Genomic DNA, 51,320 nt, shown 5'->3' with positions numbered 1-51,320 from the left:
AAGATCCGCTCGACTTGCATGTATTAGGCACGCCGCCAGCGTTCGTCCTGAGCCAGGATCAAACTCTCCATAATAGGCGAAATGGCGAAGCCATTGCGCCAAATGAATTTGCTTGTTAGCTCATTCAAAAAACTAGCTCGTCAGAAACGCTTTCGCCAAATGGCGATCGTCGTTTTGACGTATTTTATGACCTTTTGACAGGTCGCTCATTGTTCAGTTTTCAAGGAACAAAATTCTTTATTTCTCGTCCCAACCTCTCGGCCGGAATTAGAATATATCATGAATCACGAATAGATTGCAAGCATTATTATAAAGTTTTTTCTTTTCGAGCTATCTAGCTGTCCAGGTCGTCGTAAGAGCATGTACGCAAAAGAACCCACCCAGAAGGTTGGTTCTTTATATGGTCGTATCAATAGAATGACTATAACGGAATTTCTCGACAATCAGCGGAGAAGGTCCGATTGGACTGATTTTGCGACATTATCATCTTGGATCCCGGCAATAAGGAGCTTCATTTCCTCTACCGATTCACGAAAATGCGGGTACAGTCGGAACTCGATCTCCATATTAACAATCCCCTCGTAGCCGTCAATCCAGCGAAACACGTCTGCGTACGGGATTGAACCCCAGCCTACTGGCAGATGAAGGTCGCCATAGCCATAAGGTAGATTGCTCATATAGGACCCGGCATCCTTCAGCTTGCCGAAGTTATTATGCACATGCAGATGCTTCACAAAAGGCAATGCATCTACTATGGCCTGCTCGAAATCATAACCGTGCGCAATTGAGGTCAAGTAACAATGGCCAATATCCAGCGTTATCCCCACATTATCCAGACCGATCCGCCGAACGTGCTCGACTACATCCTGCGGTCGCAGCCCATAGGTATAATCACATTTCAAATCATACCAAATATTGTTCTCTATACCGATTTGAATGCCATGCTGCTGCGCTTTATTCCCAAGCGAACGCAAACGCTCCACATCTTCCTCTAGCAAAATGGCGTATAGCTTCTCCCGATACATTTTCCCGTATTTTTCATAGTAATGCTCGAGGTTTTTATCCGTCAGTTGGGCATATGAGCTATGATACACGATCATGTCGCAGCCTATCGCCGCCGACAATTCTATCCCCGCTTCGAAGCAACGGTAATAATCCTCTCCCTTCTCGAGAGACATAAGATTCAATTCATAAGGTAGGTGCAACGTATAGCCAAGGCGGAATTTACTCAGTACGCTGCGAACGCGTTCAAGACGCTTCGGATGAACTTGTCCGTTAATAACGATGTCAAGTCCATGCATAATCAATTCGGCATAATCGCAGCCAGAATCAGCAATATAGCCCAGATGCTGCTCCAGCACAGCCAAATCGCCATTTACCATATCTGCATTTAGACTGATTCCGATTCCTCTATTCTTCATGCTTCTTCCCTCATCCCGTCTAGCATTTAATTGCGATTACCAACCTTTATTCCGGTTATTCTACGACTATTCGCTGCTAGTTTTCCGTTTCCTGCCAAGACTTCAATCCGTGCATTCGGCATCAAAGGCGACCACACAAACTAAAGGGCTATCCCTTTAGCCGTATGCTAACAGCTAGTTGAGATAACCCTAGTGCGCTTACTTAGTGACTATTAATTGTGATCGTTCTCATATTACCGTCCCAGACTACATTGTTATCTAACGCTTTGCTCACGAACCGGAGCGGCCCATCGTCGAGCCGCTCGGAACCTGTACAGGTACGGCCAGCTTAACCGACTATTATTAAAGGGCGAGATATGTACTTACAATTTTGGCGGGGAGATATCATTGATTAAAGCAAAAGAGCACCCAATAAGGTGCTCTTTCACATGTTTGGTGGAGGCGAACCGTGGTCTTGTAAACCCACAATCCGCCATTTCATTCCATTACCTTATTTCGTATTGATCCTCACAATATGATGGGCGGCATCGGCAGCAACTTTCATTCCGAATGCTTGCTTTAATATCGTGATCGGGACGCAATATTTCTCATTAATGATGACTAGCTTATCATTTACCACTTTATTATTGATTTTGATCGTATTGTTCTGCAAGCTCTTCAAGTTGAACACGACCGTAGTGCTGCCTTTCTTCGCTGTCACCGTATATTTGTTGTCAAAGGTGGTCTTAATACCGAGCGGGTTCAAAAATCCCGACAGACCTGCACTCAGATCGCTTGCCGTGACATACTTTAAGTACATGCTGGAAAGCGGCACATAATAGGAGCCATTCCATTGAACAGGATTATAAAACCGCATTGCATTCCAATCGATTTTGTCATTTATGTAGAAAGTTACACCTGTCTTGCTCGTCACTTTAATGGGTGTCATACTTTCGGCGCCGGTGCTGAACAAGTTGTTCCCCCACTGCCAGATCGAACCGTCCCTTCCAATCGCAGCACTTCTGAAAAAATCCGTTGCGATCGTAACTATTTGGCCTGCTGGCAGTCCCTTAATTGGAACAGCAGTCATTTGCGGTTTAGTCGTCGCAATCCCGAGCTGACCATTGGAGCTGCGGCCAAACGTGTACAACGTCCCTTCTTTGAGAAGCAGCATCGAACCCCATCCAATCTTGATGTCATTCACATTCGTGATTCCCCTCAATATGCGGACGAGACCAAAATTTGCACGATTACGCGGGATGTCATCCAAATATTCGCCCCAATAAACGATTGTGCCGTCTTTTTTCTGGGCCGCAATGTTGAAAGCCCCCCCATAAATGGCCGTTACACCTAAGCTGCTCTTCAATTTGAGATCGGGATTAGGTAAGATGATACCTGTTGCAAGTTCCACATACCCATTACTTTCCTCCCCAGGATAAGACCATACAGAGCCATCATCCAGCAGTATGGCTACCTCCGTGTTTCTTGCCGCTACACCAACAGCTTTATTGATAGTGGGCACTTTAATCGGTGATTGGACATCAATAGGTATAGGCCAGCTCTCTAACATATTCAAACCCCACACCCACACGGACCCATCCTTTGTCAACGCAGCGTAGGTCTGATATCCATGTGAGAATGTAACGACATCCGATAAAATGAGCTCATTTCCTAGCATCAACTGACCATCCGTTGTTATACGGTAGTCATCAGTCATGAGTGCCGCAGTATTCGCCCACTCCTTTACTTGTTCCAATCCGGAAGGAAGCATACGAAAGACGTTTCCATTATCCTTCAGCACAAGCTGTGAAATACCGTCAAATGCCGTCCCTATAATCTTGCCCTTTGGCTTAATCGCGTTAGGCCTTCCGGGCTCGACCGGAACTGGGGATGGCTTTACTTCTGGCGGATTCTCTGATTTGTCGCCGATTGCATACAACACATTACCACTCGCCACGTAAATCCTATGATTACGGCCAATCGATTGGTTGTAGATATGATCTCCTGCTTGGATCGACCATTTCTGAGTACCATCCGGATTTACCGCCACCAGTTGCCCATCATTATTCCCCATGTAGATGATGCCGTCATTACCTATAATCGGAGAGTTTGACCAAGCGCTCGTAGGAACAGACCAGTTTACCTTGCTCTTGGGCAAGGCACCGAAGTAATAGGCATTAAACATATAATTCCCATCACTATCAGTCATCGCAATTGGCGAGGCAGTAGGAACATCCACCGGATTTACCGAATATAGGCTACCGTCCTCATGACCGATATAGAGCACGCCGTTGCTGCCTAGCGCTGGGCTAGCAGAAATCCTATGCGGCCCTGTTGGCGAATCAACTAAGAGGATCATCCACTGCGGGCGAACATACCCAGTTCCCGTTCTGAACGCGGTCAACTCGCTTCCATAATCTCCAAAATAGGAGGTCCCGTTAGGGGCGATCACCGGACTTGAAAAAGTCGGCCAGGACCATGTCATGTTCCCCAACCTTTCACCGGCCTGATTGATAAACTCATCCTGAGCGAAAATCGTACCGTCTGCAAATATAACTGGCGCAGAGGCGAAGCCATCCTCCTGATTAGCCAGGTAAGAGGACCACTTGATCTGACCGTCAGGGCTGACTGCATATAACTTACCTGGATCGATATAACTGCCGGAACCTATGTAGATCGTGCCGTCTTTCCCAATAACCGGTGATGTCGTCGTAATAACTTCCGGAATGGGTAGCGACCACTTCAGCGTGCCTTGCGGACTAAGCGCAGCAAGCAATCCATTCGTGCAGCTGCCACTAGTGCAGAACAAATTTGGTTGGCCTGGCCCTACGTGCATGACTCCCACATAAATCGTACCATCCGCCGCGATTACGGGAGAGGTGCGAATTTCCACATCACTGGTAAAATCATATTTCCACTTCAATTCCCCATTTGGACTGACTGCAAAGAATGCTCCTGATGTGCTACCGAAATAAATCGTATCGTCCGCACCGATAGCCGGCGATGAGTCAATCCATCCGCCGCTATCAAACGACCACTTGATTGTCGGCGTTTCAGGCCCTGAGAAACGCGATTGCCTTGTCCAGTTGAACGACGTTGGTTGTACCGCGTGCAAATCGTAAGCCCCTTGCTCATACCCCGCACCTTGTGTAAACAACGGCCCTTCATTTGCTGCTTGAGCAATCTTATAGCTGCTTAACCCCACCGTATTCATTGCCACGAGCCATATTAACAGATAGGTTAAACATCTGATAATGACGCGTCTAAGCCGTGACACCGGCTTACTATAATAACCTTTCATTTCCATATCCCCCTCTAAATCTCTCAATCCCCAGAATTAATATACGTAAACTTATATTCTACTGGAATATCCGCTCAAGTTGTACCTTATAAGTCTATGTTATTATCCGTATATGCAAATATGGCCAATATGAAAAGTACCTCATATGGTGCTCGTGGTCTACTTTCAAAACGTTTCAACAAGCCTATGAAACGCAAAAAGACACCCGTTAAGGTGTCTCTTCACATAATATTGGTGGAGGCGAGGGGATTTGAACCCCTGTCCGAAGACAACGCCACACAGGCTTCTACGGGTGTAGTCACGGTATTGATGTCACCCGAGCGTCGTCCCGTAACCGACTACGCGTTGGGTCAGCCTGATTATCTTCTTCCGTCGACCCCAGGCGGAGACCGAGCGGCGTATCCCACTACATGTTAGCCCCTAGTCTAGTCACATGGGCGATGCTAGGTAGGAGCACGCTAACAGGTTATTAAGCTGCTAAAGCGTAGTTGTTTTGTGTTTTGCCATTTAATTGGCTTTAGCGTTGATGAAGCAGACGACTCCCTGCTACCCGCAACCCATGCTCGAACTATCCCCGTCGAATCCATAAACGCCCCCAATATTGCATAAACGGCTCCATACGTTCCGCTTAGCAGGTAAGACGCTCTGTCGACTGCAACTGCCGATCTATCAAATAAGGCAATCACATCAGGTGAGCATGTTTCTTTCCTTCATTGCTTACTTAGTATAACACAGATACAGCCACTATGAGACAACGTGTTGTTGGAAGTGTTGGCGACGATCGCCTTACATTCCAACCTGAGCAGCCTTAGCGAGCAACCTTCTGTTTCTCACGCAGTGCACGCTGGATATCACGCTGCGCATCCTTCTTCGCCGCGGATTCACGCTTGTCGTACTGCTTCTTACCTTTACCAAGGCCGAGCAGCAGCTTCGCGTAACCATTGCGAATATAGATCTTGAGCGGCACAATCGTGTAGCCTTCTTGCTTCGACTGGCCGAGCAGCTTATGAATCTGCGTCTTACGCATGAGCAGCTTGCGCGTCCGTGTCGGATCCTCTGGGTTGCTTCGGTTCCCTTGATCGAATGGGCTAATGTGCAGGTTGTGAATGAAAATCTCACCGTTACGAATGGTCGCGAATGCATCACTAATGTTAGCTCTTCCTATCCGCAGCGACTTAATCTCCGTTCCCATCAACACCATGCCCGCCTCGAAGGTCTCCTCGATGAAATAGTCATGGGAAGCCTTCTTATTCTGTGCGAGCTGTTTGCCGTCACTTTTCTTGCTTGCCATGCCTCTCACCTCTCCCCAAAACACGTAAATGAACGGACTCCTAACCTTGGCTAGGAGTCCATTGTAGCAACTTTACATGATGAAATCAATTACACTCGATTCTTACGTACGAATGCTGCGGTGGAATTGCTTTTTTTCTTCTTTTTACGTTGGCCAAGGCCACTGCCATCGCCGTTATTGCTGGCGTTGGCGCCGCTATTGCCGCTTGCACCTTCAGCAATTGCAGGCTTCGGAGCCGAAGCAGCACCGCCAGTTCCGCTTTTATTCTTACGGCGCGAGCCAGTTCCGGCACCTTCACCATTACGGCTGGCACTATTGCCAGCAGGACGAGCACCTCGACCACCGCCGCGTCTACCGCCTTCGCCACGACCGCGAGAGGACCAGGATTGATCCGGATCTTCACCGTAGTCCTTCAAAGAGCCGGCATTCGTAATCGGCAGTCCCCACATATCTTTGCGAACTTTGCGAGCACCACCACTGGCGCCAGTATTATCCCCACCACTGCTGGATTCACCGCCGCTTCGATCGTTGCCGAGCAGCCGGTCGATGTTGTAATCATCCTCCGGCTTCCACGCACGCGAATCGCTCGCGCGCTGCGCCGGCACGATCGCCGCCGCGCCTGCTGCGCCGCTCTCGCCGCCGCTGCCACCGCGGCCCTTGCGCCTGCGGCCACCGCCGCTGCGCTGCTCCGCCGCCGCCGGCACCGCTGCGCCTGCTGCGCCGCTCACGCCCCGCGCGGCTTCGCCCGCGCTCGGCGCTCCGCCGCGCCGCTTGCCGCGGCCGCGCGGGCCCACGCCCGCGCTCGCTTCGCGCGCCGCTGCCGCCGGTGCTGCAGCTCCGCCACGCGCACCGCCACCGCCCGCGCGATCGCTACCGCCGCGCGCGCCATTGCCTGCGCGGCCTCCGCGCTCACCGCGCCCGCCTCCGCTGCGCGCCGATGCGGCTGCACCGCCACGCTCGCGGCCACCGCCGCCGCGCGCACCGCCACGGCCGCCTGCACCGCGGCCGATCAAACCGTACTCGCGGGCACGATCCGCATCGTCCGCGCTTAAATTCTTGAGCATCGCAAAATCAATCGTATGCTCCTCCATATTCACCCGCTCCACGCGCACGCGCACTTCATCGCCGATTCGGTACGTCTTCGACGTCCGCTCGCCGATGAGCAGCATGTGCTGCTCGTGGAAGTGATAATAATCGTCCGAGAGATCGCTCAGACGAATAAGTCCCTCAACCGTACTCGGCAGCTCAACGAAGATGCCGAAGCCCGTTACGCTGCTGACGATGCCGTCGAATTCCTCGCCGACCTTGTCGAGCATATATTCACATTTCTTCAGCTTCTCTGTATCCCGCTCCGCCTCAACTGCGAGACGCTCACGTTCCGAGGATTGCTGAGCAATATCCGGCATCCGCGCCGCCAGTGACTCCTGGCGTGCATCCGGCAGCGTTCCACCGTTCTCAAGCACCTCGCGCATAACGCGGTGGATGATAAGATCGGGATAACGCCGAATTGGCGAAGTAAAGTGCGAGTAGAACTCCGCTGCAAGCCCAAAGTGTCCGAGGCTCTCGGCATCGTACTTGGCCTGCTTCATCGACCGCAGCATAACCGTTGAAATAACGGTCTGCTCCTTCGAACCGCGCACATCCTCGAGCAATGTCTGCAAAGCACGCGGATGAATGACACTGCCACCTTTGCCTTTTATCGTATACCCGAAGTTGGCCGCGAACTGCACAAAGTTCAGCAGCTTCTCCTGGTCTGGATTGTCATGCGTCCGATATAGGAACGGCACCTTCAACCAGTAGAAATGCTCCGCAACCGTCTCGTTGGCTACAAGCATGAATTCCTCAATAATAGACTCTGCGATGGAACGCTCACGCTTGACGATATCAACCGCTTTGCCTGTCTCATCGACAATGACCTTCGACTCAACGAAGTCGAAGTCAATCGCGCCGCGCTTCATTCGATTCCCGCGCAGCCTTGTTGCAAGCTCCTCCATGAGCTTGAACGTATCGACAAGATCGGCGTAACGCTCGGTCACTTCCTCATCTTCGCCCTGCAGGATTTTGCGTACATTCGTATAGGTCATCCGCTCTTTCGTGCGAATGACACTTGTGAACACATCATGACGAACACGCTTCAGCGTCTGTCCATCAAATTCCATCTCACAAGACATCGTCAGCCGATCTACCTGAGGATTGAGTGAACAAATTCCGTTCGACAGTCGGTGCGGCAGCATTGGAATAACCCGGTCGACCAAGTATACGCTGCAACCGCGGCGGTACGCTTCTTGGTCAAGAGAGGAGTTCTCCTTTACATAATAGCTGACGTCCGCGATATGGACCCCAAGCACATAGTTGCCGTTGTCCAAGCGCTCAATATTGACCGCATCGTCGAGGTCCTTCGCGTCTTCGCCGTCAATGGTGACGATTACTTTGTCGCGCAGATCGCGGCGCCCTTGGCGCACAATCTCATCCTCCGTGATGGAGTCCGGAGCCGCTTCAGCCTCAGCCATCACATCGACCGGGAAGCTTTCCGGCAGCTGATGCTTGCGGATAATCGACAGAATATCAATGCCTGGATCATCTTTATGACCGAGCACCTCAACAATCTCGCCCTCTGCGGCCGAGCGTCCTTCCGGATAGGTCAAAATTTTCGCGACAACCTTCTGTCCCGTCACCGCACCGAGAAAATGGTCCTTCGCAATAAAAATATCCCGATTAATCCGTTTATCATCCGGCAGCACGAAGCCATACGACTCGTGATTCTGGAAGGTCCCGACGATCTGCGTTACCGCCCGCTCCACGATGCGGATAACTTCGCCTTCCATACGTCCGCCATTCTCGCTGCGAGATGTCACGCGCACAAGTACGATATCTCCGTTCATCGCACTTGTCAGATCATGCGCCCCAATATATACATCCCCGTGCGTTTTATCCTCTGGAATGAGGAAGGCAAAGCCTTTTGCATGCGCTTGAATGCGCCCGCGCACTAAATTCATTCGTTCAGGAAGGCCATAGCGGTCACTGGAATTCCGTACAATCTTGCCTTCATTCTCCAGCTCATTCAAGACCACCAGGAAATTGCGGAACGATTCCGCATTGCCTCCCCCGCCCAGCTGCTTATCAAGCTCTTGGTAGGTCATCGGCTTGTACGCCGGTTCATGCATATAAGCCAGCAGCTGCTGCTCTATTACCATAACTTTCTCACCTCATGTACCGCGATGCCGTCAATCCCATGTGCAGCCGTCGGTTGATAGATTCTCATATACTATATAGTATACACGAAAGGGGCGGTCAGCATCCGCGGACAACCCCGCAAAATTAACATTTTTCACCTGTAGCACGAATCTGTAACATTATTCCATAAAAGGCAGGCAACAAAAAAAGCGAGCCATAAGCCCGCTTTCTGCGTTCATCATTAAACTTTAACCAAGTATGCAACAACGAGTGCTGTAATAAAGAAGCCCGCTGCAACCACAATTGTTAGACGTTGCAAGAACAGATCGAGTCCGCGTGCCTTCGTCTTGCCGAACAAATGCTCAGCACCGCCGGAAATAGCACCCGACAACCCTGCGCTCTTACCTTTCTGCAAAAGAACAACAGAGATTAGAGCAAGCGCAAAAATAATAAGCACAATTTTAAAAGCAATTGCCATAAGTTCCACCTCCTGCACAAGGAGCAAATTTGTCGAAACGTTGGCTCATGCCGCCATAAGGACGACGTCAGCCATTTTCGCTTGTTTGCCGCTGCCTTGTCGCAAGTAGGGGACAAGACCTAGAAACAGCATTATTATTGTAGCATAGCAAGGAAGCGAATACAAGCTAAAGCAGAGGGTAGCTGAACGAAACTCGCCCTAGCAAATTTTGTCCTTCTGCCAACGGATGCTCTCATCGAACGGCAGAAACGTAAATTGCTCCTTCTTCCAATAGAACTGCAAGTCCTCACACGCCCACCCCTCATACAGTTCATCCCATTCAAAAGGGCCATGAGGCAGCAGCGATGCGTTCTCAATCGGCTGACTAGCCGGCTGGAAACGAAGATCAAGCGATAGCCGTACGCGTCCGGGCAATTGATTCGGAAGCGCCTTATGCACCGTCATACTGTTAAAAATTACGATGTCGCCCGCTTCATAGTCGCCTTCCGCCCACTCATAACCAAGCCCGCACAGAATGGACTCCAGTCCGCCGGCGCCCGGATTCCCTGTTACTTGGAGCAGACCACCGTCATTGCTACCCTCAAGTATCGAGAGCGAGCCTAGCGCTAGTGGTACATCACCCATCGGCGCCCAACAGGTCCACGTATTACTGCTGCCTTGAATATGGAGAAAATCCTGATGCGGCGGCGTCACGTTCAGCTTGTCGCTTGGCAGCATAATGCGCGCGATGTTGCGTGGATGCGGAAATGTTCGCTCGCCAAACAGCGCATCGAACAGCCCAATCAGCTTGGGATGGTGGGCAAAAGCATGGAACGCCTCCAGCTTTTGCACCTTATGATAAACCTGCTGCGTTGTTCCAATCCCATTCCAGTTCAGCTCCTCCATCGTCATGACATCGATAAGTGGCTGATTGCCATAGCCGTCCACGAGCGGCATCGACGGATCGAGCAAATTCTCATCTTGCAGCACATTCAGAATTTGGAGGCGAAGCGCCATAATCTCCTCGCGTGTGAAGAAATGCTTGAAGAACAGATAGCCTTTCTTGGCCGCTTCAAGCCGCAGCTCCTCTGGTGCCGCAAGCAGCGGCGTCGCATCCTCGAACGCTCGTGTTGCCGGTTTGATTGCAGGATCCATACGCTAAAATCCCCCTTCAAGCGAATTGTCGATTGCCGACCTACTAATCTCATTGTATGCTCTAGCTAAAGCCCCTGTATTTATGAGCGCTCGACGTATTTTTAACTTTAGCCGACATATTCAAGTGAGCAGGAGGCGCCTATATCCATGCCTGACAATAAGCCTAAGCCGCAATCTATCCCTTGGCAGTCCCTTGGGCCTTCTGTACACTACGCGAATCGACTACAATGCTTGCCTGGTTTTGCTTTTGGACCGCGTATCATTGAAGAGCATCAATTTATATTCGTAGCAGCAGGCAAAGGGATTGCCTGGATTCAAGGCGACTGCTATAATGCCTCTCCTGGCTGCCTGTTCTATTACGGTCCGGATACAGTGCACCACTTTATCGCGGATGAAGCCGAGCCCTTCCTTCTCTATGGCCTGCATTTTAGCTGGTTACCAGTTCTTGCACACGAACACCGTGGTTCGGGGCTTATCATCCGCGACGCTAAGTTCGACCCGGTCATTGATACGAAAAAAGACAATCGGATGCTGATCGGTGACGAAAATGGACAATCTCCTGACTGTCTGCTCATAGGCGATGTCAGACAGCTGTCCGCGCAACGGTTCGAGCCCCGCTTCATTCGGTTGGCGGAAGCGTATAGTATGGAAGAGCGAGAGTTCAAGCAACCGCTCCTAAGCGGCTTGCTGCTTGAGCTGATCGCCGCAATCAAGCAGCATGAGGTTCGCGAGATATCGAGCAAAACAACATCCCCGCTCATCAGCGCCATATCGAAGAAACTCACCGAGCATGCGTGCGAACGTTACAACCATGGCTGGCTTGGCGAGTGGAGCGCCTATCATCCAGACCATATCGCTAGATTGTTTCGCTCCGAGCTCGGCATGACCCCGCACGACTTTTTCATGGCCTGCAAGCTGCAGCTTGCCAAGGAACTGCTCACTCATTCGGAGCTGTCTCTGCTTGCAATTGCTGATGAGCTCGGGACAGGCACTATTCACAATTTCACGAAGTGGTTCAAGCAGCATGCTGGCATGCCACCAGGACGGTTTCGCAAACAGTCGCGATTTATTTAAGCAAGCGCGAAAAAACCGGTGCACCTTCAGCAATGAAGCTGAGGGCACACCGGTTTTTACTTTAAGATAAGTAAATGGTTATTTGCTTTCAAGGATTGCGTAATTGCCGCTATTCTTCAGCGGAACCGTAATGGTGTGCGCCGCTTTGTCGAAGGTACCGCCGACTTTGACCCACTTGTTGTCGCCGCCTTGGTACCAGATTGCGAGCTTCGCGGAATTGGTATTGTATAGCAGCGCTTGCGATACTTTCAGCGTCAGCGTGCCTGGCTTCGCAGGGTTAGCAGCTGCAGCGCCATCCTCATTTTGCGACTTGTACAGGCTGAAGACAAAGGACATCGGATTTAAGCTAACAGGGATGTTGTAATAGGTACCCCCACTGTAGTAAATGTCGTATTTCTCGGATCCCGTTACGGTAATGAGCTTCATAACAGCCGCTTTGGAATCCTTCACCACCGGCTTACTAGCAACGACCGTTCCGCCATTCAGCTCGATTTGCTTGAACAGCTTCTGCACAGTCGGCGAGCTGATGTTGACCGGATTGCCCTTGATGTTCAATACATCGATGTTACGCGCAACCTGGGACAGGCCGCCGATGTCGGCAATTTTGTTGCCGCTGAGGTTCAGCTGGCTCAGGAACGGATACGACTTCTGCGCTTGCATCAGCTTCACGATACCCGAGATGTCAGTCAGTTGGTTAAAGCTGACGTCGAGCTGCTCAAGACGGGTCATTTTCTCAATGCCGCTTAGCTTCGAAAGGCCGTTCTGTTTCACATCAAGCCACAAGTAAGTGGAATCTGTAACCGACTTCTTCGCACCAAGTGCCGTTACGGCGCTCAGGTCGCTGAATTTGTTGCCCCCGAGTAGGATCGCGCGGGCATTCTTCAAGTTCTGCAACGACTTAATCGACTTCAGCTGGTTATTCGACAGGTCGAGCTCTCCGAGCTTGGACATACCGGCTACCGCATTCGCGTCCGTCAGCTTATTGCCTCCAGCATGGAAAATTTGCAGCCCCGTCAGCGAAGCAAGCGGCGAAATATCTTTGACGCCGTTGTTCGAGATATCGAGCGATTGGAGCTTCTTCAAGCTCTTCAGAGGCGCCACGTCCGTCACTTTATTCTTGCTTAGGTCCAGCAATACGAGCTTTGACAAACCGCTAACTGGTGCCGCGCTTGCAATCTGATTACTGCCAAGGAAGAGATACTCAAGCTTCGTCAGCCCTTTGAGCGGAGTCAAATCCGAGATCTGGTTGCCATTAAGATTGAGCGATCCGAGGTTCGTCGCTTTCTCTAGTCCTTTGAGAGACTTAATCTTCGCAGTACCGTCGTAATCGGATAGATAACCCAGGGAAGCAACATCCGCAGCGGTTACAGTCTTCTTGCCCATCGATTCCGTTACAAGTTTGTTCAAGTTCGCATCTGGAAAAATGGCGGAAGCAGCATAAGCCGTCACACCGAATGCCAGCACAGACGCCGATACGCCTAGGCTGATGCGGGTCGAAAGCTTCAAATTCATTCGATATTCTCCTTCTATGTTCCTAGTATTTTCTTCCATTCTATGAATATTGACACAGACTGTCAATTATTTTCCTGTATTCGATATATTCAGACAATAGATTTGTCTTGGGAGACTGGCGACTGGCGACGGACAAAGGACAACGGACAAAGGACAACAGACAACGACCAACTGCCGAGGCATCAGCCATCAGCCGTCCGCCTGGATAACGAATCGTAGACACTCTATTCGTCCAAATTTGGCACTCGAAAAAATGTAACGAACTCCAGCGGCGCTATTAGCTACTTTTTCACCCGATAGAGGCCGATTTTGCCTAAATAGCGTCTCTATGATTCGTTAGATTTCAAAACGAACCATATGGGACTAATAAGGCGTCTAGGGTTCGTTAGCTTCCGGTGGCGTTCAACAGCGTCTGCGAGCAGCTCGTGAGTACCAATACGGCAAAGAAGATTAGCTTGTTTAATCTTTCGTTGAAACGAGTGACTCGAAGGTTGTGATATATTCATCGAGCGTGGAGCTTGCTCCATTCCCATCCTTATACAGCTTGTCTGCCTGCTCTTGATCTCCGAGTTTACGCAGAACGACGATATGAAGCGCCTTCGCTTCCGTCGCAAGCTCCGCATTGCCTTGGAAGTCGCCGCTGGTTATCGCGGCGGCGGCTTCTTCATTGCTGCCGAGCATATAAGCCGCAATGGCACCATAATAGGCGGCGGCTGGCTCGATCCGCAAGCCGCGGCCGTTGAATGCATGCCAATCAGCTTCTGGCATGCGTGCTTGAAACTGTGCCAGCACGTCGCGATTGCGCTCATAGTGCTGGAATGCTTGCAGCAGCTCGTACTGCTGCGCTGCGTCGCCTTGCTCAGTGAGGACGGCGTTGTTCAAGCGAAGCTTCGCCGCTTCGCCATATAGCGCTGCGTTGAACGGGTCGAGCTGCGACGCTTGTTCGTACAGGCGCAGCGCCTTATCCGCTGCGCCTGCTTGTTCATAGATTGCTGCGCTATGCTGAAGCAGCGAGGCGTCATGCGGCTGCAGCTCGATGGCTCGCTGCAGCGCTCGGTCAGTGGCGGCCGCTTCATCCGCCAAGTCGCTGCTTTGCTGCGCATAGCGTACTGCATGCACACCAGCAAGCTGCAGCTCACGCAGCGCGTTCAGCGGGTCCAGCGCAAGCGACTGGTCCAGGATGTCGACCGCATCGCCCGAGTCTGTATCATCCGTCAGTCGTCCGTAAATGTCATCAGCCCTAAGAGATGCCGCTGCGCTGAAGCAAACTGCGAGCGCGATCAAGACATGCGCAAGCTTCACGCCACGTTGCCAGATCGGAGCTGTGACCGCCTTCACTGGCGCATGCGGTGCAGCAGCAGCAGCAGCAGCAGCAACAATGGAGCTCTCCCCCACCGGTGGCAGTGCCGCGGCAACTAGCCCGATCAGCACCAGCCACACATAGCCGAAAGCAAAATCGAAGTCTGTGCAGCTGTGCACCAAAATAAGCAGCAAAGCCGCCATTGCCGCTAGCGTAATTGGCTCCTCTGGCTTGCGCCTCCACTGCCGCAACAAGGCGGTGAATACAACGGCAAGGATACTGATGAATGCCGTGAAGCCTAAAAGGCCTGTAGAAACGAGCCACTCGACCCAGCCATTATGGATTTCGCCAGATTCATAAGGTGTGTGCTGCACTTGTGTAAAGAGAATGCGCCAGCTGCCGCCGCCGTGGCCGATCAGGGGCGAGGTACGCACAATAGCGAGTGCATCTTGTAACATGATGAATCGCTCGCGCAGCGTACCGGTTTGCGCGAGAGCAGCAATGCTTTGCTGCCACGATGCAGGAAGGCTCGCGTACAGCAAGCCGTGCTGCATCAGATCCAGCGCGGTGAGCACCGCAAACGCCAGCGCGCCAGCCGGCACGGCTAGCCGCGCCGCAGGATGCGCGGCAATCCGCGCGAAGCGCGGCGCGGCTTCGGAGCTGGCGATGCCGCGCACAGCGGCTGCGCCGAGCCATGCGGCGGCAAGCGTAGCCGCCGCCAGCAAGAGCGGCGCGGCGGCGGAGGGCGCCGCCGCCATTGCCGCAGGCGGCGGCAGGAGCGCCGCCGCCGCCGAGGCGCACGCGAGCGCGGCAAGCGTAGCCGCGCTAAGTAGAAGCTGGCGCGCCAGCGGCAGCAGCGCGCAGGCGAATAGCCAAGCCACCGCCGCAGCGAGCAGCGCCCCGCGCGACTGCGAGAGCAACAAGCCGCTTGCGTGTACGCCAAGCGGCACAGCTTGCAGCAGCCTCACACCAAGGCTGCTCCTATAATTCCCGCTGCTGCCCGCAAGCTGCAGCAGCGCAAACAGCAGCAGCGCCGCGGAAATGGCGCCGAAAGCGTTCGGGTACTGCAGCGTGCCGGCCATGCGCCCCGCTACAACAGTACCCGCTGATTGCAGCCAGCCGGCATACCCGAGCCAGGCTGCAACGCCAAACACAACGCCGCAAGCCTGCAGCATGCCAGGCAGCAGCTTCCGAACAGCTTCTGCCCGCGCCATGGCACCACGCAGCAGCAAAAAGAAGCAGCCGTACGACGTAAATCGTACGATCTGATCCACCGTCGCCTTCGCATTCTCGGCGTGGAGAAGGGAAGCGGCGTATGCCGCCGGCAGCAGCAACGCAAGCAGCGCTTGCCATCCGTTCACTCCGCTCCACGTCCAACGCCTTCTCCATAGCGACGCAGCTGAAGCAACTACAAACAGGCCCGCGACAACAATCGCGGCACCATAGAAATCCGAATCAAAAAACAGCCCCTGCCTAAAGCCTCCAACGAGCAAAACAGCAGCTAGCACAATAACAATTACGAAATTCATGAAGCGACGCTCCCATTTTCCGGTAGATAGTATTACTTGTTGCACTATAGCATACTACCGCATCGAAGCTCTACCTCCAATTGCAAGACCCACACCGCATCTCCTCGCAGTCTGTTCCGCCACCTTCATCTCCATGATCACATCATGTTTCTTTATAAATTGAGCCCACCCTCTTTCCCCTAGTGCTTCCCCCTCCCTAGCAAACTCAAAAAGCCCCGATGCTTAAGGAGATCCATCCTCCTAAGCTTCAGGGCCATTCATCAATCTATTACCTATCGCCTCTTACAAAAATCCGTTCTCGCGGAAAAACTCCAAGCTCAGCTTCGCGCTTTCCAACGAAGAGTTCGCAAACTGCTCTTGCTCCACGATTACGTACTGGATGCCGACTTGCTCCGCAACGTCCAGCACGCCTTTCAGATCGACAACACCTTTGCCTACCTCAGTGTCGCTGCGACCGTCGCCGAAGTCTTTAAAATGCGCCAGAGGCACGCGACCTGCATAACGAGTTGCATAATCGACCGGATTCTGACCGCCCATGTGCACCCATCCGAAGTCGAATTCTGCTTGCAGATATTCTGCTGCAACCTTCTCTAGCAGCAGGTCGATGACTGGCTTGCCGTCAACGAGCTTAAACTCAAAATCATGATTATGATAGCCGTAGATGAGGCCCGCTTCCTTCACTTGCTTGCCCGCTGCTTCGAGGATGCCTGCAAGTCTGTTCACATCGTCAATCGTTGGGTTCTCAGGCAATGGAGCCCAAGGCGTAATGATATATTGGAGGCCAAGCTCCTTTGCGTATTCGATTTGCTTAGCGAGATCCGCTTCAATGTTCTCCGGCTCGCCGAAGTTCAAACCAACATGCGCGGAAGGCGCCTGCAAGCCAAGCTCATCCAGAAGCGCTTTCAATTCTTTCGCCGGCGTGTTGTAGTAGCCTGCAAACTCAACCGCTTGATAGCCCATCTCCGCTACCTTGCGGATCGTACCGAGAAAATCCTTCTCCGTTTGATCACGGAGCGTATACAACTGTAAAGCGACAACTGGTTTTGCCACTGCTTCCACCTCATAATCGGATTATTTTGGAATATAAAAAAGAGGAGAGTGACATGTCTTGCGCCATGCCGGCTCTCCCCTAATTATATCGAACGCCCGAGCTTAAACTACATCAGCTTTTGGGACATTCTTTTGTCATTTTGGTATTACGATCCAGCAAACTCGAATTACTTGCTAAAGTTCTTCAAGTTGTAGAACGCGCTTTTACCTGCGTATTGTGCAGTCGAGCCCAATTGGTCTTCGATGCGAAGCAATTGGTTGTATTTCGCAACGCGGTCCGTACGGGACGGAGCACCTGTTTTGATTTGACCAGCGTTTGTCGCAACAGCGATGTCTGCGATTGTGCTATCTTCGGACTCACCGGAACGGTGAGAGATAACTGCTGTGTAACCAGCGCGTTTTGCCATTTCGATTGCATCGAATGTTTCAGTCAAGGAACCGATTTGGTTAACTTTAACCAGGATCGAGTTACCTACGCCTTTGTCGATACCGTCAGACAGACGCTCTGTGTTCGTTACGAACAGGTCATCACCAACGAGTTGTACTTTGCCGCCCAATTTCTCAGTGAGCAATTTCCAACCTTCCCAGTCGTCTTCGGAGCAGCCGTCTTCGATTGTGATGATTGGGTACTTCTCAACCCACGAAGCAAGCAGGTCAACGAATTCAGCGGAAGTAAACGAACGGCCTTCGCCTTCAAGGTGGTACTTGCCATCTTTGAAGAACTCAGTCGAAGCAACGTCCATACCGAGGAATACGTCAACGCCCGGCTTGTAGCCTGCGCGCTCGATAGCGGAGATGATTGTCGTGATTGCTTCTTCATTGGAACCAAGGTTCGGTGCGAAGCCGCCTTCGTCGCCAACTGCTGTGTTCAGGCCTTTATCTTTCAGAACCGATTTCAGGTTGTGGAAGATTTCTGTACCGATACGAAGAGCTTCTTTGAAGCTTTCTGCGCCAACTGGCAGAACCATGAACTCTTGAACGTCGATGTTGTTATCAGCGTGCTCGCCGCCGTTAACGATGTTCATCATTGGAACTGGAAGCGTCTTAGCGTTGAATCCGCCAAGGTATGTGTACAAAGGAACATCAAGTGCGTCAGCAGCTGCGCGTGCGCAAGCCATCGATACCGCAAGAATTGCGTTTGCACCGAGTTTACCTTTATTGTGTGTTCCGTCAAGTTGAATCATTTTGCGGTCGATCAATACTTGATCAAGCGCGTCCAGACCGATGATCTCAGGAGCGATGATTGTGTTTACGTTATCGACTGCTGTCAGAACGCCTTTACCGAGGTAACGGGATTTGTCGCCGTCACGAAGCTCAACTGCTTCGTATGCGCCAGTGGAAGCGCCGGATGGTACGATTGCACGGCCTTTGCCGCCGGACTCCAACATAACTTCAACTTCAACGGTAGGGTTACCGCGGGAATCAAGCACTTCGCGTGCATAAACGTCAGTAATAATAGACATGTACGAAACACTCCTTCAATATGGGTTGTGTGTAATGTAGCCTTCATGCGGCGCTAATCAACCTAAGCGGCCTCAATCATTCACCGCATAAAGGATAATAGTAAACTTGCTTAAATTCTTAAACGTCACTCGCTTAACCTTGCACGAGCGATGTGCCAGTCATCTCTTGTGACTTCTGCAGTCCAGCAAGCGCCAGAACTGTCGGCGCAATATCAGCGAGAATGCCGCCTTCGCGCAATGGACCAACCTGCTTCGTTACGATGAACGGAACCGGATTCGTCGTATGCGCTGTGAACGGACGACCATTCGGGTCAATAACCATATCGGCATTTCCGTGATCTGCTGTAATAAGACAGACGCCACCTTTTGCAAGAACCGCTTCTACGACTTTGCCAAGGCATTCGTCTGTTGCTTCTACCGCTTTGATCGTCGGCTCCAGCATGCCGGAGTGACCGACCATGTCTGGGTTCGCGAAGTTCAAGATGATAACATCCTGACGATCCGCTTCGATTTCTTTCACCGCAGCTGCCGCTACTTCATACGCACTCATCTCCGGCTGAAGGTCATAAGTCGCAACCTTCGGCGAAGGAATCAGAATACGCGTCTCGCCTGGCAGCTCCGTGTCACGTCCGCCGCTAAAGAAGAACGTCACGTGCGGGTATTTCTCCGTCTCGGCAATACGCAGCTGGCGCTTGTTGTTCTGTACAAGCACTTCGCCGAGTGTGTTATCGAGATTCTTAGGCTTATACGCTACGAATCCGCCTACCGTTTCACTGAACAGTGTCAAGCAGACGAAATATAGGTTCTCTGGCGCTTTCGGGCCACGGTCGAAGCCGCGGAAGTCAGTGTTGGTGAACACCTGCGACAGCTGGATTGCACGGTCAGGACGGAAGTTGAAGAAAATAACTGCATCATCCGACTCAACAACGCCAACCGGGCTGCCATCTTCCTTCACGATAACCGTCGGCATGACGAACTCGTCGTATACCGATTTCTCGTACGATTCTACAACCGCTTGGATCGGGTCTGTATACTGAGGACCTTCACCATACACCATTGCTCGGTACGACTTCTCCGTACGCTCCCAGCGTTTATCACGATCCATTGCGTAGTAGCGGCCTTGAACGGTCGCGATCCGGCCTACGCCAATTTCTGCGATCTTCGCTGTAAGCTGCTCCAGATAACCTTTCGCGCTGTCAGGCGATACATCGCGTCCGTCGAGGAACGCGTGAATGTACACTTCTTCAAGCTCTTCTTTCTTCGCTAGCTCAAGCAGCGCGAACAAGTGAGCGATATGACTGTGAACGCCACCGTCGGACAGCAGTCCGTATAGGTGCAGCTTCTTGCCCTTCGCTTTCGCATGCGCAATCGCGCCTTTGAGTGTTTCGTTATCGAAGAAATCAAGATCGCGGATCGACTTGCTGATGCGAGTCAGATCCTGATAGACAACCCGGCCTGCACCGATGTTCAAGTGGCCAACTTCGGAGTTGCCCATTTGACCTTCCGGTAAACCTACCGCTTCGCCACAAGCTGTCAATGTCGTATGCGGATAAGTCGCCCAGTAGCGGTCGTAGTTCGGCTTGTTCGCTTGTGCTACGGCGTTGCCCGTCACATCGTTACGAAGACCGAATCCGTCCAGAATAATAAGTGCTACAGGTGCTGTCATTTTACTTTGCCCCCTCGACTAGTGCGATGAAGGATGCAGGCTCAAGGCTTGCACCGCCGACCAAAGCGCCGTCGATATTGGATTGACCAAGATATTCGCTTACGTTGTTTGGCTTCACGCTGCCGCCGTATTGAATACGAACCGCATTCGCTGTAGCTGCATCGTACAGGCCAGCAATAACGTCGCGGATGAACGCGATAACGTCCTCTGCATCTGCTGCTGTCGACGATTTGCCCGTTCCAATTGCCCAGATCGGCTCATAAGCAACAACCACTTCAGCCGCTTGCGCAGCGGAAAGGCCAGCAAAAGCCGCTTCTGTTTGCACTTGGCAAACACTCTTCGTTTGTTCTGCTTCACGCTCTTCCAGCTTCTCGCCAACACATACGATTGGTGTAAGGCCGTGCTTGAACGCAGCTTGCACTTTCTTATTTACGATCTCATCCGTTTCAGCAAAATATGCGCGGCGCTCCGAGTGGCCGATAATCACATATTTCACGCCCAGGTCTTTCAGCATAACGCCGCTGATTTCACCTGTGAATGCACCGTTGTCTTCGAAGTGAACGTTCTGTGCGCCAATTGCAATGCTTGTGCCTTGTGCTGCTTCAACAAGCGCTGGCAGCGTCGTGAATGGTGCGCAGATAACTGCTTCTACGCCGCTTACTTCTGCTTTGCCTTTCACATCAGCGAAGAACGTAGTTGCTTCCGAAACCGTTTTGAACATTTTCCAGTTGCCTGCAATGATCGGTGTACGCATGTCGATATCGCTCCTTAGCTTTAAACTTGTCTTACTTATCGTTCAATGCAACAACGCCCGGAAGCGCTTTGCCTTCCATAAATTCAAGGGATGCGCCGCCGCCAGTGGAGATATGATCCATTTTGTCAGCGAGGCCGAACTTCTCTGCTGCTGCTGCCGAGTCGCCGCCGCCGATTACTGTATAAGCGGAAGTCTCTGCGCAAGCTTGAGCTACTGCAAGTGTACCATGGGAGAATGGCTCGATTTCGAATACGCCCATTGGACCATTCCAAACAACCAATTTGGATTCCTTGATCACGTTCGCATAGATTTCACGAGTCTTCGGTCCGATGTCGATGCCTTCCCAATCTGCTGGGATGCCGTCAACTTCAACGATTTGCGTGTTTGCTTTCGCGCTGAACTCGTCTGTGATGACGATATCAACAGGAAGCAGGAATTGCTTGCCAAGGGACTTTGCTTTCTCGATGAACTCGAGCGCCAGATCCAACTTGGAGTTATCGCACAGCGATTGGCCGATTTCATTGCCTTGCGCTTTGAAGAATGTGTAGGACAGACCGCCGCCGATGATGATGTTATCCGCGATCTCAATCATTTTGTTAATAACGTCAATCTTGTCTTTAACCTTGGAGCCGCCGACAATCGCTGTGAACGGACGCTCTGGTTTCAGGAGCGCACGGCCAAGCACGTCAAGCTCCTTCTCCATCAAGAGGCCTGAAACAGCCGGCAGATGGTGAGCAATGCCTTCTGTGGATGCATGTGCACGGTGAGCAGCGCCGAATGCATCGTTCACGAACAGATCAGCCAGCTCGGCAAAAGCTTTCGCCAGTTCCGGATCGTTCTTCTCTTCGCCTTCGTAGAACCGCACATTCTCCAGAAGCAGCACGTCGCCCTCTTGCAGAGCAGCTACTTGCGCCTTCACGGAGCCTCCGATCGCTTCGTCGGTTTTTACAACAGGCTTGCCGAGCAATTGGGACAGACGCACGCCAGCTTCTGTCAGACGCATGCTCTCAACAACTTGACCTTTTGGACGTCCCAGGTGGCTCGCCAAAATAACTTTCGCGCCGTTCTCGATCAAATACTTAATGGTTGGAAGTGTTTCGCGGATCCGTGTATCATCGGTAATTGCACCGTTCTCCATTGGCACGTTAAAATCAACGCGGACAAATACGCGTTTGCCGGCTACTTCAACGTCACGTACACTCTTCTTGTTCATAAGTAGAAATCCTCCCGGGGTACCTAAGTTCACTAAGATGAATGTTGCTAATCCAATCATCCCAGGATAAAGGTCTAAGTATATTAAAAATTCTCCACTTGCTATCCATCCCGCGTTGGCCGCAGGTTTATATTTATAGGTTTAGATGATGCTATTGTGTCCCGAAAACTATCGCAAAGGAGCTGCAGCAAGCAGCTCCTTCGCGTTTAGTAAGGGACTTATCTATGTCTTACAGACCTTTGGATGCAATGTAAGCAGCCAGGTCAACTACACGGTTGGAGTAGCCCCACTCGTTGTCGTACCAGGAAATAACTTTTACCATGTTACCTTCAACAACCATTGTCGATAGTGCGTCGATTGTGGAAGAAGCAGGGTCGCCATTGTAGTCGCTCGATACAAGCGGCTCGTCGGAGTAGTTCAAGATGCCTTTAAGGGAAGTATTAGCTGCATCTTTAAGAGCTGCGTTAACTTCTTCAACTGTTACGTTCACTTTCAGTTCAGCAACCAGGTCAGTTACAGAAACGTTAGGTGTAGGTACACGCATAGCCATACCGTTCAATTTGCCTTTCAGCTCAGGCAGTACAAGGGATACTGCTTTTGCAGCGCCTGTCGAAGAAGGAATGATGTTTTCTGCAGCAGCGCGAGCACGGCGCAGGTCTTTATGTGGAACGTCAAGAACGGATTGATCGTTCGTGTACGAGTGGATTGTAGTCATCATACCTTTAACGATACCGAATTTGTCGTTAAGAACTTTTGCGAATGGAGCTAGGCAGTTCGTTGTGCAAGATGCATTGGAGATAACAGTGTGAGCTGCTGCATCGTATTTGTCTTCGTTAACGCCCATTACGATTGTGATGTCTTCATTGGAAGCTGGTGCGGAGATGATAACTTTCTTCGCGCCGCCTTTCAAGTGAAGCTCAGCTTTCTCTTTCGCTGTGAAAATACCAGTCGATTCAACAACGATTTCTGCGCCGACAGATGCCCATGGAAGGTTCTCTGGGTTGCGTTCAGCAAAAACTTTGATTTCGCGGCCGTTCACGATCAGCGCGCCTTCTTTTGCTTCAACTGTACCGTCCAGTTGACCGTGAGTTGTATCGTACTTCAGCAGGTGAGCCAGTGTGTTTGTGTCTGTCAAATCGTTAACAGCCACCACTTCAACATTCGGGTTGTTCAGAGCTGCGCGGAACACGTTACGACCAATACGACCAAATCCGTTAATACCAACTTTTACCATTGTAAATTCCTCCTAGGCATAATTTCATTTATCTCAAGACGAGTACGAGCAGCTTGGTTCTTATACTGCTTTCGCCAAGATCACTAGCTTGTGCTTGTTGCTTCTCGCTGTTCCTTGTCGATAATCGCTGCAATTTCGAGTGCGGCAGCTTCATCTGTGACGAGCACATCATCGTGCCCGAAATGCATCACCGCTGCGATCGCTTCGCCTTTACTGCGGCCGCCTGCGATGGCGATGACGACTTCTGTTGCCATAATATCCTCAAGTCTGAGGCCTGCGGTCAGCATCTTGTGAACGACGGCACCATTTCTGTCGAAGTAGTAACCGAACGATTCCGCAAGCGCGCCTTCCGCATTCATTGCTTCTACTACTGTGGCGTCCACGCGTCTGCGCCGCGCCATGACCATAGCGTCCCCGATCCCATGTATGACGATGCGGCTACTGCGGATCACTTCCACAATTTCCCTCACGTTCGGCTCCTGCATCAAGGACATATAAGCTTCCTCACCCAGATGATCCGGTATATGGAGCATCCGGTACTGCGCACCGGTACGTTTCGCCATCGTCGAGGCGATCGTATTCGCTTGATAATCGAGGCTTTCGCCAAGTCCGCCTCTGGCTGGAACGAACCAATTGCCCTTGAACGGCGTTTGTGACGTCAGCTGATTAGCAACCTGCGCCATTGTAGATCCACCAGTAACGGCAATGACATCATTCTGCTTCATCGACTTGCTCAGCACAGCACATCCGGCCTTGCCAAGCTCCCGCTTCGTATGCGGGGATGAATCCGAATCACCAGAGACAATAACAACCTGCTTCAGCCCAAAATAATGGCGGATTCGCTCTTCCAGCTCTGACAAGCCAAACATTGCTTTGTAGAACGGCTCCATATCCTCCAGCAGACGCTTCCCGGCTTCGCTGATGCGCATACCTGCCGCATCAATCATGAGAAGCCCCTGACTCTTCAGGAAATCAGTCTCCGCTCGGAGCACACGCTCTGTCATATCCAATGATGCTGCTAATGTGCGCCGGCCGATCATATCCGAGAGCATTACCTGGCGGAGTATGAGGTACCGTTTTCTCATCACAACGAGCAAGTCCGGCAGAAGCTGCTGCTGTATTTCGATGAGAGATTGCATCCTTCAACATCAACTCCTGTTGCGAAAAGAGCGCGATTCATGGGATAAGTACATGGACGCGTAATGTCCCGGCTGCACTTTTTTAGTCCCAGGTTTATTGTACTCCAAACTGCAGACAGGGGCAAGATCACTTTGCCCGGTGAAAACGTTTACTGTCACGATTTCTGCAAATTTTATTTCCCGCTCGCACTTGCTTTTCTCCAAGCAATCACATATACTTAATTTCGCTGTCACAATACGCGCCCGTGGTCCAATGGATATGACGTAGGCCTCCGGAGCCTGAGATCGAGGTTCAATTCCTCGCGGGCGCGCCATTTACCGATAATCAACATATGCTTTCATAACAAAGGACCTTCCGATAAACGGAGGGTCCTTTCTTTTCATTTAGCATGTATAAGCGCCTCGCCTACTCATGTCTGAATGAACTCCGCACACAACGATTCGCCACTCCACTCAAGACTGGCGAAGGCGTAGTTGCTCGCATATCCCTGCCCTGCACCTCATACAGCATCTCCAATTCCAGCACAAAGTAACCTTGTTTCCCGGCGAATTTGACTGACTTTTGCGATGCTTTGACCATCTTTGACTTTTCCTGATCAATCCGTTATGATGAATACACGAATCACTACTTTAATCCATGTTCCCAAGGAGGTCTTACGATGGAAATGATGAATTTCGTACCAATGGTTATTGAACAGAGCAACCGCGGCGAACGCGCCTACGACATCTACTCCCGTTTGCTAAAGGATCGAATTGTTTTCCTCGGCACGCCGGTCAACGATATGGTCGCAAACTCCATTATCGCGCAGTTGTTGTTCCTAGCAGCCGATGATCCGGAAAAAGACATCTCACTTTACATTAACAGCCCTGGCGGTTCTGTATCCGCTGGCTTCGCTATTTTTGATACGATGAACTTCATTAAACCGCAAGTGTCGACGATCTGTGTCGGTATGGCCGCTTCGATGGGTGCATTCTTGCTCGCAGCAGGCGCGAATGGCAAGCGTTATGCACTGCCTAACAGCGAAGTGATGATTCACCAACCGCTCGGCGGCGCACAAGGCCAAGCAAGCGATATTGAGATTCGCGCGAAGCATATCTTGAAGACGCGGGATAGGCTGAACGGCATTCTATCCGCGAACACAGGTCAGCCGCTTGAGAAAATCGAGCGCGATACGGACCGCGACTACTTCATGTCAGCCGCTGAAGCTGCTGCATACGGCCTCGTTGATAAAGTAATTGAGAAGATGTAATCCCTCAAGTATAACCAGCTTAATTATATACCATATGAAAGAGCGACCTTCCCTTCACTAGGGATGGTCGCTCTTTACTTTGTTCTCTAAGTTCATCAAATGAAATTTCTAATAAATACCATAAAAAAATTGTTATGTCAACAGTCATTTAACGCGCTGAATCGGTGCGGACTGGCTATAAAAATCATGTTAATATGTACTAAATGATTCCATATCCACCGTCCCTTAGGCTATGCTTTGGAAATCTATAATAACGGAGTTGCACACGCATGAAACTTACGAATCCATTCGCAAGCGTGCGAAATTTTATTCGATCAGGCGATGCGGGAAGCGCATACGCACAGTACACACCGGCCTATGAGCCAGGTTTTTCACATTCGACTGTTGGAGATACACACAATCTATTCTTGCCGATACAGGACAAGTCCCTCCTGCTGCGACCTCTTAGCGATACCCATCTCATTGAGGTCTACCACGAAGCTATTGCCATGCGCTTGTCCGAAGAATTCATTGCTCTAATTGAACATGCCATCGAGCAGCGAGGTTTAACTACTAGCAATGACCATAGGACACTGGCATAAGCGAATTTCAACTTAATAAAGGCAGGCCGCTCTCCTTCTGGAGAATGGCCTGCCTTTTCTGTTTCATGTTATTGCATCTCGTACACAACCGTAATGTCGGTGGAAACATTAATGACGCCTGTTTCTACACTCGTTGGCGCACTCTCACTCGATGCTGCCATATCTGCTTTCGCCATTCCACCTTGACCGTAGTAGATCGGGCCGGAATTTACGTTGTTTTGCGAGATCGAGATGACTTCCTTCACTTGCTTGCCTGCTGCCTTCGCAAGGGTATCGGCCTTCGCTTTAGCATTCGCCATTGCCTTTTCTAGCGCTTGCAGCTCGTATTGATCCTGCTTCTCGGTATCAAACTGTACGCCATCTACACGATTAGCGCCTGATGCGGATAGTGCATCCAGCAGCTGACCGATGCCATCCAGGTTACGTGTCGTAATTTGAACGCTATGCGTCGCTACATAGCCCTTCACCTTGCTTTCGCCTGTCTTCTGATCGTAAGTGTATTCCGGCTGAACGTAGAAGCCTACCGTCTTAACATCCTTCTCTGCCATCTTGTATGTCGTGAACAGCACTTTCTTCAGGCCGGCAAACTGGTTCGCATTCTGGGCTTGTGCTTCCTTCGCCGTTGTTGCGCGTGTCTCCACGGCAACGTTTACATAAGCAACGTCAGGTGTAACCTGCAGCTTACCTGAACCCGCAACCGTAATTGTGCTCTTCTGTACAATTACACTATTATCAACTGCGTACACCTCATTGCCGTTATGACCAGCCGCTCCAAACACCGTTCCAACTCCCACTGCTAGTGCCAGCACAGGCACAAGCACCCATTTCCGATTCCACATCATTTCACTCGCCCCTTATCTTCTTAAATGCGATTCTATCTATTCAGACGCTGCGAGGCAAAACTTTGTTGCGGCCCGTACGGAAATTTGTTCCGAAAATAGAAAAAACCCCCGCATGGGAGCTCCTTCATGGTGATCGTTAACCGATCTTATTGGTTTTCTAATTCTTCCTTGCTTACCAAATTGACTAAAGCGGTTACAGCCTGATCGGCGTCCGAACCCTCAGCACTAATCGTAACTTCAGTACCGGAGCTGATTGCAAGGCTCATAATGCCCATAATCGATTTAGCATTCACTTTTTTATCATCTTTCTCTACGAACACCTCAGAAGAGAACTTGTTCGCTTCCTGAACAAAAAGTGCGGCTGGTCTTGCATGAAGACCCGTTTTCAGTCGAACGACAACCGGGTGTCTTGTCATGGAAACCTTACCCCCTATACGAAATTCAATCCAACGATTGAGAAACTTACAAACGTCATATTAACATTATAGAATTTATATGCTGTGTCTGTATGAATTTCTATAATGTCTTCGCGTAACGTAAGCCCTTGCCGCCAGAGGACGGACATAGCCGTTTACGCTTACTCACCATTATATCACTTTTATGAAATCTACACTAGCCTTCCGCTACACTGTTCCTTATTTTTCCGGCAAGCTCATCGATTTTGCGCAATCGGTGATTAACACCGGACTTGCTCACTTTACCGCTAAGCATTTCGCCGACTTCCGTTAAATTCAGATCAGGGTGCGTCAGCCGCACTTGCGCCACTTCTCGAAGTTTATCCGGCAAGGTATTAAGGCCAATCTCTCGCTCCAGCAGCTTAATATTATCAATCTGCCGTACTGCTGCACCAATCGTCTTATTCAGATTGGCCGTCTCGCAGTTGACAATTCGGTTCACAGAGTTGCGCATATCCCGCATAATGCGGACATCCTCAAACTTGAACAGCGCCTGATGCGCGCCGATGATGCTGAGGAGCTCGATAATTTTCTCGCCCTCTTTCATGTAGAAGATGAACCCCTTCTTGCGCTCGATGCAGCGGGCATTCAAATCGAACTTGTTCGCCAGCTCCACAAGCGACTTGCAGTGCTCTTCATACATGGTCGCAATTTCAAGGTGATAGGATGACCCTTCCGGATTGTTCACCGAACCTCCAGCCAGAAACGCACCGCGCAAATACGAGCGTTTGCAGCAAGACTTGCGAATGATCTCTTTGTCAATGCCATCATGGAACATAAAGCCTTCAGAAACAATCTTAAGATCACTCAGTATCTCCTGCACCCTCGTCGGAATCCGTACGATATAAACGTTGTTCTTCTTCAGCCTCATCTTCTTGCGCACGAGCAGCTCCGTATGAACGGCAAACTGCTTCTTGATGAGGGAATAGATCCGCCGTGCAATCGCGGCATTCTCGGTTGAAATATCGAGGATGATTTTACGACTGGATAGTGACACAGAGCCGTTCATTCGGATGAGCGCAGATAGCTCCGCTTTCTCACAGCACGGATCCGCTTCGATGAGCGTCAATTCTTTTTTGGTTTGTCCCGCAAAAGACAATGTAACTCACCTCTTTCGTTCCATCCAGCTTTCTACAAGCTGATAAATATGATGACTGAGCCGTACCGCATCATGACGCAGATACGTACGGAACAGCACCAGTCGGTCTGCGACCACTTCATAGCCGCGCCGTTTCACTTCTTCTAAATCAAGATGGACCGCCTTCGCACCACGTTCAGCATACTTCATCTGCACCTGCTCCGGAATCTCGCCATCGTTGACGATTACATAGTCGAACAGATGGTGACCGATATGTTTATGCACAGCTTCCAGATGATCGCTTACTGAATAATTGTCCGTTTCGCCTGGCTGTGTCATCACGTTGCAGACGAACATTTTGACAGCATTCGAATCCACGATGCTCTCCGCCAGCTTCGGCACAAGCAAGTTCGGAATTATGCTGGTGTACAAGCTGCCTGGTCCAATTAGTATGGCGTCAGCCTGCTTGATTGCCTCCACCGCTTCCTCCAGCGGCTCCACATCCGGCGGCTCAATGAAGACCCGCTTGATTGCTTTGCCTGCCTTCGGAATACTCGATTCTCCGGTAATAATCGTTCCGTCTACCGTTTCTGCTTTAAGCACAATCGCTTCTCCAGCAGCCGGGAGCACACGCCCGCGTACTGCCAATACCTTGCTTAGCATCCGCACGCCAGAGACGAAATCACCAGAGATATCCGTCATTGCCGCAAGCATCAAATTGCCCAAGCTGTGGCCTGCAAGACCTGTGCCTGAGTTGAACCGATATTGCAGCATATCTGAAAGCAGCGGCTCCACATCCGCAAGCGCGATGAGCACGTTGCGAATATCGCCTGGAGGCGGCATCTGCAGTTCATTACGCAGAATGCCGGAGCTGCCGCCGTCATCAGCCACCGTAACAATGGCAGTGATGTCGAGAGGCTTCTCCTTCAAGCCGCGCAACATGACGGAAAGACCCGTACCGCCGCCAATGACGACGATACGGGGCAATTGTTCCTTACGACGTTCTGTCATTCTGCCCTCAGCTCCGATCACGCTCTGAATCTCGATGGCTGACACGAACGAGCTCCGTATCGCTGCTCCCCAGAATACGGCCTAAATATTCGGCAATCGCGACTGAACGGTGTTTGCCGCCAGTGCAGCCAATGCCAATGACGACCTGACTCTTGCCTTCTTTGTGATACAGCGGAATAAGAAACTGGAGCATATCGAGCAGCTTCGTCAGAAAGGTCTGCGTCTCCGGCCATTTCATGACATACTCGTACACTTCAAGATCTTGCCCTGTGTTCGGCCTAAGATGATCAATATAATGTGGATTAGGCAGGAAGCGCACATCATAAATCAAATCGGCATCGATCGGAATGCCGTATTTAAATCCGAAAGAAATAACGTTAACCGATATTTTGCTCACATCGGAATTGGTGAAACGGGATATAATCCGTTCCTTGAGCTGCGCCGGCTTCAGGCTGCTTGTATCAATAACCTGCGTCGCCCAGCCCTTCAAGTCTTCGAGCAAGCGCCTCTCCAGCTTAATCCCTTCAAGCGGCAGCCCTTCCGCCGCCAGCGGGTGCAGACGACGGCTTTCCTTGTATCGCTGGACGAGTACGCCGTCCGTCGCATCGAGGAACAGAATTTCGTACCCTATCGTATAATGCTCTTTCACGTAGGCCAGAGACTCCGACAATGCGGTGAAAAACTCGCGCCCACGCAGGTCGATTACGAGCGCTACTTTGCCGATTTTGCCATTCGACTGCTCAATTAGCTCGGCAAATTTCGGTATAAGCACCGGCGGCAGATTATCGACGCAGAAGAACCCGAGATCCTCCAGGCTCTGTACTGCAATCGTCTTGCCCGCTCCGGACATGCCTGTAATAATGACCAGCCTTGCCATCGCTGTTCCCACGTCCATCGTCTATCCCTCCCTACCAGCAACCATTCATCTATGAACGAATAATAAGTCCAGCTGCGCCAACAACACCAGCATCATTGCCGAGAATTGCAGGGACGATCTCAACGCCCTCTTGCGCCATTGCTGGAGCCGATTTCTTGAATGCTTCACGGATTTGTTCAAACAGGAATTCGCCTGCTTTGGAAACGCCACCGCCGATGATGAAACGCTGCGGGTTCAGAACAACCGCCATCGTACCGAGCGATTTGCCCAAGTAGAATGCGGCACGTGTTACGATGCGCGCTGCAACTTCGTCGCCAGCTTTTGCCGCATCGATAACGTCCTTCGCCATGATGTCTTCCACAAACGACAACGATGTACGATCTCCACGCGCAACAGCATCCTTCGCCATACGAATAATACCTGTTGCGGACGAAACTGTTTCGAGACAGCCCATTTGACCGCAGTTACATTGAATAGCTTCCAAATCAGGAACTGTTACCATATGTCCAAGCTCGCCAGCCATGCCAGCGAAGCCTTCTACGATTTTGCCGTTGATGATAACGCCGCCGCCAACGCCTGTACCAAGCGTGTAGCATACGCAATCATTGATACCGCGGCCTGCGCCAGCCCATGCTTCGCCAAGTGCTGCTACGTTCGCGTCATTGTTCACAAGCACTCTTTTGCTGAGCTTCTCTTCAAGAATAGCCTTGAGCGGCACATTGTCGAAGAACAAGTTGACCGATTGCTTAACAATACCGTTCGCGATGTCCAAGAAGCCGGCAATGCCGATGCCAACGCCTTCAACATGCTCCCAAGTGAAAGAAGACTCTTCTACGATTTGCTTCGCGTATTTTGCGATGTTGTCGCAAACAACGTCAGAACCCTTCTCAACTTCTGTCGGTCCTTCAAATGTATGCAGCAACTCGCCTTCCATGCTGCAAATTCCAACTTTAATTGCAGTACCGCCGATATCCACACCAACGACAATTTTCTCTGACATAATAGGCCACCTCTATAATATAGGGAGTTAGTATTTCTTTCGATCATTTGCTTGCAACTAAAACTATAAGCGAACGCTTCCAACTGGTCAAGGACAAACAACCCCCGGCCAATCCCAGCGAAATAGCTTCTTAAATCTAGCGGGCAACAAGGCTTGCTGCTCGTACAAGAAGTGACGCTGTCCGTACATTACGGACAGCGTCATCCATGCGGTGTTTACTATTATTGAACCGCGTTTATGGAGGTCATGTTAGACCGTTTGGCTCCAGTCGTGTACTGCGTGGCCATCGAGGAACTTCTCGCAATCAAGAGCTGCCATACAGCCGCTTCCAGCCGCTGTAATGGCTTGGCGGTACTTGTTGTCCTGTACGTCGCCGCAAGCGAAGATGCCTGGAATGTTCGTCTCAGATGTACCCGGCTTCACAAGCAGATAACCTGTCTCGTCCGTTTCCAGCTGGCCGCCGAGGAACTTCGTGTTCGGCGTGTGGCCGATTGCCACGAAGATCCCGTTCGTCTCGATCACTTCTTCTTCGCCTGTTGCGTTGTTACGCACCTTAAGGCCCGTTACACCCATCCCAGTCGCAACCACTTCAAGCGGCGTACGGTCCAGCGCCCAGCTAATCTTGCTGTTCTCACGCGCACGGTCTTGCATGATCTTCGAAGCACGCATCTCTGCGCGGCGGTGTACTAGCACAACTTCGGAAGCGAAGCGAGTCAGGAAGTTCGCTTCTTCCATCGCGGAGTCTCCACCGCCGACAACGATGATTTTCTTACCGCGGAAGAAAAAGCCGTCGCAAGTTGCGCAAGTGCTGACGCCTTTGCCCACATTCTCGCGCTCGTTCGCAATGCCGAGGTACTTCGCGGATGCGCCAGTCGATATAATCAACGACTCAGCTTGCAGCTCGCCTTGACCTTCAACTTGAAGCGTGAACGGACGCTTCGACGTATCGACCGAATTGACCCAGCCCGTACGGAATTCCGCGCCGAAACGCTCTGCTTGTTTACGCATATTAGCCATCAGATCCGGGCCCATAATACCTTCAGGGAAACCAGGGAAGTTCTCGACTTCCGTCGTCGTAGTCAATTGACCGCCTGGCTCTGGACCTTCAATTACAAGCGGGTTCATGTTCGCACGTGCCAAGTAAATCGCAGCTGTCAGTCCCGCAGGACCTGTTCCGATAATAATTGCTTTGTACACGATCGGTGCCTCCTACTAATCATCTCTTCAGCCTATTGCTTTATCTGTAAGCGAAGGTTTTGCCAACACGCTTTTATGGGCCGCATCGGAAGCGCCGGCCATTTCGAATGAGAACGACTTTGGTGCGACGCACCACGGGAGTACTCATCGAAATGAACGGAACTGTAGCGGAGCTGCCACAACAAGCGAGCTCGGCACCTTAAACCGGAGCCTCGGTGAGAGCAGGCAGCACCATCCGCATCTTCTCTTTAATACCGCAGATCTCATCTATGCGCTTGACGCATTTACTAACGGTCGCAATTGACGTTCCGTAGCGCTGAGATACTTCATGATATGAAATTTCTCTGCGATGCATCTTCGCTGTCAAATATTCAAGTGCAGCCGCCCAGCCTTCCACTTTGCCGAGCTTCGGTACATCCGGATAAATCCGTGACAGAAACTCAATCCACAGCGTCAGCAGATCATGCTGCTGCACGAGGTCATAATGCTTATTCATTCGAACGAGCGCCGCTTCAAGCACGGACTGCCATTTATCTTCCCAAATCGGCAGGCGCGAAGGCATCCGGCTGTGCTCGATCACTGTCTCTTTGCCTTCAAGCACCGCATTCAGCGATTCATGTACACCTATCGAACGGAGCACGAAGATCGCAATCCTTTTCAAATAGTCATCTTCTTGCGGCTCCACGATGAAGTCGCGCAGGGCGTCCTTCACTTCGTTGTCGGCAATCATGCCGAGCGCTTGAATGACCTGCAGCTTCGTATGGCGATCACCATGGCGCAGCGCCCAGAAGAAGGACGATCGCACGAGTGGATCCCGCTTCATATGATCAGGCAAAGATTCGGACCGTTTCTCCCACAGCTTGAACTGTTCTTCGAACGGGAGATGATAATGGTAGCTCGTTGGAGCCGCATGCTGGCCGTTCTCCATTAGTGTCAGTTGCTCCAGATAGTAGCCTGGCACATGTGATTCACTGTCCAGCTTGCTCACTTGCTGCCACAACCGTCTCGCTTCTTCATAGCGCCCGATGTTGCACGCAGCGACGGCTGCATAATGATACAGGCACGGATCGGACTTCAGTCCATTGTCCTTCAACAAGCGCATAAAGTGACGGTACGCTTCTCCGTGTTCACCTAGAATACCCATTGTGGTCGCGAGCTTAAACACATGCTCCTGATGGAAAGGCACCGTCTTGCACAGCATCTCCACAAGGGGCAACAGACTCACTTTATCTTCAGCATGCTGATAGAAGATAGCAAGGTTGCAGAGCGCATGCAAATTACCCGGTTCGAGCTCCAGCACCTGCTGAATCGTTACCATGGCTTTTTCGAACATGCCCATATAGTAGTAGGCCAGCGCCAAATTGTTACGTGCCGCCATGAACTCGCCGTTCTTCTCCACAATACTCTCAAGCAATCTTACCGCTTCGACAAACTTACCTTCCTCCAGCATGGCCCTCGCTCGGTCATGCTCGAAGAATCCTTCGCGAGCCTTAATGAAGGCTAGCTTGGTCGGACGCTCCAGCTCGAAATGCAGCAGCTCCATCATCTCTTCGGACTCCTCGAGGAATTGACCATCGGGGTCTTCCTCCAAGTAACGAATGAGCGATTCCTCAGCCGCTTCATAATTCTCCATGTTGGCGTAATTGTTCGCCATATAGAAGTGGCATTCTGTCATCTCGGGATCGAGCTCACTCACAATCGACAACAGAATGCGATTGGATTCTTCGTAATTCCCCATCTCCGACAAAATTCCCGCCATATTGCAATGGTTCACTGGATTATCCGGCTCGTATTCGGCCGCGCGGCGGAAATATTTTAGTGCCTTGTCATAGTGATAACGATCCATCGACCGGACCGCTCGCTCGAAGAAGAACGTTGCGTCCCATTGAATCGGAATTATTTTCGTGCTGTGGCTGGCTATCGCAATTTTCTTTTCCTTCATAGCACAAGGCACCTCCCCGGTACATCAACGATTCTACGATTATACCATAGCGCGGCCTATCCTTACACGAAAGAATATGTGGGAAATCGCGGGCATAGGCCCGCGATTTCGATTTGGCTGCTACGAAAGCAGCCCATATGTGGTCTAGATACCGGCGTTCTTGAAGAGTGTGCTAATCGAGCCGCCTTCAAGAATAATGCGTGTAGTCTCTGCCAATATCGGTGCAACCGAGAGGATTGTAAACCGGTCGGAATGATCCTCCGGCAATGCAATCGTGTCGGTTACGATGACTTCTTTAATATTCGGGTGATCCAATCGCTGCAGCGCAGGTCCGGAGAAGAGCGGGTGTGTCGCGCACACATATACATCTTCAGCACCGCGTTCTTTCAAACCTTCAACGACATTCACGATCGTGGTGCCCGTATCAATCAGGTCCTCGATAATAATCGGTGTTTGACCTGTTACATCACCGATAACATGCGTGATGACAGATTCGTTATGCGCCGGACGTTTCTTAATCATGATCGCGAACGGTGCATCCAAATAGTTAGCCAGCTTCTCGGCAGTCGAGGCGCGGCCAGCATCCGGAGAAACAACAACCGGATTCTTAATATTTTTCGATTTCAAATGATCACTGATCAGATCAAGACCTGTCAGATGATCCACAGGGATGTTGAAGAAGCCTTGGATCGCAGGTGCATGAAGATCGATCGTGATAACGCGGTTCGCTCCAACAGTCGTAAGCACGTCCGCAAGCATTTTAGCCGAGATCGGTTCACGCGGAGCAGCCTTGCGCTCTTGACGTGCATAGCCGTAATACGGAACGATGATGTTGACAGTACGTGCGGAAGCACGCTTCGCCGCATCAATCATTACGAGCAGCTCGACGAAATGATCATTGATTGGGTGCGAGAACGACTGTACAAGGAAGACGTCACAGTTACGGATCGTTTCCTCATAGTGAACGTAAATTTCACCGCTTTTGAAACGAGACAGTTTGATTTTACCGAGCTGCACACCAAGATTCTCACAGATCTGAGCAGCTAGTTTGGGATTCGAGGAACCCGAGAAAATACGTAGCTTGTCGCTAAACAAAATTATACCCTCCTGAGCGATTAGACCACTTTAATTTAAATGCTAACAAAAACCGATTCTTTCGACACCATTCATTATACATGGAAATCTTCATAATTCAAAAATCAATCAAAAGCACTATAGACTGGCTAATCTCCGCCAATTGCCTGAACTCGGCCTTATGCAACTTCTCTCGCGGTTTGTCCGCATTGTTTGAACATTGTATGTCAAAATGCCATAGAAACCGAGCTCTCGTCATGGAGGCTCGGTTTCGAGGAAGCAGCTGCCTGTCATTGTACTAGGAAGACTGCTTCGATTTATTATGCCGACGATTCAGCTCGGCCATGATTTCATCCATCGATAGTCCGCGTTCACGGAACAGCACCATCAAGTGGAAGATAAGGTCACTGGCTTCGCAGCGAAGCTCATCATTATCTTTGTTCTTCGCAGCAATGATGACTTCAGCCGACTCTTCGCCAACTTTCTTCAGAATCTTATCGACGCCCTTCTCGAATAGATACGTCGTATACGCGCCTTCTGGACGCTCGATATATCGCTGTGCAATCGTCGCTTCCAGCTGGTTCAGCATCGCGAAGCGATCGCCCGTCTGCAGCAGCTCGCCACCGACAACAGCAGCGCCTTTCACGCCTTCAACCGCATTCGTGAAGCAGCTGTACGTACCGTTGTGGCAAGCTGGTCCGTTCTGATCAACGCGTACAAGCAGTGTATCTCCGTCGCAATCATAATGCATAGATACAATGCGCTGCGTGTTGCCACTTGTTGCGCCTTTATGCCACAGCTCACCTCGCGAACGGCTCCAGAACCACGTCTCTCCCGTCTCGATGGAGCGCGCATAGGATTCCTCATTCATGTACGCCATCATAAGCACTTCTTTGCTAACTGCATCCTGCACGATGGCAGGGACCAGTCCCGCTTCGTTCCATTTGATCGAATTTAAACTTGTACTCACCTGATCTCGACTCCCTTCAGCCGCAAATCATCCTTCACTTCGCGGATCGTCATCTCTTTGTAGTGGAATATCGTTGCTGCAAGGCCCGCATCTGCATGCCCTTGCTGGAATACATCGTAGAAATGCTCTACCCTGCCCGCTCCGCCTGAAGCGATAACCGGTATGCTGAGCGATTCGGACACCGCCTGCGTCAGCTTAATGTCGAAGCCGTCCTTCGTGCCGTCCGCATCCATACTCGTTAGCAGAATCTCTCCTGCGCCGAGCAACTCAACTTCCTTCGCCCAAGCTAGAGCCTTAATGCCTGTCGCCGTCCGACCGCCGTGCGTGTACACTTCCCATTCGCCCCATGCCGGATTGTACTTCGCGTCGATCGCTACGACGATGCACTGAGAGCCGAACTTCCGCGCGCCGTCCTTCACGAGATCACGGTTCTTTACCGCTGCCGTGTTAATGCCGATCTTGTCAGCACCGGCGCGAAGCAGCCGCTTCATGTCATCAACATGCGAGATGCCGCCGCCTACAGTGAACGGAATTGTAATTTCGCCGGCTGTCCGTTTGACTACTTCGATCATCGTCGCCCTGCCTTCTACCGAGGCAGAAATATCAAGGAAAACAAGCTCGTCCGCGCCTTCCTTGTCGTAAATCGCCGCAAGCTCCACCGGATCGCCGGCATCGCGCAAATTGACGAAATTAACACCTTTCACAACGCGTCCGTCTTTGACATCAAGACATGGAATAATACGTTTGGCTAGCATGAATATGCCGCCTCCCTTCTCTTACAGGCTCGATACGTGAGCAATAACCACTCGCACGTTTAACGAACCGTTTCTCGCGCTCCCGTTAATGCAAGAAAATTACGCAGCAGGCTCATGCCGAGCTCGCCGCTCTTCTCCGGATGAAACTGCATGCCATACACGTTGCCGCGGCCGACAATCGCCGTCACTTGTCCATTGTAGTCCGTTGTCGCGAGCAGATCTGAGGACCGCTCAGGCTTCGCATGGAACGAATGAACGAAGTAGACATGGCCCGGAGTTAGTCCATCGAACAGCGGACCTTGCTGCTTGAATTCGAGCTTGTTCCAGCCCATATGAGGCACCTTGAAATCACCTTGGAAACGAATGACCTTACCCGGCAGCAAGCCAAGCCCTTCGTGGCGGCCATACTCCTCGCTCTCGCTGAACAGCAGCTGCATGCCGAGGCAGATACCGAGCAGCGGCTTGCCGGACGACGCGTAAAACTTCGTCACTTCATCAAGGCCGGTGTTCTGCAAGTTCTGCATCGCATCGCCGAAAGCGCCAACCCCCGGCAATATCGCACCGTCCGCCTCCATAATCTCTTTCGCATCAGCCGTAATGATTGTCTCGTAGCCGAGCCGCTCAACCGCTTTGCTGACGCTGTGGAGGTTACCCATGCCGTAATCGATGATCGCGATCATCCTACAGCACTCCTTTCGTCGAAGGCACTCCTTGCACACGCGGATCAATGCTTGTCGCCTCATCGAGCGCGCGGCCAAGCGCCTTGAATACCGCCTCGATCATGTGATGCGTGTTCGTGCCGTAGTGCACGATCACGTGCAGCGTCATGCGCGCTTCAAGCGCGAGCTTCCACAGAAACTCATGCACAAGCTCCACTTGGAAGCTGCCCACTTGCTGGGACGGATACTGCGCACGGTATTCAAAATGTGGACGGTTGCTGATGTCGATCACGACCTGTGCAAGCGCCTCATCCATCGGCACGAATACCGAAGCATATCGCTTAATGCCGCGTTTGTCGCCAAGCGCCTCGCGGATCGTCTGGCCGAGGCAGATGCCGATATCCTCAACCGTGTGGTGATCGTCGATATCCACGTCGCCTACCGCCTCGACTTCAAGATCGAATTGACCATGCTTCGTGAACAAATCGAGCATGTGATTCAGGAATGGCACGTCAGTCTCGAGCTTCGATACGCCGCTGCCATCGATACCAAACGCCAGCTTAATGTCCGTTTCATTCGTTTTGCGCGCCACATCGGCTGCACGGGTCACGTTCTCTGCCATGAAAACATCCTTCTTTCCAGTTAGCCTATATTTTGACGGTGTGCATAAGCTTATCGCTTAACGCTCCCGCTCCAAACGAATTTCAATCGCTCTCGCATGCGCTTCAAGACCTTCATGACGAGCAAGCGTCATAATTTGGTCGCCGCTTGCAAGCAGAGCGTCTTTGCTATAGTAGATTAGGCTCGATTTCTTGACGAAATCGTCGACGTTCACAGGCGAGGAGAACCGCGCTGTGCCATTCGTTGGCAGAATATGATTCGGTCCGGCAAAATAATCTCCAACCGGTTCCGAGCTGTACGGGCCAACGAATATCGCGCCAGCGTTCTCGATCCGGCCAAGCAGCGCCATCGGCTCTACCGTCATAATCTCAAGATGCTCCGGCGCCATCCGGTTAACGGCATCGATCGCTTCATTCATGGACTCGGCGATCAGAATCGCGCCGTAGTCGGCAATAGACTGTCTCGCCGTCCCTTCGCGAGGAAGCGTCGCAAGCTGGCGCTCCACTTCTGCGGCAACGGCATCGCCGAGCTTCTCTGACGTCGTCACGAGAATCGCCGACGCCATCTCATCATGCTCCGCCTGCGACAGCAGATCAGCTGCGACGTAGGCAGGGTCGGCCGTTTCATCCGCTAGCACGACAATCTCACTCGGACCGGCAATGCTGTCAATGGCGACAACGCCGAATACCGAGCGCTTCGCTAGTGCAACGTAGATGTTGCCGGGACCGCAGATTTTGTCGACCGGCGGGATTGTATCCGTACCGTAAGCGAGCGCGGCAACCGCCTGCGCACCGCCGACGCGGTACATCTCTTTCACGCCCGCTTCCGCAGCCGCGACGAGAATGTACGGGTCAATGCCGGCTTTGCCGCCCGTTGCCGGAGGCGTCACCATAACGATCTCAGGCACGCCCGCGACCTGTGCTGGAATGACATTCATCAGCACCGAGGACGGATAGGCTGCCTTGCCCCCAGGTACATAGACGCCAACTCGCTTCAGCGGACGCAGCAGCTGACCGAGCATCGTGCCATCAGGCTGAACGTCAACCCACGACTGGCGCAGCTGCTTCTCGTGAAACTTGCGAATATTCACCGCTGCTTCACGGATCGCGGTCAGGAACGCTGCATCGACATGGTCGTAGGCGGCCTGAATCTCGCTTTCTGTGACGCGCAGCTGATTCGCGTCCAAGCTAACTCGGTCATGTTGCTCCGTAAAGCGCAGCAATGCCGCATCTCCTTCGGTTCGCACCGCATCGACGATTTGGCGAACCGATTCATTTTGCTCCGGTGACCCGTAGTCCACCTTACGCGTTAAGCCAAACTGCTCCGCACGCAGCTTACGCATACGCCATCCACTCCCTTCACGCTTCCACGCTATCTATCTAGCTGCGTTCGCTGCAATCGCATGCTGCAGCTTATCGCATAAGCTCTGAATCGCATCGTTCTTCATCCGGTAGCTGACCCGGTTCGCAATGAGTCGGCTCGTAATGCCGAAGATTTGCTCCATCTCCACAAGGCCGTTCTCGCGCAGCGTCTGGCCGGTCTCAACCATATCGACAATCCGGTCTGCAAGCCCAATTAGTGGAGCTAGCTCGATTGAGCCGTTCAGCTTGATCACTTCAACCTGCTGCCCCAGCTCGCGGAAATACTGCGACGCCACATTCGGATATTTCGTCGCCACCCGCGGATGAATGACCGGCTTCCAATCCGGTAGTCCGATCACGGACATGCGGCATTTGGCAATGCCAAGGTCAAGCAGCTCGTAGACGTCCTTGTTCTCTTCCATCAAGACGTCCTTACCAACAATACCGATATCGGCAACGCCGTACTCCACATACGTTGGCACATCGACCGGTTTCGCCATAATGAACGACATTCCCGCTTCCGGCAGCTCGATAATGAGCTTGCGCGTATCGTCGAAGTCGCTCGGAATCGGCACGCCCGCTTCGCGGAACAGCTTTGACGCTACTTTATAGATGCGTCCCTTCGGCATCGCAACCTTCAGTAGCTCGCGCCCTCCGTTAATACTCATTTCGCTGTCCCTCCTTGTGCGCCGCCGAAGTAGGTTAGCAGCTTCGTAAACGTAACACCTTTATATTGCAATGGACCGCCATCCGCCGCATTAACTGCATCTTGCGTTGCCTGCTGAGCCGCTGCATCCATACGTTCTGTCACGACAACAACTGCCGTAGACTCCTCCGTTGATTCACGCAATTCACGCGCTTTCGCCAAAGCATCCTGCCGGCCCTCAACGTCATAGCCGATAAGAATCTTCTGCTCCGCCGTTTCTCCAGCCGCGTCACCGATAAGCTCCAGAATGCGCGTCGTCTTAATCGCGAAGCCTGTCGCCGGCGCAGGACGCCCGAACTGCTGGAGCAGATTATCATAACGACCGCCGCTTGCTACTGGGAATCCCAGATCCGCCGCATAGCCTTCAAACGTCATGCCTGTATAATATTTAAAATCACCAATCATCGTCAGGTCGATCAGCACATGCTCGCGAACTCCATATGCGTCCAGCACATCCCACATCTCACACAGATGCTTGATGGATGCCTGTGCCGTCACATCTAGGCTAAGCGCCATCGCTTGATCGCAAACTTCCTGCCCGCCGCGCAGACGGATAATGCCCTCAAGCTCAAGGCGCATTTGCTCCGACAGCGTCAAGCCGCGCAAGCATTCTCTATAGCCGACATAGTCACGTCCGAGCAGATAAGCTTTCAGCTCTTCCTGCGCTTCCGGTGCCCCTTGCAGCGCCTCTTCGAACAGCCCGTTCAAGAAGCCGACATGGCCAATCGCAATTTTGAAGCGGCTGACACCGGCTGCTTTGAGCGATGCAATTGCCAGCGCAACAACCTCCGCATCAGCCTCAGCAGAAGCATCACCGACTAGTTCCACGCCTGTTTGGAAGAACTCAGCTTCACGTCCCGCTTCCTCTTCAATCGCACGGAACACGTTCGAATGATAGGACAGCCGGATCGGGAATTGCACATCCTTCAATACAGAAGCGACAACCCGCGCGATCGGAGCCGTCATATCGGAGCGGAGTACGAGTGTTGTACCCCGGTTATTCAGCAGCTTGAACAGCTTCTGATCTGACGTTGAACTCGCAACGCCAACTGTATCGTAATATTCCATTGTAGGCGTCATGATTTGCTCGTAGCCCCATGAGCTCATGCAAGCCAATACCTGATTCTCGATTTGTCTTAGTTTCACAACCGCATGCGGCAAATAATCTTTGACCCCAATCGGTTTCTCAAACACCTTCGGTTTGGACACGAAATTCACCGCCGACACTTTAGTTTATTAACGTGTTACCATATTACCATACTGCCAAAATAAAGGATTAGTCGTAATAATACCATGTGCCCATCTATCCGTCAATACAGCATTTTCCTGTATAACATGCCCAATTGGTAACCTTCAGCCGCAGCTCTTCCTGAATATTCGGCGTCTATGCTTGTCCTCCCAAACGTTAACCAGCGACCGCATAAGCACAAGTCCAATCAACGCTGTACCGAATACCCCCATTTGGATAAAGAAAAGGGGCGTCTCCTTCTCCGTCTCCGAAGAGTGACCCCCCTGTTTCATGAGCTGGATCAAGGTATCTGGATTATCGTCGATGCCTCCAGCGTTCACGCGGTAACCATTCGTTTGGCCTCCCGCGTTAATACCGCTCTTCACTGTGAATGTAATGTGGATCCCAAGCTTGCGGCAAATATCCAGCACCTGCTTGTTATAAGCGCCATACGGGAATGCAACAATTTTATCTTCATCAATCCCGAGCTTCTGCGACAAAATCGTATTCGCTTCCGCCAAATCCGACGTGACCCGCTTCCGGTATTCCTTTGCCGTTTCCTTGCGGTGCTTTGCCTTCAGATACATCGGTGACGCGAGCGCCGGCTTCTGTCGTTTACCTGTACCATCATAGGCGACATAGAGATGTGAATCAAAGGTATGGTTATAGAAATCGTAACCGCTCTTATGCATCTCCTCTACCTGCTGCCAGTTCAGCTTCTGTATGCCAATATGATGCGGATTGCCAATCGTGTTCACAATCAGGAAATTCGTTGCTGGTACATGATATTTCTTTAGTACCGGATACGTATCCGTGTAATACGATTCATAACCATCATCGAAAGTCATCAGAACCGCATTATCTGGAACAGGAGCCCCATGCAAAATAAACTGCTCATACTGCTTCATCGTAATCCAGTGGAAGTCATCCGCCTTCATCATCGACAGCTGTTGCTCAAATTTTCTCAGTGGCAGCGCCTTATCATCCTTAGGCACCGCAGCAACCTCATGGTACATCAGCACAATAACCTTATTGCTGTAGTACGTCTCCCGCTGCGGTGAAGCACTGCTTCTGCGCCTTGCTGTCGCACGATTCCCTGCTGCTACTCTTCTTTCTACATTGCCCCGGTTAGCCGATGTAGTTGTCCGCGATAAATACGTACGCCCTTTAACATGCATGTAATAGCCACCTGTACAAATTGCCGCCACGATGAATAATAGCCAAATCGCAATCAGTTTACGATTCATGAGACCCTACCCCTTATTCATTTCCGAATGTCTCTGATGGGATTTCCGCCGACAAAAGCACCTGCAGGCACATTTTTATGCACGACTGAGCCCGCTGCTATAACCGCTCCGTCGCCTATGGTCACGCCGGGAAGAATCGTCGTATTCGCGCCGATCATCACATTCGCTCCGATCCGCACCTCACCAAGCCGATACTCCTTAATCAAATACTCATGGGTAAGTATCGTCGTATTGTAGCCTATGATTGAATTATCGCCGACAGAAATCTTCTCGGGGAAGAACACGTCCACCATCACCATAAGCGCAAAAGCGCAGTGGCGCCCTACCTGCATGCCGAGCACATGCCGGTAGATCCAATTTTTCACCGGCAGAGACGGACAGTAGCGCGCCACTTGTATGAACACGAAATTGCGAATTGCTTTTACCCGTCTGACCGTACGATACACTTGCCACAAGGCGTTTGGCCCTTCGACCGGATAGCGTTCAACATTTCTCAAGGAGCTTTACTCCAATCCCACGAATGCGTACAAATCGCGCATGTCATGAATAATATGACGCGCCCCGCTCTCCCTCAGCTTCGCCTCGCCTTTCAAAGACCATGCCACACCAACCGAGATGACACCAGCCGCTTCAGCAGATTCGATATCCACACCGCTGTCGCCAACCATCATCGTCGTCCTCGGATCAGCGCCTAGCAGATCAAGCGCTCTCTGCACCGGTTCAGGGTGTGGCTTCGGATGCACTACATCTTCAATCGTCACGATCGCCCCAGGCTCCACGTATTCATACAATTTGACGTAACGAAGGCCACGCTCTGTCGTCAGCCGCATCTTCGTCGTCACAATCCCGATTCGGATGCCCGCTCCATGCAGCTTCGCAAACACTTCCCTTACGTACGGAAAAGCTGTCACATAATCGTCGTGCATCTTCAGATTGATTTCACGATAGGCGGCAACCAAGTCTGTCACATCTTCACGGCCAGAGAACAGCTGCATTTGTTTCGTTAGCGGCTGCCCCATGCTCGGAATAATATGTTCACGGTCAAACTCCGGAGACACAATTCCCTTTAGCGAGTGAATAAACGATTGAATAATCAGCTCATTCGTATCCATAATCGTACCGTCCAGATCAAACAGCATTGTCTTAATCGTTGTTGTCATGCTAATTGTGTTACTCCTTTATTGTTGTGTCACTGCCTGCTTCTTCCGACTGCTTCTTCACGTCCGGACGGCTCTCTGCAGGAACAGATGTCTGCCTAGCGGTTACTTCTGTACTAGCAGGAAGGCCTGTTTTATAGTTAATAATCGGATCGCTGTAACGCACTTTCGCTTCGCCCGTCGTACGACGGCCAATAATTAGCGTAATTGCAGCAATAATAAGCAGAACGGAAATCAGCTGAGAAATACGGATATTTCCTTCAGCAGGGTTCAAATACCCAGTATCGAATCCGAAGAGCTTCATTGGTGACCAGATTGCATCCATTACCTTTGCTGCCCATGCAGCGCCGTGGAATGCAAGACTATCCGTACGGAGGCCTTCGATGAAGAAACGTCCGATTGAATACCAGATGAAGTAGCTGAACAGCAATTCACCAGCGCGCAGGAATTGGCGTCGACGAATGACGAGCAGCAGGATCAAGCCGAGCAGGTTCCAAAGCGACTCATACAGGAATGTCGGGTGATGAAACAAGCTGTCCGTATCGATATACATCTGGTTGACAATCCAGTTCGGCAGATGAAGCGTGTTACGCAGAAACGATTCTTCGACGGGTCCGCCGAACGCTTCTTGATTGACGAAGTTTCCCCAACGTCCGATCATTTGTCCCGCAATGAGCGAAGGCGCACAGATATCAGCAACACGCCAGAAGCTAAACCCTTTGACGCGGAAATAAATTACACCGCAGGCGAATGCCCCAATAAGCGCTCCATAGATCGCAATACCACCATGCCAGATCTTGAATACGTCCAGCGGATTACCCTTATATTCATCCCAAGTAAACATGACATAGTAAATTCGCGCGCCAACAATCGCAGATGGCACGCCTAGCAGCAGCAAATCCATGAAAAAGTCCGGCGACAAGCCGAACCGTCTGCCTTCTCGAACGGCAAGGAGCAAGCCTACAAGCGCAGCTGTTCCTAGAATAATACCGTACCAGTGGACACTAATGGCGCCAATGGAAAAAGCAACAGGATCTAATCGTAATCCAAACATAAGTCACAGGCTCCTTCTCTCACATAAATAATCTACAGAATGTAAAAGCTTCTCACTCATTCATTTCTGTATGACATCGCACAAAACTTATTGCCTATTATAATAGGGCAACTATCAATCAAAATCGTCCGCGTCTTCTGCAATGGTCTCCGTCAGCTTGTTCGTAAATTGCAGCGCTGCGTTGTAGCCCATCCGCTTCAAGCGGAAGTTCATGGCTGCCACTTCAATAATGACCGCCAAGTTTCGACCTGGACGAACCGGAACCGTTACAATCGGAACATCAGTATCAATGATTCGTGTCGTTTCTTCGTCAAGACCGAGGCGGTCGTACTGCTTGTCCGCTTGCCAGTTCTCAAGCTTAATAACGACGCTAATCCGCTTCATATTGCGGACTGCACCAGCACCGAACAATGTCATAACGTTAATAATGCCTAGTCCTCGAATTTCAAGCAAATGGCGAATGAGCTCAGGCGCCGTTCCGTGCAGTTGACCATCCGAAGTTTGGCGAATTTCAACCGCATCATCCGCTACCAGGCGATGGCTTCGTTTCACAAGCTCAAGTGCCGTCTCACTCTTACCAATGCCACTGCCGCCGGTGATGAGCATCCCAACACCATACACATCGACAAGAACGCCGTGAATCGTAGCGGATGGAGCAAGCTTACGCTCTAGGAAGTTCGTTATCCGGCTCAGGAAAATCGTCGTTGCCGCATTGCTGCGTAGTACCGGAATTTGCTTCTGGTTTGACAGCTCAATCAGCTCGGCTGGCGCTTCCATGCCGCGTGTAATAATGAAACATGGCGTTTCCTCATCACACAGTCGCTCCATGCGATCCATACGCTCCTGCTTGCTCAGCGTATCCATGAAAGTCAGTTCAGTTCGTCCTAGAATTTGTACCCGTTCTTTCGGATAATACTCAAAATAGCCTGCCATCTCCAGACCAGGGCGCGACAAATCGTCAACAGTAATGCTGCGGCGCAGCCCATCTTCACCGCTTAATATTTCGAGTTGAAATTGACTGATTAGCTCAGATACTTTCACTTTTTTAGCCATCGGTTGATCTCCTCAGAAGTCGCAGCCAGCTACGATATTTTTATGTAACGAATTAACTATTCAGCTATTGTTATCGTAACGAAAATACGCAATAAAAACAACCGCCCGATTCGTGATCGGGCGGTTGTCTGTAAAGGCTCAGCGCCTTATCAATTATGCTTCGAATACGTTTAGTTCTGTCTCTTTGTCGAAGACATGAACTTTGTTCATATCAAGAGCAAGCTTCACGTTAGCACCTTCTTTAACACCGGAGCGGCCGTCAACACGTGCGATTACAGTGTCTTTACCAAGACCGTTCAGGTACAAGAACATTTCGTGACCAAGGTTCTCAGCAACTTCAACGTGAGCGTTCACGATTGTTTGCGGGGAAGCCTCGTGGAATACTGGCTCTTCATGCAGATCCTCTGGACGGATACCAAGAATGATCTCTTTGCCGATCAGACCTTTTTCACGCAATTGTGCAGCTTTTCCTTCTGGAACAAGAACATCAATGTTTGTCGATTTGAAGCGAGCAACGCCGCCGCCTTCAGACACTGTACCAGTGATGAAGTTCATCGAAGGTGCACCGATAAAGCCTGCTACGAAGATGTTTACTGGGTGGTTGTACAGCTCTTCTGGGGAAGCAGCTTGTTGAATGATACCGTCTTTCATAACAACGATACGGTCACCCATTGTCATAGCTTCGATTTGGTCATGCGTTACGTAGATAACAGTTGTTTCAAGACGTTTAGCAAGCTTGGAGATCTCTGCGCGCATTTGGCCACGAAGTTTAGCGTCCAAGTTGGAAAGCGGCTCATCCATCAAGAATACTTGTGGTTCACGAACGATCGCACGGCCTAGGGCAACACGCTGACGTTGACCACCGGAAAGTGCTTTTGGTTTACGCTCAAGCAAGTGCTCGATATCAAGAATTTTAGCAGCTTCACGAACGCGCTTGTCGATCTCTGCTTTTTTGAATTTACGAAGTTTCAAACCAAAAGCCATGTTTTGGTATACGTTCATATGTGGGTACAACGCATAGGATTGGAATACCATCGCGATATCGCGATCTTTAGGTGCAACGTCATTTACAAGACGCTCGCCGATGAACAGTTTACCTTCAGAGATTTCTTCCAGACCAGCGATCATACGAAGAGTTGTGGATTTACCGCAACCGGATGGGCCGACAAGAACCAAGAATTCTTTGTCTTTAATGTCAAGGTTGAAATCTTTTACGGAAGCGAGATCAGTACCCGCGTATTTTTTGTAAACATGCTCTAAGCGTACACCAGCCATTTGTATTTCCCCCTAAACGGAATAGTCTTTCAATACATTTAGTGTATATCAGCGACCTCACAATGACTATGCACATACTTTACAAAAAAACTACGACCTTTTCGTCACTTTGTACAATAGCAAAATTATTTTGACGAGAACTGCATCGCGGAACTGCCGCACATCCAGTTCGGTCTCCTGTTTGAGCTTATCCAGTCTGTACAGCAACGTATTGCGGTGAATATAGAGCTTCTTCGCAGTTTCACTGACATTGCAATCAAGTGAGAAGAATGTTTCAAGCGTCGTAAGAATTTCCGGCTCTAGAAAAGCATCCTTACGCTTTAGCGCCTGCTCCACGAATTTGATCCGCTGTGTCTCCGGGATCGTATCGAGTAGACGTTCAAGATGCAGCAACCAAGGGAGATGTATATTGGTACCGACATGGAACGTTCGTCCGAGATGAACGGTTTCCCGCAGCAATGCGGTTGTGTTGACAATCGAACTTGTCGGAGAAATCGGCTGAGCGACCGCGAGATGACACTCACCGATCCATTCACTAGAAAGCATCTCGTGCAGGCCAGATACGATGGATGTTAAGCTCTCCTCCACCGTCTCCTCGATTTCATCATCCCGTTCCTCGAGCTGTGCATCATGAATTATCGAAATAGGCCCTAGAATCAACCATTCCTGCTCTTTAATCGGAATAATGATAACCTCTTCAGCGAGAAAAGTGCGCAGCAGCTTCTCTAGCTCACTGTAGCTTGCTCGTCCTGATTCAGCCTGCTCACATACGAGTAAGAACGGAATCATGGAGGAGAACAGTCTTCCTCTCGACATGAGGCGATCCGGCAGCTGCTGCTTCGGTTCCTCCGCCTCCAGCTGTTCTTCAATCCAAGCGCCAAGCTCACGAGCATAGCGCTCCGACTCAGGTATACCCTCAAAGCTCTTTGTCTTCTCAGCGAGCATTTGAGATAATGTCCAACTCATAAGCCGCATTTCCTTCTCAGACAAACGCTCACGTTCCACTTCAAGCAGATTGACGAACTGCGATCCTACATCTAGCAGAAACCATACAACGCCCTCAGGACCAATCACATAACCGCCAGTTGTAACCGCATTCGGCTTTTGTTGATTATTAAGAGTAATACGATCTTCTATAATCATGTTCCAATCTTGAATTGGCAGCTGCAACTCACGGACTGGGCAATCCAGGACAGCTTGCAGTTGCTTGATCCACTTTGCTTCACTCATCGGCTTGCCCCTATCCTACACGCGCTTCATGCGCTTTTTTGGCTCATTGTACCACACAATGTACAGAAAAAAGTGCTTTTTTGCACATTGTACCATAGATTAGGCGGTTCGATCAGCTTAGAGCGAGTAAGATGACGATAGACAGCAAGGAGAAGAGCGCCGCGACCAAATAGATGAATGAGACAGTTTGGATCTGCGTAAGTCCCCATCTCATCAGTACGTGATGTGTATGCAGCTTATCGGCGCGATGAAGTCCTTTTCCAGAGAGCAATCTGCGAATCATCACAACAGCCGTATCGAGAATCGGTACGCCAAGCGCAAGCAGCGGTACAGCAACGCTCACAAGTGTTGCGCTTTTGAATGCTCCATCTACAGCAGTAACGGCCAACGCATAACCGAGAAACGCAGCACCGGCGTCCCCCATAAATATCCGCGCAGGATAGAAGTTATATATAAGAAAAGCCAGACATGCCCCCACCAAAATAACTGCCAACAGAGCCGTTGGATATTGATGCTTCAACAACGCCGCCACAAAGAGCGTCAATGATGATAAGGTGGACACTCCTGAGGCTAGCCCATCTACACCGTCTATGAAATTAATCATATTAATGAGCGCAAATACCCAAATAATCGAGCTAATCACTTCCAGCCAGAATGGAAAATCAATCGTGCCGTGCAAGCCCGATAAACCTTGTATGCGAATATCAAATAACAGTGGAATAATGGAAGCTACAATATAAACAACTACACGTGGCCACACCGGAAACTCATTGCCGTTTGCCTTCGCCGCATCATCTGCAAGTCCAATGACGACAAGAATAAAGCCTCCGATGCCAATCGTCATGCTGAGTGGTGTGGCTCCTTGAAAAAGAAACAGCGTAACAACTACACCTACATAAAGTGCAGCTCCACCCATCAATGGAATTGGCGTCCGGTGGATTTTGCGGGCAGAAGGACGGTCCACGAATCCCATCCGAAGCGCATATTTTCGAAGAATCGGTACTAATACCGCAACAATTACAAAACACAACAGTGCAGATAACAGGAAATCCATTGTCTCTAATAACCCCCTGAAGCAGCCTTTGTGTTCAGTTTGCCCGTAGCAGTATGAATTACTCAGAGCTTTGAAAACAACAAAAAACCTGCTGGCGCACGGCCTACAGGTTGAATAAGTATCGAAATGGTGAGCCATGTAGGACTCGAACCTACGACACCCTGATTAAAAGTCAGGTGCTCTACCAACTGAGCTAATGGCTCTCTTGAAGAGAATGGTGGAGGGCGATGGATTTGAACCACCGAACCCGAAGGAAGAGATTTACAGTCTCCCGCGTTTGGCCACTTCGCTAGCCCTCCATGAAACATGGTGGCTCGGGACGGAATCGAACCGCCGACACGAGGATTTTCAGTCCTCTGCTCTACCAACTGAGCTACCGAGCCTTAATTATTAAGTTAAATGGCGGAGCCGACGGGATTCGAACCCGCGGTCTCCTGCGTGACAGGCAGGCATGTTGGGCCACTACACCACGGCTCCGCATTTAAAAAAATATGGTGGAGGCTGACGGGATCGAACCGCCGACCCTCTGCTTGTAAGGCAGATGCTCTCCCAGCTGAGCTAAGCCTCCATATAGGTGTGGTAGCGGCGAAGGGACTCGAACCCCCGACCCTCCGGGTATGAACCGAATGCTCTAGCCAGCTGAGCTACACCGCCACACAATTGCCTCAAGTAATGCTTGTCCATTATGACTGAGGCAGCCATAAAGATCAGGTCAAAACGTCACCAAACGTTTCAGCAAATCGCTTCTGAATACTCGCGCTTGTCGATTATTCATCAGTTGATTGCGCCCTGAAAACTGGATACGAACCTTTGCGAAGGTTTCTTGCTTTAGCTGATTTCACTTATTTAGGATAAGCCCTCGACCGATTAGTATTCGTCAGCTGCACACGTTGCCGCGCTTCCACCTCGAACCTATCAACCTGATCGTCTT

General features: G+C 51.0%; 42 protein-coding genes, 7 tRNA genes, 2 rRNA genes and 1 other RNA gene. 4 read left to right on the top strand and 48 right to left on the bottom strand.

Features of this window, described 5'->3' with window-relative positions; genetic code table 11:
- From BMY11_RS27485 to BMY11_RS27450, 8 genes are all read right to left on the bottom strand, one after another.
- Positions 1 to 74: ribosomal RNA gene (locus tag BMY11_RS27485) — 16S ribosomal RNA — on the bottom strand; the annotation flags it as partial.
- 369 nt (positions 75 to 443) lie between these two features.
- Entirely contained in the window at positions 444 to 1,421 is a 978-nt protein-coding gene (locus tag BMY11_RS27480) for a sugar phosphate isomerase/epimerase family protein (protein ID WP_090583492.1), read from the bottom strand.
- 490 nt (positions 1,422 to 1,911) lie between these two features.
- Complete coding sequence (locus BMY11_RS27475) at positions 1,912 to 4,701, bottom strand: outer membrane protein assembly factor BamB family protein (RefSeq protein WP_177182852.1); 2,790 nt, start codon at positions 4,699 to 4,701, stop codon at positions 1,912 to 1,914.
- Positions 4,702 to 4,933: 232 nt separating this feature from the next.
- Positions 4,934 to 5,298: a transfer-messenger RNA gene (ssrA, locus tag BMY11_RS27470) on the bottom strand.
- Between the two features lie 211 nt (positions 5,299 to 5,509).
- Positions 5,510 to 5,992, bottom strand: a complete 483-nt coding sequence (gene smpB / locus BMY11_RS27465) for an SsrA-binding protein SmpB (protein WP_090583488.1) — start codon at positions 5,990 to 5,992, stop codon at positions 5,510 to 5,512.
- Between the two features lie 89 nt (positions 5,993 to 6,081).
- The gene (gene rnr / locus BMY11_RS27460) at positions 6,082 to 9,186 is read right to left on the bottom strand and encodes a ribonuclease R (RefSeq protein ID WP_090583486.1); all 3,105 of its coding nucleotides are present in this window, start codon (positions 9,184 to 9,186) and stop codon (positions 6,082 to 6,084) included.
- Positions 9,187 to 9,407: 221 nt separating this feature from the next.
- Positions 9,408 to 9,644, bottom strand: a complete 237-nt coding sequence (gene secG, locus BMY11_RS27455; protein WP_090583484.1) for a preprotein translocase subunit SecG — start codon at positions 9,642 to 9,644, stop codon at positions 9,408 to 9,410.
- Positions 9,645 to 9,842: 198 nt separating this feature from the next.
- Positions 9,843 to 10,778 (bottom strand): phytanoyl-CoA dioxygenase family protein, encoded by a 936-nt coding sequence (locus tag BMY11_RS27450; RefSeq protein WP_090583482.1) that lies wholly within the window; start codon positions 10,776 to 10,778, stop codon positions 9,843 to 9,845.
- 147 nt (positions 10,779 to 10,925) lie between these two features.
- Here BMY11_RS27450 and BMY11_RS27445 point away from each other — a divergent pair, with 147 nt between their 5' ends.
- Entirely contained in the window at positions 10,926 to 11,852 is a 927-nt protein-coding gene (locus BMY11_RS27445; protein WP_090583480.1) for an AraC family transcriptional regulator, read from the top strand.
- A gap of 78 nt (positions 11,853 to 11,930) precedes the next feature.
- Here BMY11_RS27445 and BMY11_RS27440 read toward each other — a convergent pair whose 3' ends face one another.
- The 9 genes from BMY11_RS27440 to BMY11_RS27400 form a co-directional block, all read right to left on the bottom strand.
- Positions 11,931 to 13,364 (bottom strand): leucine-rich repeat domain-containing protein, encoded by a 1,434-nt coding sequence (locus BMY11_RS27440; protein ID WP_177182851.1) that lies wholly within the window; start codon positions 13,362 to 13,364, stop codon positions 11,931 to 11,933.
- 459 nt (positions 13,365 to 13,823) lie between these two features.
- Complete coding sequence (locus tag BMY11_RS27435) at positions 13,824 to 16,193, bottom strand: O-antigen ligase family protein (RefSeq protein WP_090583476.1); 2,370 nt, start codon at positions 16,191 to 16,193, stop codon at positions 13,824 to 13,826.
- Between the two features lie 282 nt (positions 16,194 to 16,475).
- Positions 16,476 to 17,243 (bottom strand): sugar phosphate isomerase/epimerase family protein, encoded by a 768-nt coding sequence (locus BMY11_RS27430; RefSeq protein ID WP_090583474.1) that lies wholly within the window; start codon positions 17,241 to 17,243, stop codon positions 16,476 to 16,478.
- Between the two features lie 167 nt (positions 17,244 to 17,410).
- A complete protein-coding gene (gene eno / locus BMY11_RS27425) occupies positions 17,411 to 18,706 on the bottom strand; it encodes a phosphopyruvate hydratase (protein WP_090583473.1) in 1,296 nt (431 codons plus the stop codon).
- 133 nt (positions 18,707 to 18,839) lie between these two features.
- On the bottom strand, positions 18,840 to 20,372 hold the full coding sequence (gene gpmI / locus BMY11_RS27420; protein WP_090583471.1) for a 2,3-bisphosphoglycerate-independent phosphoglycerate mutase: 1,533 nt from the start codon (positions 20,370 to 20,372) through the stop codon (positions 18,840 to 18,842).
- A 1-nt stretch (position 20,373) separates the two neighbouring features.
- Positions 20,374 to 21,126, bottom strand: coding sequence for a triose-phosphate isomerase (gene tpiA, locus BMY11_RS27415; protein ID WP_090583469.1), 753 nt, complete (start codon positions 21,124 to 21,126; stop codon positions 20,374 to 20,376).
- Between the two features lie 31 nt (positions 21,127 to 21,157).
- Entirely contained in the window at positions 21,158 to 22,339 is a 1,182-nt protein-coding gene (gene pgk / locus BMY11_RS27410) for a phosphoglycerate kinase (protein WP_090583467.1), read from the bottom strand.
- Positions 22,340 to 22,568: 229 nt separating this feature from the next.
- The gene (gene gap / locus BMY11_RS27405) at positions 22,569 to 23,573 is read right to left on the bottom strand and encodes a type I glyceraldehyde-3-phosphate dehydrogenase (protein ID WP_090583465.1); all 1,005 of its coding nucleotides are present in this window, start codon (positions 23,571 to 23,573) and stop codon (positions 22,569 to 22,571) included.
- 83 nt (positions 23,574 to 23,656) lie between these two features.
- On the bottom strand, positions 23,657 to 24,712 hold the full coding sequence (locus BMY11_RS27400) for a sugar-binding transcriptional regulator (RefSeq protein WP_090583463.1): 1,056 nt from the start codon (positions 24,710 to 24,712) through the stop codon (positions 23,657 to 23,659).
- Positions 24,713 to 24,951: 239 nt separating this feature from the next.
- Between BMY11_RS27400 and BMY11_RS27395 the strand changes: the two genes are divergently transcribed.
- The 3 genes from BMY11_RS27395 to BMY11_RS29555 all read left to right on the top strand — a co-directional run bounded on the left by BMY11_RS27395 (position 24,952) and on the right by BMY11_RS29555 (position 26,543).
- Positions 24,952 to 25,026, top strand: a tRNA-Arg gene (locus BMY11_RS27395).
- A gap of 354 nt (positions 25,027 to 25,380) precedes the next feature.
- On the top strand, positions 25,381 to 25,962 hold the full coding sequence (gene clpP / locus BMY11_RS27390; protein ID WP_177182853.1) for an ATP-dependent Clp endopeptidase proteolytic subunit ClpP: 582 nt from the start codon (positions 25,381 to 25,383) through the stop codon (positions 25,960 to 25,962).
- Between the two features lie 269 nt (positions 25,963 to 26,231).
- Positions 26,232 to 26,543, top strand: a complete 312-nt coding sequence (locus tag BMY11_RS29555; protein WP_090583458.1) for a sporulation histidine kinase inhibitor Sda — start codon at positions 26,232 to 26,234, stop codon at positions 26,541 to 26,543.
- A gap of 68 nt (positions 26,544 to 26,611) precedes the next feature.
- Here the strand turns inward: BMY11_RS29555 and BMY11_RS27380 are convergent, their stop codons facing one another.
- The 31 genes from BMY11_RS27380 to BMY11_RS27230 all read right to left on the bottom strand — a co-directional run.
- Positions 26,612 to 27,385 (bottom strand): SIMPL domain-containing protein, encoded by a 774-nt coding sequence (locus BMY11_RS27380; protein WP_090583456.1) that lies wholly within the window; start codon positions 27,383 to 27,385, stop codon positions 26,612 to 26,614.
- Positions 27,386 to 27,531: 146 nt separating this feature from the next.
- A complete protein-coding gene (locus tag BMY11_RS27375) occupies positions 27,532 to 27,801 on the bottom strand; it encodes an HPr family phosphocarrier protein (protein ID WP_090583454.1) in 270 nt (89 codons plus the stop codon).
- Between the two features lie 196 nt (positions 27,802 to 27,997).
- Positions 27,998 to 28,939, bottom strand: a complete 942-nt coding sequence (gene whiA, locus BMY11_RS27370) for a DNA-binding protein WhiA (RefSeq protein ID WP_090583450.1) — start codon at positions 28,937 to 28,939, stop codon at positions 27,998 to 28,000.
- A 6-nt stretch (positions 28,940 to 28,945) separates the two neighbouring features.
- Complete coding sequence (gene yvcK / locus BMY11_RS27365) at positions 28,946 to 29,929, bottom strand: gluconeogenesis factor YvcK family protein (protein ID WP_090583448.1); 984 nt, start codon at positions 29,927 to 29,929, stop codon at positions 28,946 to 28,948.
- Positions 29,930 to 29,936: 7 nt separating this feature from the next.
- On the bottom strand, positions 29,937 to 30,824 hold the full coding sequence (rapZ, locus tag BMY11_RS27360) for an RNase adapter RapZ (RefSeq protein ID WP_090583446.1): 888 nt from the start codon (positions 30,822 to 30,824) through the stop codon (positions 29,937 to 29,939).
- Positions 30,825 to 30,855: 31 nt separating this feature from the next.
- Positions 30,856 to 31,806: an ROK family glucokinase gene (locus BMY11_RS27355; protein ID WP_090583444.1), complete on the bottom strand. Its 951-nt coding sequence runs from the start codon at positions 31,804 to 31,806 to the stop codon at positions 30,856 to 30,858.
- 249 nt (positions 31,807 to 32,055) lie between these two features.
- A complete protein-coding gene (gene trxB, locus BMY11_RS27350) occupies positions 32,056 to 33,003 on the bottom strand; it encodes a thioredoxin-disulfide reductase (protein ID WP_090583442.1) in 948 nt (315 codons plus the stop codon).
- Positions 33,004 to 33,202: 199 nt separating this feature from the next.
- Positions 33,203 to 34,945: a tetratricopeptide repeat protein gene (locus BMY11_RS27345; RefSeq protein ID WP_090583441.1), complete on the bottom strand. Its 1,743-nt coding sequence runs from the start codon at positions 34,943 to 34,945 to the stop codon at positions 33,203 to 33,205.
- 144 nt (positions 34,946 to 35,089) lie between these two features.
- On the bottom strand, positions 35,090 to 36,040 hold the full coding sequence (locus tag BMY11_RS27340) for a ribose-phosphate diphosphokinase (protein WP_090583439.1): 951 nt from the start codon (positions 36,038 to 36,040) through the stop codon (positions 35,090 to 35,092).
- 277 nt (positions 36,041 to 36,317) lie between these two features.
- Complete coding sequence (gene hisIE, locus BMY11_RS27335; protein WP_090583437.1) at positions 36,318 to 36,989, bottom strand: bifunctional phosphoribosyl-AMP cyclohydrolase/phosphoribosyl-ATP diphosphatase HisIE; 672 nt, start codon at positions 36,987 to 36,989, stop codon at positions 36,318 to 36,320.
- Positions 36,986 to 37,744 (bottom strand): imidazole glycerol phosphate synthase subunit HisF, encoded by a 759-nt coding sequence (gene hisF, locus BMY11_RS27330; protein ID WP_090583435.1) that lies wholly within the window; start codon positions 37,742 to 37,744, stop codon positions 36,986 to 36,988. The genes hisIE and hisF overlap by 4 nt, the downstream gene beginning before the upstream one ends.
- A 59-nt stretch (positions 37,745 to 37,803) precedes the next feature.
- Positions 37,804 to 38,424 carry an imidazole glycerol phosphate synthase subunit HisH gene (gene hisH / locus BMY11_RS27325; protein ID WP_090583433.1) on the bottom strand — a complete coding sequence of 207 codons (621 nt, stop codon included), beginning with the start codon at positions 38,422 to 38,424 and terminating at the stop codon, positions 37,804 to 37,806.
- Between the two features lies 1 nt (position 38,425).
- The gene (gene hisB, locus BMY11_RS27320; RefSeq protein ID WP_090583431.1) at positions 38,426 to 39,025 is read right to left on the bottom strand and encodes an imidazoleglycerol-phosphate dehydratase HisB; all 600 of its coding nucleotides are present in this window, start codon (positions 39,023 to 39,025) and stop codon (positions 38,426 to 38,428) included.
- Positions 39,026 to 39,082: 57 nt separating this feature from the next.
- Complete coding sequence (gene hisD / locus BMY11_RS27315; protein WP_090583429.1) at positions 39,083 to 40,366, bottom strand: histidinol dehydrogenase; 1,284 nt, start codon at positions 40,364 to 40,366, stop codon at positions 39,083 to 39,085.
- A 33-nt stretch (positions 40,367 to 40,399) separates the two neighbouring features.
- On the bottom strand, positions 40,400 to 41,053 hold the full coding sequence (gene hisG, locus BMY11_RS27310) for an ATP phosphoribosyltransferase (protein WP_090583428.1): 654 nt from the start codon (positions 41,051 to 41,053) through the stop codon (positions 40,400 to 40,402).
- On the bottom strand, positions 41,050 to 42,300 hold the full coding sequence (locus tag BMY11_RS27305) for an ATP phosphoribosyltransferase regulatory subunit (RefSeq protein WP_090583426.1): 1,251 nt from the start codon (positions 42,298 to 42,300) through the stop codon (positions 41,050 to 41,052). The genes hisG and BMY11_RS27305 overlap by 4 nt, the downstream gene beginning before the upstream one ends.
- 144 nt (positions 42,301 to 42,444) lie before the next feature.
- Positions 42,445 to 43,566, bottom strand: coding sequence for a polysaccharide deacetylase family protein (locus tag BMY11_RS27300; protein ID WP_256217802.1), 1,122 nt, complete (start codon positions 43,564 to 43,566; stop codon positions 42,445 to 42,447).
- Positions 43,567 to 43,583: 17 nt separating this feature from the next.
- Positions 43,584 to 44,063, bottom strand: coding sequence for an acyltransferase (locus BMY11_RS27295; protein ID WP_090583424.1), 480 nt, complete (start codon positions 44,061 to 44,063; stop codon positions 43,584 to 43,586).
- Between the two features lie 6 nt (positions 44,064 to 44,069).
- Positions 44,070 to 44,726: a pyrophosphatase PpaX gene (gene ppaX / locus BMY11_RS27290; protein ID WP_090583422.1), complete on the bottom strand. Its 657-nt coding sequence runs from the start codon at positions 44,724 to 44,726 to the stop codon at positions 44,070 to 44,072.
- 10 nt (positions 44,727 to 44,736) lie between these two features.
- The gene (lgt, locus tag BMY11_RS27285) at positions 44,737 to 45,777 is read right to left on the bottom strand and encodes a prolipoprotein diacylglyceryl transferase (RefSeq protein ID WP_090583420.1); all 1,041 of its coding nucleotides are present in this window, start codon (positions 45,775 to 45,777) and stop codon (positions 44,737 to 44,739) included.
- A 114-nt stretch (positions 45,778 to 45,891) separates the two neighbouring features.
- Positions 45,892 to 46,830, bottom strand: coding sequence for an HPr(Ser) kinase/phosphatase (gene hprK / locus BMY11_RS27280; protein ID WP_090583419.1), 939 nt, complete (start codon positions 46,828 to 46,830; stop codon positions 45,892 to 45,894).
- Positions 46,831 to 46,983: 153 nt separating this feature from the next.
- Positions 46,984 to 48,105 (bottom strand): ABC transporter ATP-binding protein, encoded by a 1,122-nt coding sequence (locus tag BMY11_RS27275; protein WP_090583417.1) that lies wholly within the window; start codon positions 48,103 to 48,105, stop codon positions 46,984 to 46,986.
- Positions 48,106 to 48,195: 90 nt separating this feature from the next.
- Positions 48,196 to 49,335, bottom strand: a complete 1,140-nt coding sequence (locus BMY11_RS27270; protein ID WP_090583415.1) for a PucR family transcriptional regulator — start codon at positions 49,333 to 49,335, stop codon at positions 48,196 to 48,198.
- Between the two features lie 112 nt (positions 49,336 to 49,447).
- Positions 49,448 to 50,389 carry an MraY family glycosyltransferase gene (locus BMY11_RS27265; RefSeq protein ID WP_090583413.1) on the bottom strand — a complete coding sequence of 314 codons (942 nt, stop codon included), beginning with the start codon at positions 50,387 to 50,389 and terminating at the stop codon, positions 49,448 to 49,450.
- Between the two features lie 127 nt (positions 50,390 to 50,516).
- Positions 50,517 to 50,592 (bottom strand) — tRNA-Lys (locus BMY11_RS27260).
- Positions 50,593 to 50,604: 12 nt separating this feature from the next.
- Positions 50,605 to 50,688: transfer RNA gene (locus BMY11_RS27255), tRNA-Tyr, on the bottom strand.
- A gap of 8 nt (positions 50,689 to 50,696) precedes the next feature.
- Positions 50,697 to 50,772, bottom strand: a tRNA-Phe gene (locus BMY11_RS27250).
- Between the two features lie 17 nt (positions 50,773 to 50,789).
- Positions 50,790 to 50,866: transfer RNA gene (locus tag BMY11_RS27245), tRNA-Asp, on the bottom strand.
- A 15-nt stretch (positions 50,867 to 50,881) separates the two neighbouring features.
- Positions 50,882 to 50,957: transfer RNA gene (locus BMY11_RS27240), tRNA-Val, on the bottom strand.
- Between the two features lie 9 nt (positions 50,958 to 50,966).
- A tRNA-Met gene (locus BMY11_RS27235) sits at positions 50,967 to 51,043 on the bottom strand.
- 193 nt (positions 51,044 to 51,236) lie between these two features.
- Positions 51,237 to 51,320: ribosomal RNA gene (locus BMY11_RS27230) — 23S ribosomal RNA — on the bottom strand; the annotation flags it as partial.

The sequence above is a fragment of the Paenibacillus sp. OV219 genome, from assembly GCF_900110075.1.
Classification (GTDB): domain Bacteria; phylum Bacillota; class Bacilli; order Paenibacillales; family Paenibacillaceae; genus Paenibacillus_Z.
The sequence above is the reverse complement of the archived record's forward strand: the minus strand, read 5'-3'. Positions and strand labels throughout refer to the sequence as shown.

What these genes read in the sequence shown, in the direction of transcription:
- BMY11_RS27265 (WP_090583413.1), bottom strand. Translation starts at nt 50,389, where the DNA reads ATGGATTTCCTGTTATCTGCACTGTTGTGTTTTGTAATTGTTGCGGTA.
- BMY11_RS27375 (WP_090583454.1), bottom strand. Translation starts at nt 27,801, where the DNA reads ATGACAAGACACCCGGTTGTCGTTCGACTGAAAACGGGTCTTCATGCA.
- BMY11_RS27275 (WP_090583417.1), bottom strand. Translation starts at nt 48,105, where the DNA reads ATGGCTGGTGTACGCTTAGAGCATGTTTACAAAAAATACGCGGGTACT.
- lgt (WP_090583420.1), bottom strand. Translation starts at nt 45,777, where the DNA reads ATGTTTGGATTACGATTAGATCCTGTTGCTTTTTCCATTGGCGCCATT.
- hisF (WP_090583435.1), bottom strand. Translation starts at nt 37,744, where the DNA reads ATGCTAGCCAAACGTATTATTCCATGTCTTGATGTCAAAGACGGACGC.
- hisB (WP_090583431.1), bottom strand. Translation starts at nt 39,025, where the DNA reads ATGGCAGAGAACGTGACCCGTGCAGCCGATGTGGCGCGCAAAACGAAT.
- clpP (WP_177182853.1), top strand. Translation starts at nt 25,381, where the DNA reads ATGAATTTCGTACCAATGGTTATTGAACAGAGCAACCGCGGCGAACGC.
- BMY11_RS27440 (WP_177182851.1), bottom strand. Translation starts at nt 13,364, where the DNA reads ATGAATTTGAAGCTTTCGACCCGCATCAGCCTAGGCGTATCGGCGTCT.
- pgk (WP_090583467.1), bottom strand. Translation starts at nt 22,339, where the DNA reads ATGAACAAGAAGAGTGTACGTGACGTTGAAGTAGCCGGCAAACGCGTA.
- tpiA (WP_090583469.1), bottom strand. Translation starts at nt 21,126, where the DNA reads ATGCGTACACCGATCATTGCAGGCAACTGGAAAATGTTCAAAACGGTT.
- rapZ (WP_090583446.1), bottom strand. Translation starts at nt 30,824, where the DNA reads ATGGACGTGGGAACAGCGATGGCAAGGCTGGTCATTATTACAGGCATG.
- ppaX (WP_090583422.1), bottom strand. Translation starts at nt 44,726, where the DNA reads ATGACAACAACGATTAAGACAATGCTGTTTGATCTGGACGGTACGATT.
- BMY11_RS27435 (WP_090583476.1), bottom strand. Translation starts at nt 16,193, where the DNA reads ATGAATTTCGTAATTGTTATTGTGCTAGCTGCTGTTTTGCTCGTTGGA.
- BMY11_RS27400 (WP_090583463.1), bottom strand. Translation starts at nt 24,712, where the DNA reads ATGCAATCTCTCATCGAAATACAGCAGCAGCTTCTGCCGGACTTGCTC.
- smpB (WP_090583488.1), bottom strand. Translation starts at nt 5,992, where the DNA reads ATGGCAAGCAAGAAAAGTGACGGCAAACAGCTCGCACAGAATAAGAAG.
- BMY11_RS27355 (WP_090583444.1), bottom strand. Translation starts at nt 31,806, where the DNA reads ATGTCAGAGAAAATTGTCGTTGGTGTGGATATCGGCGGTACTGCAATT.
- BMY11_RS27345 (WP_090583441.1), bottom strand. Translation starts at nt 34,945, where the DNA reads ATGAAGGAAAAGAAAATTGCGATAGCCAGCCACAGCACGAAAATAATT.
- BMY11_RS27300 (WP_256217802.1), bottom strand. Translation starts at nt 43,566, where the DNA reads ATGAATCGTAAACTGATTGCGATTTGGCTATTATTCATCGTGGCGGCA.
- BMY11_RS27450 (WP_090583482.1), bottom strand. Translation starts at nt 10,778, where the DNA reads ATGGATCCTGCAATCAAACCGGCAACACGAGCGTTCGAGGATGCGACG.
- BMY11_RS27380 (WP_090583456.1), bottom strand. Translation starts at nt 27,385, where the DNA reads ATGATGTGGAATCGGAAATGGGTGCTTGTGCCTGTGCTGGCACTAGCA.
- hprK (WP_090583419.1), bottom strand. Translation starts at nt 46,830, where the DNA reads ATGGCTAAAAAAGTGAAAGTATCTGAGCTAATCAGTCAATTTCAACTC.
- secG (WP_090583484.1), bottom strand. Translation starts at nt 9,644, where the DNA reads ATGGCAATTGCTTTTAAAATTGTGCTTATTATTTTTGCGCTTGCTCTA.
- BMY11_RS27445 (WP_090583480.1), top strand. Translation starts at nt 10,926, where the DNA reads ATGCCTGACAATAAGCCTAAGCCGCAATCTATCCCTTGGCAGTCCCTT.
- BMY11_RS27475 (WP_177182852.1), bottom strand. Translation starts at nt 4,701, where the DNA reads ATGAAAGGTTATTATAGTAAGCCGGTGTCACGGCTTAGACGCGTCATT.
- hisH (WP_090583433.1), bottom strand. Translation starts at nt 38,424, where the DNA reads ATGATCGCGATCATCGATTACGGCATGGGTAACCTCCACAGCGTCAGC.
- gap (WP_090583465.1), bottom strand. Translation starts at nt 23,573, where the DNA reads ATGGTAAAAGTTGGTATTAACGGATTTGGTCGTATTGGTCGTAACGTG.
- BMY11_RS29555 (WP_090583458.1), top strand. Translation starts at nt 26,232, where the DNA reads ATGAAACTTACGAATCCATTCGCAAGCGTGCGAAATTTTATTCGATCA.
- hisD (WP_090583429.1), bottom strand. Translation starts at nt 40,366, where the DNA reads ATGCGTAAGCTGCGTGCGGAGCAGTTTGGCTTAACGCGTAAGGTGGAC.
- BMY11_RS27480 (WP_090583492.1), bottom strand. Translation starts at nt 1,421, where the DNA reads ATGAAGAATAGAGGAATCGGAATCAGTCTAAATGCAGATATGGTAAAT.
- eno (WP_090583473.1), bottom strand. Translation starts at nt 18,706, where the DNA reads ATGTCTATTATTACTGACGTTTATGCACGCGAAGTGCTTGATTCCCGC.
- gpmI (WP_090583471.1), bottom strand. Translation starts at nt 20,372, where the DNA reads ATGACAGCACCTGTAGCACTTATTATTCTGGACGGATTCGGTCTTCGT.
- rnr (WP_090583486.1), bottom strand. Translation starts at nt 9,186, where the DNA reads ATGGTAATAGAGCAGCAGCTGCTGGCTTATATGCATGAACCGGCGTAC.
- yvcK (WP_090583448.1), bottom strand. Translation starts at nt 29,929, where the DNA reads ATGACAGAACGTCGTAAGGAACAATTGCCCCGTATCGTCGTCATTGGC.
- BMY11_RS27270 (WP_090583415.1), bottom strand. Translation starts at nt 49,335, where the DNA reads ATGAGTGAAGCAAAGTGGATCAAGCAACTGCAAGCTGTCCTGGATTGC.
- hisG (WP_090583428.1), bottom strand. Translation starts at nt 41,053, where the DNA reads ATGAGTATTAACGGAGGGCGCGAGCTACTGAAGGTTGCGATGCCGAAG.